60 protein-coding genes and 1 pseudogene (1 of these 61 only partly in view) are annotated in these 53,387 nt (G+C 64.2%); 35 read left to right on the top strand and 26 right to left on the bottom strand.

What is annotated here, in order from left to right:
- From mgtE to OWC48_RS16660, 4 genes are all read left to right on the top strand, one after another.
- Positions 1-1,040, top strand: the 3' portion of a protein-coding gene (gene mgtE / locus OWC48_RS16675; protein ID WP_039147656.1) for a magnesium transporter. Its footprint begins 382 nt before the window's first position; the window shows 1,040 of its 1,422 coding nt (coding positions 383-1,422); its start codon lies beyond the left edge, outside the window; it ends in the stop codon at positions 1,038-1,040.
- A gap of 69 nt (positions 1,041-1,109) precedes the next feature.
- Positions 1,110-1,445 carry a DNA-binding transcriptional regulator gene (locus OWC48_RS16670; protein ID WP_282520973.1) on the top strand — a complete coding sequence of 112 codons (336 nt, stop codon included), beginning with the start codon at positions 1,110-1,112 and terminating at the stop codon, positions 1,443-1,445.
- Positions 1,446-1,590: 145 nt separating this feature from the next.
- Positions 1,591-2,409 (top strand): aldo/keto reductase, encoded by an 819-nt coding sequence (locus OWC48_RS16665; RefSeq protein WP_282520972.1) that lies wholly within the window; start codon positions 1,591-1,593, stop codon positions 2,407-2,409.
- Positions 2,410-2,458: 49 nt separating this feature from the next.
- Positions 2,459-3,451, top strand: coding sequence for a hypothetical protein (locus OWC48_RS16660; protein ID WP_282520971.1), 993 nt, complete (start codon positions 2,459-2,461; stop codon positions 3,449-3,451).
- A 253-nt stretch (positions 3,452-3,704) separates the two neighbouring features.
- On the opposite strand, the gene OWC48_RS16655 is transcribed toward OWC48_RS16660, so the two are convergent.
- Complete coding sequence (locus tag OWC48_RS16655) at positions 3,705-4,103, bottom strand: hypothetical protein (protein WP_282520970.1); 399 nt, start codon at positions 4,101-4,103, stop codon at positions 3,705-3,707.
- On the opposite strand from OWC48_RS16655, the gene OWC48_RS16650 reads away from it, so the two are divergent.
- Positions 4,093-4,242 (top strand): hypothetical protein, encoded by a 150-nt coding sequence (locus tag OWC48_RS16650; protein WP_282520969.1) that lies wholly within the window; start codon positions 4,093-4,095, stop codon positions 4,240-4,242. The two genes, OWC48_RS16655 and OWC48_RS16650, sit on opposite strands and share 11 nt — an antisense overlap.
- Before the next feature lie 488 nt (positions 4,243-4,730).
- Here the strand turns inward: OWC48_RS16650 and OWC48_RS16645 are convergent, their stop codons facing one another.
- Positions 4,731-5,447: a DUF599 domain-containing protein gene (locus tag OWC48_RS16645; RefSeq protein WP_282520968.1), complete on the bottom strand. Its 717-nt coding sequence runs from the start codon at positions 5,445-5,447 to the stop codon at positions 4,731-4,733.
- Between the two features lie 124 nt (positions 5,448-5,571).
- Between OWC48_RS16645 and OWC48_RS16640 the strand changes: the two genes are divergently transcribed.
- The 5 genes from OWC48_RS16640 to OWC48_RS16620 all read left to right on the top strand — a co-directional run bounded on the left by OWC48_RS16640 (position 5,572) and on the right by OWC48_RS16620 (position 8,728).
- A complete protein-coding gene (locus OWC48_RS16640; RefSeq protein ID WP_282520967.1) occupies positions 5,572-6,234 on the top strand; it encodes a glutathione S-transferase family protein in 663 nt (220 codons plus the stop codon).
- Between the two features lie 89 nt (positions 6,235-6,323).
- The gene (locus OWC48_RS16635; RefSeq protein WP_282520966.1) at positions 6,324-6,692 is read left to right on the top strand and encodes a YidB family protein; all 369 of its coding nucleotides are present in this window, start codon (positions 6,324-6,326) and stop codon (positions 6,690-6,692) included.
- A gap of 205 nt (positions 6,693-6,897) precedes the next feature.
- Positions 6,898-7,089 (top strand): hypothetical protein, encoded by a 192-nt coding sequence (locus tag OWC48_RS16630; protein ID WP_014494643.1) that lies wholly within the window; start codon positions 6,898-6,900, stop codon positions 7,087-7,089.
- A gap of 157 nt (positions 7,090-7,246) precedes the next feature.
- On the top strand, positions 7,247-8,245 hold the full coding sequence (locus tag OWC48_RS16625) for a hypothetical protein (RefSeq protein ID WP_282520965.1): 999 nt from the start codon (positions 7,247-7,249) through the stop codon (positions 8,243-8,245).
- Positions 8,246-8,287: 42 nt separating this feature from the next.
- The gene (locus OWC48_RS16620; RefSeq protein ID WP_282520964.1) at positions 8,288-8,728 is read left to right on the top strand and encodes a DUF1489 family protein; all 441 of its coding nucleotides are present in this window, start codon (positions 8,288-8,290) and stop codon (positions 8,726-8,728) included.
- A gap of 8 nt (positions 8,729-8,736) precedes the next feature.
- On the opposite strand, the gene OWC48_RS16615 is transcribed toward OWC48_RS16620, so the two are convergent.
- Together OWC48_RS16615 and panC are read right to left on the bottom strand one after the other, a co-directional pair.
- The gene (locus OWC48_RS16615; protein WP_282520963.1) at positions 8,737-9,486 is read right to left on the bottom strand and encodes a hypothetical protein; all 750 of its coding nucleotides are present in this window, start codon (positions 9,484-9,486) and stop codon (positions 8,737-8,739) included.
- A gap of 76 nt (positions 9,487-9,562) precedes the next feature.
- Positions 9,563-10,414 (bottom strand): pantoate--beta-alanine ligase, encoded by an 852-nt coding sequence (gene panC / locus OWC48_RS16610; protein WP_282520962.1) that lies wholly within the window; start codon positions 10,412-10,414, stop codon positions 9,563-9,565.
- Positions 10,415-10,697: 283 nt separating this feature from the next.
- Between panC and OWC48_RS16605 the strand changes: the two genes are divergently transcribed.
- The 4 genes from OWC48_RS16605 (at position 10,698) to OWC48_RS16590 (ending at position 14,511) form a co-directional block, all read left to right on the top strand.
- Positions 10,698-11,621 carry a division plane positioning ATPase MipZ gene (locus tag OWC48_RS16605; RefSeq protein ID WP_014494648.1) on the top strand — a complete coding sequence of 308 codons (924 nt, stop codon included), beginning with the start codon at positions 10,698-10,700 and terminating at the stop codon, positions 11,619-11,621.
- A 341-nt stretch (positions 11,622-11,962) separates the two neighbouring features.
- The gene (locus OWC48_RS16600; protein ID WP_282520961.1) at positions 11,963-12,823 is read left to right on the top strand and encodes an alpha/beta fold hydrolase; all 861 of its coding nucleotides are present in this window, start codon (positions 11,963-11,965) and stop codon (positions 12,821-12,823) included.
- 159 nt (positions 12,824-12,982) lie between these two features.
- Positions 12,983-13,726 carry a VWA domain-containing protein gene (locus tag OWC48_RS16595; protein ID WP_282520960.1) on the top strand — a complete coding sequence of 248 codons (744 nt, stop codon included), beginning with the start codon at positions 12,983-12,985 and terminating at the stop codon, positions 13,724-13,726.
- 59 nt (positions 13,727-13,785) lie between these two features.
- Positions 13,786-14,511, top strand: coding sequence for a DnaJ domain-containing protein (locus OWC48_RS16590; RefSeq protein ID WP_282520959.1), 726 nt, complete (start codon positions 13,786-13,788; stop codon positions 14,509-14,511).
- Between the two features lie 217 nt (positions 14,512-14,728).
- Here OWC48_RS16590 and OWC48_RS16585 read toward each other — a convergent pair whose 3' ends face one another.
- On the bottom strand, positions 14,729-16,579 hold the full coding sequence (locus OWC48_RS16585) for a D-alanyl-D-alanine carboxypeptidase (protein WP_282520958.1): 1,851 nt from the start codon (positions 16,577-16,579) through the stop codon (positions 14,729-14,731).
- Between the two features lie 388 nt (positions 16,580-16,967).
- On the opposite strand from OWC48_RS16585, the gene OWC48_RS16580 reads away from it, so the two are divergent.
- Entirely contained in the window at positions 16,968-17,306 is a 339-nt protein-coding gene (locus OWC48_RS16580) for a phasin family protein (RefSeq protein ID WP_014494653.1), read from the top strand.
- A 146-nt stretch (positions 17,307-17,452) separates the two neighbouring features.
- Here the strand turns inward: OWC48_RS16580 and OWC48_RS16575 are convergent, their stop codons facing one another.
- The gene (locus OWC48_RS16575) at positions 17,453-17,650 is read right to left on the bottom strand and encodes a hypothetical protein (RefSeq protein ID WP_282520957.1); all 198 of its coding nucleotides are present in this window, start codon (positions 17,648-17,650) and stop codon (positions 17,453-17,455) included.
- Between the two features lie 511 nt (positions 17,651-18,161).
- Between OWC48_RS16575 and clpS the strand changes: the two genes are divergently transcribed.
- Together clpS and clpA are read left to right on the top strand one after the other, a co-directional pair.
- Entirely contained in the window at positions 18,162-18,494 is a 333-nt protein-coding gene (gene clpS, locus OWC48_RS16570) for an ATP-dependent Clp protease adapter ClpS (protein ID WP_014494655.1), read from the top strand.
- 291 nt (positions 18,495-18,785) lie between these two features.
- Positions 18,786-21,200: an ATP-dependent Clp protease ATP-binding subunit ClpA gene (gene clpA, locus OWC48_RS16565; RefSeq protein WP_014494656.1), complete on the top strand. Its 2,415-nt coding sequence runs from the start codon at positions 18,786-18,788 to the stop codon at positions 21,198-21,200.
- 71 nt (positions 21,201-21,271) lie between these two features.
- Here clpA and OWC48_RS16560 read toward each other — a convergent pair whose 3' ends face one another.
- The 5 genes from OWC48_RS16560 to OWC48_RS16540 form a co-directional block, all read right to left on the bottom strand.
- Positions 21,272-21,730 carry a PEGA domain-containing protein gene (locus tag OWC48_RS16560; RefSeq protein ID WP_092193127.1) on the bottom strand — a complete coding sequence of 153 codons (459 nt, stop codon included), beginning with the start codon at positions 21,728-21,730 and terminating at the stop codon, positions 21,272-21,274.
- Between the two features lie 121 nt (positions 21,731-21,851).
- Positions 21,852-23,273, bottom strand: a complete 1,422-nt coding sequence (locus OWC48_RS16555) for an MFS transporter (protein WP_282521221.1) — start codon at positions 23,271-23,273, stop codon at positions 21,852-21,854.
- Between the two features lie 182 nt (positions 23,274-23,455).
- A complete protein-coding gene (locus OWC48_RS16550) occupies positions 23,456-24,481 on the bottom strand; it encodes an aldo/keto reductase (protein ID WP_282520956.1) in 1,026 nt (341 codons plus the stop codon).
- A 116-nt stretch (positions 24,482-24,597) separates the two neighbouring features.
- The gene (locus OWC48_RS16545) at positions 24,598-24,834 is read right to left on the bottom strand and encodes a hypothetical protein (protein ID WP_282520955.1); all 237 of its coding nucleotides are present in this window, start codon (positions 24,832-24,834) and stop codon (positions 24,598-24,600) included.
- Positions 24,835-24,933: 99 nt separating this feature from the next.
- On the bottom strand, positions 24,934-25,890 hold the full coding sequence (locus OWC48_RS16540) for a helix-turn-helix domain-containing protein (protein WP_282520954.1): 957 nt from the start codon (positions 25,888-25,890) through the stop codon (positions 24,934-24,936).
- Positions 25,891-26,086: 196 nt separating this feature from the next.
- Here OWC48_RS16540 and OWC48_RS16535 point away from each other — a divergent pair, with 196 nt between their 5' ends.
- Together OWC48_RS16535 and OWC48_RS16530 are read left to right on the top strand one after the other, a co-directional pair.
- Entirely contained in the window at positions 26,087-27,103 is a 1,017-nt protein-coding gene (locus OWC48_RS16535) for a carbon-nitrogen hydrolase family protein (RefSeq protein ID WP_071917400.1), read from the top strand.
- Positions 27,104-27,131: 28 nt separating this feature from the next.
- Positions 27,132-28,172 (top strand): phenylacetaldoxime dehydratase family protein, encoded by a 1,041-nt coding sequence (locus OWC48_RS16530; protein WP_282520953.1) that lies wholly within the window; start codon positions 27,132-27,134, stop codon positions 28,170-28,172.
- A 61-nt stretch (positions 28,173-28,233) separates the two neighbouring features.
- Here OWC48_RS16530 and OWC48_RS16525 read toward each other — a convergent pair.
- Positions 28,234-28,871 (bottom strand): annotated as a pseudogene (locus tag OWC48_RS16525) (HAD family hydrolase).
- A 293-nt stretch (positions 28,872-29,164) separates the two neighbouring features.
- Here OWC48_RS16525 and OWC48_RS16520 point away from each other — a divergent pair.
- From OWC48_RS16520 to OWC48_RS16505, 4 genes are read left to right on the top strand one after another with little or no spacing between them, the layout of a single operon-like run.
- Positions 29,165-29,359, top strand: coding sequence for a hypothetical protein (locus OWC48_RS16520; RefSeq protein WP_063982774.1), 195 nt, complete (start codon positions 29,165-29,167; stop codon positions 29,357-29,359).
- Between the two features lie 56 nt (positions 29,360-29,415).
- Positions 29,416-29,664, top strand: a complete 249-nt coding sequence (locus OWC48_RS16515; protein WP_282520952.1) for a type VI secretion system-associated protein TagO — start codon at positions 29,416-29,418, stop codon at positions 29,662-29,664.
- 10 nt (positions 29,665-29,674) lie between these two features.
- Positions 29,675-29,917 carry a hypothetical protein gene (locus OWC48_RS16510; RefSeq protein WP_063982778.1) on the top strand — a complete coding sequence of 81 codons (243 nt, stop codon included), beginning with the start codon at positions 29,675-29,677 and terminating at the stop codon, positions 29,915-29,917.
- A 43-nt stretch (positions 29,918-29,960) separates the two neighbouring features.
- Positions 29,961-30,155, top strand: a complete 195-nt coding sequence (locus OWC48_RS16505; RefSeq protein ID WP_282521220.1) for a hypothetical protein — start codon at positions 29,961-29,963, stop codon at positions 30,153-30,155.
- 82 nt (positions 30,156-30,237) lie between these two features.
- Here the strand turns inward: OWC48_RS16505 and OWC48_RS16500 are convergent, their stop codons facing one another.
- A complete protein-coding gene (locus tag OWC48_RS16500) occupies positions 30,238-31,254 on the bottom strand; it encodes a TRAP transporter substrate-binding protein (protein ID WP_282520951.1) in 1,017 nt (338 codons plus the stop codon).
- Positions 31,255-31,293: 39 nt separating this feature from the next.
- Between OWC48_RS16500 and OWC48_RS16495 the strand changes: the two genes are divergently transcribed.
- The 4 genes from OWC48_RS16495 (at position 31,294) to tsaA (ending at position 34,034) form a co-directional block, all read left to right on the top strand.
- A complete protein-coding gene (locus OWC48_RS16495; protein WP_282520950.1) occupies positions 31,294-32,316 on the top strand; it encodes a lytic transglycosylase domain-containing protein in 1,023 nt (340 codons plus the stop codon).
- Positions 32,317-32,423: 107 nt separating this feature from the next.
- Positions 32,424-33,164, top strand: coding sequence for an AzlC family ABC transporter permease (locus tag OWC48_RS16490; protein WP_282520949.1), 741 nt, complete (start codon positions 32,424-32,426; stop codon positions 33,162-33,164).
- Positions 33,161-33,511: an AzlD domain-containing protein gene (locus OWC48_RS16485; protein ID WP_282520948.1), complete on the top strand. Its 351-nt coding sequence runs from the start codon at positions 33,161-33,163 to the stop codon at positions 33,509-33,511. The genes OWC48_RS16490 and OWC48_RS16485 overlap by 4 nt, the downstream gene beginning before the upstream one ends.
- Positions 33,512-33,542: 31 nt before the next feature.
- Positions 33,543-34,034, top strand: a complete 492-nt coding sequence (tsaA, locus tag OWC48_RS16480) for a tRNA (N6-threonylcarbamoyladenosine(37)-N6)-methyltransferase TrmO (protein WP_014494668.1) — start codon at positions 33,543-33,545, stop codon at positions 34,032-34,034.
- Between the two features lie 89 nt (positions 34,035-34,123).
- On the opposite strand, the gene OWC48_RS16475 is transcribed toward tsaA, so the two are convergent.
- From OWC48_RS16475 to OWC48_RS16460, 4 genes are read right to left on the bottom strand one after another with little or no spacing between them, the layout of a single operon-like run.
- Complete coding sequence (locus tag OWC48_RS16475) at positions 34,124-34,552, bottom strand: HIT domain-containing protein (RefSeq protein WP_282520947.1); 429 nt, start codon at positions 34,550-34,552, stop codon at positions 34,124-34,126.
- A 48-nt stretch (positions 34,553-34,600) separates the two neighbouring features.
- A complete protein-coding gene (locus tag OWC48_RS16470; protein WP_282520946.1) occupies positions 34,601-35,842 on the bottom strand; it encodes a GNAT family N-acetyltransferase in 1,242 nt (413 codons plus the stop codon).
- A 56-nt stretch (positions 35,843-35,898) separates the two neighbouring features.
- Positions 35,899-36,645, bottom strand: a complete 747-nt coding sequence (locus OWC48_RS16465; protein ID WP_282520945.1) for a glycerophosphodiester phosphodiesterase — start codon at positions 36,643-36,645, stop codon at positions 35,899-35,901.
- A gap of 16 nt (positions 36,646-36,661) precedes the next feature.
- Complete coding sequence (locus tag OWC48_RS16460) at positions 36,662-37,129, bottom strand: RidA family protein (protein WP_014494672.1); 468 nt, start codon at positions 37,127-37,129, stop codon at positions 36,662-36,664.
- A gap of 233 nt (positions 37,130-37,362) precedes the next feature.
- Here OWC48_RS16460 and OWC48_RS16455 point away from each other — a divergent pair, with 233 nt between their 5' ends.
- Together OWC48_RS16455 and OWC48_RS16450 are read left to right on the top strand one after the other, a co-directional pair.
- Positions 37,363-38,208, top strand: a complete 846-nt coding sequence (locus OWC48_RS16455) for a cell envelope integrity EipB family protein (RefSeq protein ID WP_282520944.1) — start codon at positions 37,363-37,365, stop codon at positions 38,206-38,208.
- A gap of 221 nt (positions 38,209-38,429) precedes the next feature.
- Complete coding sequence (locus OWC48_RS16450) at positions 38,430-38,831, top strand: RidA family protein (protein WP_282520943.1); 402 nt, start codon at positions 38,430-38,432, stop codon at positions 38,829-38,831.
- A gap of 82 nt (positions 38,832-38,913) precedes the next feature.
- On the opposite strand, the gene OWC48_RS16445 is transcribed toward OWC48_RS16450, so the two are convergent.
- On the bottom strand, positions 38,914-39,321 hold the full coding sequence (locus OWC48_RS16445; RefSeq protein ID WP_282520942.1) for an ACT domain-containing protein: 408 nt from the start codon (positions 39,319-39,321) through the stop codon (positions 38,914-38,916).
- Positions 39,322-39,522: 201 nt separating this feature from the next.
- On the opposite strand from OWC48_RS16445, the gene OWC48_RS16440 reads away from it, so the two are divergent.
- Positions 39,523-39,678 (top strand): hypothetical protein, encoded by a 156-nt coding sequence (locus OWC48_RS16440; protein WP_193375984.1) that lies wholly within the window; start codon positions 39,523-39,525, stop codon positions 39,676-39,678.
- A gap of 16 nt (positions 39,679-39,694) precedes the next feature.
- On the opposite strand, the gene OWC48_RS16435 is transcribed toward OWC48_RS16440, so the two are convergent.
- Together OWC48_RS16435 and OWC48_RS16430 are read right to left on the bottom strand one after the other, a co-directional pair.
- Positions 39,695-40,987: a DNA polymerase IV gene (locus OWC48_RS16435; RefSeq protein ID WP_282520941.1), complete on the bottom strand. Its 1,293-nt coding sequence runs from the start codon at positions 40,985-40,987 to the stop codon at positions 39,695-39,697.
- Positions 40,984-41,295 carry a DUF3572 domain-containing protein gene (locus OWC48_RS16430; RefSeq protein ID WP_045008046.1) on the bottom strand — a complete coding sequence of 104 codons (312 nt, stop codon included), beginning with the start codon at positions 41,293-41,295 and terminating at the stop codon, positions 40,984-40,986. The genes OWC48_RS16435 and OWC48_RS16430 overlap by 4 nt, the downstream gene beginning before the upstream one ends.
- A gap of 228 nt (positions 41,296-41,523) precedes the next feature.
- On the opposite strand from OWC48_RS16430, the gene OWC48_RS16425 reads away from it, so the two are divergent.
- A complete protein-coding gene (locus OWC48_RS16425; protein WP_008566616.1) occupies positions 41,524-41,889 on the top strand; it encodes a response regulator in 366 nt (121 codons plus the stop codon).
- A 14-nt stretch (positions 41,890-41,903) separates the two neighbouring features.
- Complete coding sequence (locus tag OWC48_RS16420) at positions 41,904-43,277, top strand: PleD family two-component system response regulator (protein ID WP_028150565.1); 1,374 nt, start codon at positions 41,904-41,906, stop codon at positions 43,275-43,277.
- A 319-nt stretch (positions 43,278-43,596) separates the two neighbouring features.
- On the opposite strand, the gene OWC48_RS16415 is transcribed toward OWC48_RS16420, so the two are convergent.
- The gene (locus tag OWC48_RS16415; protein WP_282520940.1) at positions 43,597-44,202 is read right to left on the bottom strand and encodes a TetR/AcrR family transcriptional regulator; all 606 of its coding nucleotides are present in this window, start codon (positions 44,200-44,202) and stop codon (positions 43,597-43,599) included.
- Between the two features lie 129 nt (positions 44,203-44,331).
- On the opposite strand from OWC48_RS16415, the gene OWC48_RS16410 reads away from it, so the two are divergent.
- Positions 44,332-45,570 carry an MFS transporter gene (locus OWC48_RS16410; protein WP_282520939.1) on the top strand — a complete coding sequence of 413 codons (1,239 nt, stop codon included), beginning with the start codon at positions 44,332-44,334 and terminating at the stop codon, positions 45,568-45,570.
- 150 nt (positions 45,571-45,720) lie between these two features.
- On the opposite strand, the gene OWC48_RS16405 is transcribed toward OWC48_RS16410, so the two are convergent.
- From OWC48_RS16405 to OWC48_RS16390, 4 genes are all read right to left on the bottom strand, one after another.
- On the bottom strand, positions 45,721-46,086 hold the full coding sequence (locus tag OWC48_RS16405; protein WP_282520938.1) for a cupin domain-containing protein: 366 nt from the start codon (positions 46,084-46,086) through the stop codon (positions 45,721-45,723).
- Positions 46,087-46,387: 301 nt separating this feature from the next.
- Positions 46,388-47,578: an amino acid ABC transporter substrate-binding protein gene (locus tag OWC48_RS16400; RefSeq protein WP_282520937.1), complete on the bottom strand. Its 1,191-nt coding sequence runs from the start codon at positions 47,576-47,578 to the stop codon at positions 46,388-46,390.
- 370 nt (positions 47,579-47,948) lie between these two features.
- A complete protein-coding gene (locus tag OWC48_RS16395) occupies positions 47,949-49,304 on the bottom strand; it encodes a sulfatase (protein WP_282520936.1) in 1,356 nt (451 codons plus the stop codon).
- Between the two features lie 303 nt (positions 49,305-49,607).
- Entirely contained in the window at positions 49,608-49,904 is a 297-nt protein-coding gene (locus OWC48_RS16390) for a DUF1127 domain-containing protein (protein ID WP_282520935.1), read from the bottom strand.
- A gap of 223 nt (positions 49,905-50,127) precedes the next feature.
- Between OWC48_RS16390 and OWC48_RS16385 the strand changes: the two genes are divergently transcribed.
- Positions 50,128-51,687 carry a winged helix-turn-helix domain-containing tetratricopeptide repeat protein gene (locus OWC48_RS16385; protein ID WP_282520934.1) on the top strand — a complete coding sequence of 520 codons (1,560 nt, stop codon included), beginning with the start codon at positions 50,128-50,130 and terminating at the stop codon, positions 51,685-51,687.
- A gap of 242 nt (positions 51,688-51,929) precedes the next feature.
- Here OWC48_RS16385 and OWC48_RS16380 read toward each other — a convergent pair whose 3' ends face one another.
- Positions 51,930-52,784, bottom strand: coding sequence for an SDR family NAD(P)-dependent oxidoreductase (locus OWC48_RS16380; RefSeq protein ID WP_282520933.1), 855 nt, complete (start codon positions 52,782-52,784; stop codon positions 51,930-51,932).
- A 209-nt stretch (positions 52,785-52,993) separates the two neighbouring features.
- Between OWC48_RS16380 and OWC48_RS16375 the strand changes: the two genes are divergently transcribed.
- Entirely contained in the window at positions 52,994-53,266 is a 273-nt protein-coding gene (locus OWC48_RS16375; protein ID WP_282520932.1) for a hypothetical protein, read from the top strand.
- Positions 53,267-53,387 lie beyond the last annotated feature (121 nt).

Below are 53,387 nucleotides of genomic sequence, written 5' to 3'. Positions count from 1 at the left end.
ACGAGGCGGAGCAGGAGGAAATCCTCGAGAAGCTGCCGTTGCAGGAGCGCGTCGCGCTCGAGCGCAGCCTGCTTTATCCCGAAAATTCCGCCGGCCGCCGGATGCAGACCGAGTTCATCGCGGTGCCGCAGGATTTCACCGTCGGCCAGGCGATCGACTACATGCGCGAGACGCCGGACCTGCCCGACCGCTTCTACGAGATCTACGTCGTGGACAAGGACCAGCACTGGCAGGGTGCGGTCTCGCTCGACGTCCTGCTCCGCGCCCGCCGCCCGGTAGCGCTTGCCGAGCTGACCGACGAGGATCGCCGCCGCGTCTCCGTCCTGGAGGACCAGGAGGAGGTGGCGCGCATGTTCGGCAAGTACAATCTCGTCGCGGCACCGGTGCTCGATACCCAGGATCGCCTGGTCGGCGTCATCACCGTCGACGACGTCGTCGACGTGATCGAGGAGGAGGCGGACGAAGACCTCAAGGCGCTCGGCGGCGTCAACAGCGACGAAGAACTCTCCGACACCGTGTTCACCATTGCGCGGGCGCGGTTCAACTGGCTGCTGGTCAATCTCGCCACCGCCTTTCTTGCATCCTCGGTGCTCGGCCTGTTCGAGGGGCAGCTCGAGAAGATGGTCGCGCTCGCCGTGCTGGCGCCGATCGTCGCGAGCCAGGGCGGCAATGCCGCGACCCAGACCATGACGGTCGCGGTGCGCGCGCTTGCGACGCGCGAGCTCGGCTCCTCCAACGCCTGGCGCGTGGTGATGCGCGAAGGCCTGGTCGGGCTCGTCAACGGCCTCGCCTTCGCCTTGATCACGGGCATCGCGGCGGTGGCCTGGTTCAAGATCCCGGGCCTCGGCATCGTCATCGGACTTGCGATCGTCTGCAACCTCGTCGCCGGTGCGCTCGGCGGCATCCTGATCCCGATGGCGCTCGAACGTGTCAGGGCCGATCCGGCGGTCGCGTCAGGCACGTTCGTCACGACAGTGACCGACGTGGTCGGCTTCTTCTCCTTCCTCGGCATCGCGACGCTGTGGTTCGGGTTGAGGTAGGGGAAGTGCGGCAACTATCTTTAATCCGAACTTAAGCGACTTGCCGCATCATTGCCCGTGCTTGGGGGAATGGACATGCGGTTGCGGCTGAAGGCGGACGGACGGGTCGTCGAGTTGCGGGATGGGCAAGAGCTTCCGGTCCAGTCGCTTCCGGTCCAGCCGTTGCCGATCCAGCCGGCGGTCGATGCCGCCGCTGGCGACGATGCCAGCTCGCTTGCGGTGCGCGCTCTGCGCCGCCGCGCCTGCCTCACCCAGATGGAATTCGCCGCCAAGCTCGGCGTGCCCGTCGAGACGATCCGCAACTGGGAGCAGGGCAAGCGCGCCCCGCGGGGACCCGCCCGCGCGCTGCTCGCGGTGATCGCGCATGCGCCGGACACCGTGTTCCAGGCGCTCGCCAAGGCCTGACTTCAAGGCCGGGCGCGAACCTGCCGTTAGCATTGCCCTGAATATCCGGTCCGGCGCCGGCGTCGTCCGTTGGCAGTGTCACGGGCCGGGTCCATAATGGCGCTCGGATGATGTTTTGAGGCGATCGCAACAGAGAGGATTCCTCATGCTGTTCGTCGAGGCCAATGGCGCAAGGATACCGGCGCTCGGGCTCGGGACCTGGGAGCTGAGCGGGCGCGCTTGCGGCCGCGTGGTCGAGCAGGCGCTGCGGCTCGGCTATCGCCACATCGACACTGCGCAGGTCTACGACAATGAGCGCGAGGTCGGCGACGGCCTGCGCGGCTCCGGCGTGCGCCGCGATGACATCTTCCTCACGACAAAGGTCTGGACCAACCATTTCGCGCCCCATGATCTCGAACGCTCGGTCAAGGAGAGCCTCGCCCGGATGCGGCTCTCCTCCGTCGATCTCCTGCTGTTGCACTGGCCCAATTCGCACGTGCCGCTGGAGGAGACGCTGGGTGCGCTATCGCATGCCAAGCGCATGGGCCTGACCCGCCACATCGGCGTTTCCAATTTCACCGTGGCGCTGATCGAGCAGGCGGTGGCGCTGTCGCCGGAGCCGCTCGTCTGCAACCAGGTCGAATATCATCCTTATCTCGACCAGACGAAGGTGAGGGCAACCTGCGACCAGCATGGCCTCGCGCTGGTCGCCTACAGCCCGATCGCCAAGGGCCGCGTCAAGGCCGACCAGACGCTCGCTGGGCTCGGCCGCGCGCATCGCAAGACGCCGGCACAAATCTGCCTGCGCTGGCTGGTGCAACAGAATGTCGCCGCGATCCCCCGCACCTCGCGCGTCGAACGTCTGTCGGAAAACATCGATATTTTCGATTTCGAGCTCTCGGACGACGAGATGGCCCAGATCGCCGCGCTGGCAAATCCCAAGGGCCGCCTGACCGATTTCGGCTTCGCGCCAAAATGGGATTGAGAGGGGGCCGCTGTATGCTAGGACCGGCGTGGCAACCCAAGATCGATCGATGGAACTGCGGAAGATCATACGGACGGACATTGCAGCGTCGGCGGTCGCGCATCTGACGCTGGTGGCGCTGATCATCCTGATCAGCGAAGTCCATCCGTTTCACGCCGCGGCGCCCGAGACTGTTTCGGTGGACATCGTCACGCCGGAGCAGGTGAAGCAGGAGGAGGCCAAGGCCGAGGAGAAGGCTCAGGAGCAGGCGAAAGAGAAGCCGCCGGAGCCGCTGCCGGACCTGAAACTGCCGAAACTGGATTTCACCGACAAGGACAAGGCGGAAGCCGCGCCGAAGCCTGCGACCAAGCAGCAGGCCGCGGCGCCGTCGCCGTCACCGTCACCGCGGGCCTCGCCTGAACCGCAGCAGAAACAGCCGCAGCCCTCTGAGGCACCGAAGCAGCGGGAGGCCAATGTGCAGCCGCAGCCTCAACAGCCGCAGCCGTCGCAACAGCCGCCTCCGCAACCCCAGCAACAACCGCCGCCCCAGACGATGCCGCAGCCGCCGTCGCAACAGCCGCTGCCACAAGCGATGCAGCAGCCACAGGCCGCGCCGCCGGCCTATCAGGCGCCGGAGCCTGACGTGACGGTCAAGTACGGCGTCATGCTGGGCCTGCCGCCGGAATTGCCGCTGGAGCTGCCGAAAGACGCCCCCAAGGACGATGGCGGCGATGCCAAGGATTCAATCGCAGCCAAGCTGCCACCCGAAGTCATCGCCGCGCTGCGTCGCCACCTGAAGAGCTGCGCCAAACTGTCGGCCGGGGTCGACCCGACCGACAACGTCAACATCAAGCTGCGCACGGTGTTCGCCACCGACGGCACGCTGGCGCGCCCGCCGATCCTGATCGAAGCTCCGCCATCCGCGAAGGGCGTGGCCATCGTGAAGTCCGCGACCGCAGCGCTCCAGGCCTGCCAGCCCTACAAGATGCTGCCGGCCGACAAGTACGACGAATGGAAGATCTTGGACCTGCCGTTCTCGCCGCGGGATTTTGGCGGAGGGTAGGCGGCTCGCTCCACTCCATCCATCCTGCGAGCTAAGGCCTCCCGGTTCGCGGCTTCAACCACGCCATGATCACGGCGTGCGGCGTTCTCCGGCTGCGTGGCAGGCTATGTCTTTCGATGGTGTGCCGTGCAAACGCGCCGGCCTGCTCGGCGGAGCGTCGCTGCGCCGGTGCGAGAGCCATCCACGCGCGAATGACGGTGCGTCGAATATTCGATTTTGGCATCGGATCAAATCCATGAGTTTCGGCGGATGTTCACGCGGCCTGCCGAAGGGCGATGGCCTCCGAACGGCGCGCCAGAAGCACGCTGCCGCAGGGATGGTCGGCGCCTTGCAGGACCACGAAGCCGCGCTTCGTCACCGCGGCACGCAATGCTTCCTTCGCGGCTGCCTTCTGCGCGTCGAGCCAGATGACCAGCACGGCGCGGGGGCTCAGGAAATCGTCGAGCCAATCCACTGTCGCATCGAGTGTGTGAAGCGTGCGTCGCCGCCAATCCACGAGCGCGACTTCATATTGACCGGCCGGGAGGCCGCAATTACCTGCCGCCGCCGCCAGCAGATATCCGCGACGGTGCAGCTCCATCATCAATTCCATGCTCTTTGCGCCGACCACGACGATGCGTTGCCGCGTCGAGCAGTTCGCGATGGCCATCATCGGATCGATGATCCTGTCGCTAACCCCTGAATTCGACATCATTTCACCAGTTCGCTACGCCGCGCGAGCTTGCGCGACGGAGCGGATATGGTGCTGGATGCCGTATGATTTCGAGATTGGCGCGATCGCGATTGCATAGGATCGGCATAGGATCGGCCTCGGCCGAGCGCTGCCGGCAACTTACGCCGCACTTATAAACAGACGATGCACTCCCCATCGCATTCAAATGCCGGCAGCGCCATTCTTCCGGCCCGCGCTTGCTATCGCGCCTTGCCTGGAGGCCAAAATGTCCGCTTACCGTGCATTGATCGTGGGACTACACGATCGTCCCATCAGAATGATCCACATGGATTGCATCGACGACGAAGCTGCGATCAGCTCCGCGGAGAGACTCGTCGACGGTCACGACGTGGAGCTCTGGCAGATGGATCGGCCTGTGGCCAGATTCGATTGCCGGTCCGGGACGATGCGCAGGAAGTGACGGAGCCAATCGTGTCGTCATCGGAAGCATAGCGAAGCAATCCAGACTGCCGCTGCGGAAAGATTTTGGATTGCTTCGCTTCCGCCGTCGCTCTTCGAGCTATGGCGGACAAGGCGCTCGCAATGACGACGTGGAGAGAGCCGGGATCAATGACCGCGCCTCGGCCCCCCATCGCCGTCCACCTCTTCCGGCGCCATCGCCGCCCAGGCACTGGACGCGAACTGCCTTCGCCAGGTCACGACCACCACCGCCGCCGTGGTCACGAACAGCACCCAGGGGCTGACGAACCAGCCGAGATAGCCGAGTGCGAAGAAGAAGGCGCGCTGGCCGCGGTTGAAGTGGCGGCCGGCGGATTCGAACAGGCGCGAGGTGCGGATGACGTGGGCCTCGGCCTCGGGCGTGTCGCGCCGGTCGGCCGGCGGCATGCCGCCGAACAGGATCGCGACATAATTGAACAGGCGATAGGCCCAGGCGAATTTGAAGAAGGCGTAGACGCAGATCAGCACCAGGCCGACGCATTTCAACTCCCACATTGCGGGCGAGGTGCTGAGGTCGATCGGGAGCTTGGCGAGGATGGTGATGGCGTCGTTGGTGGCGTGCAGCAGCGCCAGCGCGCCGCCGAGCGCGAACAGGCTGGTGGAGGCGAAGAAGGCGGTGCCGTTCTGGAGCGAGGCCATGATCTGCATGTCGACCATCCGGGTGTCGCGGTCGAGCAGGCGGCGCACCCAGACCTCGCGATAGCGGTTCATGCGCGCCGACAGGCTGTCGCGGCCATAGGCCGAGTGCTCCAGCGTGAGGGCATAGACCAGCCATTCGATGATGAAGAAGCCGACCGCCGTGATGTCGACCCAATGCCTGCTCATGTCTAACTCCTCGCGAAGATCGCAACGATTGCCATGCGCGGCCGGGTGCGGCAACGATTGATTGGCGGCAGGCGATGGCGCTAAAAGCAGCCGCATCCAGGGGACTCAGGGAAGGACCAGCGACATGGCAGCGCTCAAGCTCGCGATCGGAAACAAAAATTACTCGTCATGGTCGATGCGGCCATGGCTCGCACTGCGCGCCAATGACATCCCGTTCGTCGAGACCGTCATTCCGCTCTACACGGATAATCCCGCGGACAAGGATCAGATCCTGTCCTTCAGCCGTGCCGGCAAGGTGCCGGTGCTGGTCGACGGCGACATCACGGTGTGGGATTCGCTCAGCATCATCGAGTACATCGCCGAGCGCTACCCGGACGTGAAGCTGTGGCCCGACGATGTCGCCGCCCGCGCGCACGCCCGTTCGGTGTGCGCCGAGATGCATTCCGGCTTCATGGCCTTGCGCAACGAATGCGGCATGAACCTGCACCGCCCCGTGGGCGCCGTGACGCTGTCGGCGGATGCCAAGGCCAACGTCGCGCGTGTGCAGGAGATCTGGCGGGAGTGCCGGGCGCGCTACGGTGCCAAGGGACCGTTCCTGTTCGGCCGCTTCGGTGCGGCGGATGCGATGTACGCCCCGGTCGTGCACCGTTTCCGCACCTACGCGATCGAGGTCACGCCGGAGACCAGGGCCTACATGGACACGATGATGGCGCTGCCGGCGTTCCAGGAATGGACTCGCGACGGCATCGCCGAAACGCTCGTCATCGAGAGGTTCGAGAACGTCTAACCCGCGAATGTGATCGGGCGCCGCTTGACGGTGTGCAGGCTGGCGGCGCTCAATCGCGGTGGAAAGACCGCTTGGGAGAGGGCACGGTCATGGGAATCCTGGACTCGCTGGAAAACAACCCCGCGCTTCGGAGCGCGCTCGGTCAGCTCGGCGCCGCGGTCTTGCCCGCCGTGCTGAACGAGGTGCTCGGCAGCAACAATCAGGGCGGCCTCAGCGCAATCGTCGCCAAGCTCCAGCAGTCCGGCTTCGGTGACCAGGTCAAGTCCTGGCTCGGCAATGGCCAGAACCTGCCGATCTCGGCCGACCAGCTCCGTGCGGTGCTCGGCAACGAAACCGTTCGCCAGCTCGCGGCACGCTACAACATCCCGGTCGACCAGCTCGGCCAGATTCTGGCCCAGGAACTGCCCAAGGCCGTGGACCAGGCAAGCCCGGAGGGTCATCTGCCCCACACCGCCTGAGGGAGCGGGTTCCAGCGGTATCCTCCACTCACCGGTTCCCGCACTATCGTCCTGAAAATACTGCCGGATCGGCCTATTTGCCATGCCTGTATACCGCTGGCCAAAGCGCCGCATCGCGTGCTATATGTCACACCGGGTTTTCAGCCGGTCCGTCGCAGTGGGACCCTGGGCACGGCCGGCGCTGTTTGAGTCATGGAGATGGGCGTTGAAGCATAAATTCCCCGTGGGAACGCGCGTACTGTTCACTGCCAGCAACGTCGCGCGCCCGGCTGCGAGTGGCTCATACGAGATCATCCGCCTGCTTCCGACGGATGGCGACGACTGCCAGTACCGCATCAAGAGTTCGACTGAAGCTTTCGAGCGCGTCGCCAAGGAAAGCCAGCTCGCCCAATCCTGACGGATGACTGTGCCGCGCATTGACATCGCGGACGAATTCGCTTCGCTCGCCGTCAAAAGGCCCCCTTCGCCTCGACATGGTGAACCGGGGGCAGTTGCCGACTCGCGGGGGCTCGCTTTGACCATTCGCTCTTTGCTCGCGTGAGGGGACGTCGCGCATGAACTGGGCATGGGCCACTTCGTTCGACCAGATCGGGCGCTCGCAGGCCGTACCGATGTGGATGATCCTGGTAGCCGCCGGCTTCCTCGGACTGATCCTCCTGATCACGCTGCTGCGCGCCGAAAGGTCGGTTGCCAACGGCGCGCTGACGGTCATCGCGCTGCTTTCCATTGCCATCGCCGTGGCTGCCACCGTGCGCGTTCATGGTCCGGCGGAGGTGGCGGCTCCGGGCGAGGCGCGCGCGCAGGCAGCGGTCGTCGCCAGCCTGCCGGCGTTGTCCTGTCTCGACGATCTCGCCGGCAATGCCGTGGCGATCGGTTGCGAGAAGGCGCTGTTCGGCTCGCCTGACGCGGCGGCAGCGGCCGTCTCCTACACCGCCGCGCGGATCGACCGACTCACCGCGCTCGGCGATGCCGCGACCGCCGAGAAGAGCCTGACGCTGGACATGAAGGTGCTGCGCAAGGCGCTGGAGCGCGACCGCTACGGTCTCGTCGCGCAGGTGCTGGTCGCACGCGACGGCTGCACGCAGTTCGACTGCTCCGCCTTCCGCTCGCTGACCGATCAGCAGCGGGTCGCCGCCAACATGGATTCCCATCTCTACGACACGCTGGTCGCACGCTATGCGCCAGGCTGGAACGCGCCCGCAACGGCAACGGGACCGGCGATGCCGGCCACCGCGGCGCTTGCCGGGATGCCGCCATCGATGCCGACGGGCAGGCCGACCAATGCGGAGTTCCCGAGCGCGTCATCGACGCCGCCGGTGAGCATCATGAATCCGGAGCCGCCCACGGCGGCGGTGCGACAGGCTGCGCCTGCCGGAGGCGCAGCCTCGGCGCCGCGCCCGTCCGCTCCGACCTCGGCGCAGGCCGCTGCTCCAGCGGCGCCGGCTGCGAAGAAGCCGCCGGCACCGAAGGCCGCGCGTGCGCCGGCGGCAGCACCGGTTCCGCTCGCCCCGCCGGCCCCAGCCCCGGCTCCTGCGGCTGCGGATAAGGAATAGTTTGGCATTCCAAATGCGTGGCTGCCCGGCTAATGCTGGGGCATGCCGCTACATCTGATCAAGCTCGCCGTCGGCTGCGACTCCGTCAAGGAATTGAAGGGATGGATCGCCGAACGGATGCAGACCGCCAAGAAGAAAGGTCTGCCGCAACATCACATCCACATCACCCGCATGGTGCCCAAGCGCGACGCCGAGATCCTGGCGGGCGGATCGCTCTACTGGGTGATCAAGGGCGAGATCGCCGCGCGGGAAAAGATCATCGGCATCGAGCCGTTCCGCGACAAGGACGGCATCGGCCGTTGCCGGATCGTGATGCAGCCGAAGCTGATCTCGGTATCGCCGCGGCCGATGCGGCCGTTCCAGGGCTGGCGCTATCTCAGCGATGATTCCGTGCCGCCCGATCTCGGCAAGTCGGCCGCCGGCTCGATCGCGGCGATGCCGGAGCCGATGCGGCGCGAGCTGCGCGATCTCGGACTGCTCTGACGCGGCGCTCATGGCGACGTGACGATGTGCAGCCGCGCCCAGTCGGAGGGCGGCATCACGACCGGACGCCCGCCTTCCCCGATGGCGTCGATGATGTCGACCAGTTCGGGCTCGACGCCCATCTCGAGCAGGTACTTGCGATACTGCTCGCCAAAGATCGCCGTCAGGCTCTCGCGCTGTTCGGGCGCCACGTTGGGCGCGCGGCGATTGCGGATGGAGCGGCCGGTCAGCACCACCGTCGCCCCCTGCGGGAGGCTGCGATGCACCCCGCCCGCGAGCATGAGGACGCACGCGAAATCGCATGCCGGATCCGGCAAGGACACCTTGGCACCGAGCGGCCCGCCCGGGCGCTTCAGCGCAAAACAATCGGCTTCCGGCTTGCCGGCGCAGGCCTCGACCTCGGTCGCGCCGGCGGTGGCATCCAGGCCGCGGTCGCGCAGGATGCGGCCCATGCTGACTGCAACATTGAGGTTGGAGCTGCCCCAGCTATGGATGACGAGCGGCAGCTTGTGTCCCGCCTGGCGATCGAGAATCGCGATCCGCCGCTTGTAGCTGTCCCATTGCACCGTGCCCTCGGCGGCGATCCAGTCGGAGCAGCCCGGTCCGCAGGCCCCGGCGGGGCCATGGGCGACGTAGAAGATCATCGCATCCGGCGGCGACCCGTACAGGCCGACCGGCGGGCGCTGTTGCGCCTGGGCGGCAGTCGCGGCGACAAGCGCCAGCACGCCGTTCACGATCATCGTGCGGATGAATGACATGCCCCTGCCAGCCGGCCCGTTCCCTCGCGCCGATCATCCATCCGGGCGAGGGAACGCGCAAGATCGACCCTGGCGGTTACACCGCGATATTGTCGATCAGCCGGGTCGTGCCGAGCTTGGCCGCCACCAGGATCCGCAACGGGCCGTCCTTGCGCGAGGTGACCGGCGCGAGCGTCTCGGCATGGCGCGCCTCGAAATAGTCGAGCGCAAAGCCGGCCGCCGTGATCATCCCGGCGCCGCGCGCCATCTCGGATGCGATCGCTTCGCCGGCGCGGATGCGCCCGGCGCTGTCCTTCATGGCGCGGTAAAGCGTGGTCGCGGTCTGCCGCTCCTCCGGCGAGAGATAGACGTTGCGCGAAGACATCGCGAGCCCATCACGCTCGCGCACGGTGCGGGAGCCGGTCACCTTGACGCCGAGGTCGAGGTCGCGCGCCATCTGCGTCACCACCCGCAACTGCTGAAAATCCTTCTCGCCGAAGATCGCGACATCCGGCCGGCACTGCGTGAACAACTTGCCGACGACGGTGGCGACGCCGCCGAAGAAGTGCGGCCTGAAGCGGTCCTCCAGGCCGGCCAGCGCCGGCCCCTCCGGCACGATGCGGGTCGCAAAGCCGCCCGGATACATCGCCTCGGCGCCGGGGTGCCAGACGATGTCGACGTCCTCGGCGGCGAGCTTGGCGAGATCGGACTTCCAGGTGCGCGGATAGGCACCAAAGTCCTCGGTCGGGGCGAACTGGGTCGGGTTGACGAAGATCGACACCACGACGCGACTCGCGCGCCGCTTGGCGAGGCGCACCAGCGACACATGCCCGTCATGGAGGGCCCCCATGGTCGGGACCAGCGCGATCGTGGCCTTTCGCTTGCGAAGATTGTCGACGGCGCGTCGCAAGGCGGGGACCGTGCGGGCGATCAAGGGGCTTCGTGACATCAGGACTCGACAGGTTGGGAATGGGAGGCGGGCGCGTCCCGGCGCCCGGCCGGCTAACCTTAACAAGGGTCGATCGTGGACGCCATGCATTCGGATGCGGCACAGCATCCCGCGCGAGGCCGCGCATGATGTCGCGACATCGTGGGCTGAATCACAGGCGAGGGATGGCGCCGTGATTCATGTCGAACAACGGCGCGTGCGATTTGCATTTACTGTCACGCATTTCACTTGACCGCAGACGCGGCCAACTCGAAGATATTCATTAGGGGTGTTGAGGATCACTATGCTTGTGCAGGCTAGCCAAGGCCAATCCGGCTCGGCGCATGTTGTCGTGCTCGGCAACGAAAAAGGCGGCTCCGGCAAGTCGACCACCGCCCTGCACATCGCGGTCGCGCTGCTGAAGGCCGGCCAGCGCGTCGCCACCATCGACCTCGACTGCCGTCAGCAGAGCTTTACCCGCTACATCGGCAACCGTTCCGCCTGGGCGCGCCGCACCGGCCTCGGCCTCGAGCTGCCGGTGCATCGCTGCATCAAGCTCGGCGAGACCATGCAGATCGCCGAGAACGAGAATTCCGAGTTCCTGCAGTTCATGGAGGCGGTCTCGGCGGTCGAGAGCAATTTCGACTTCATCGTCATCGATACGCCGGGCACCGACAGCTATCTGATGCGCTTGGCGCACTCGATGGCCGACACGCTGGTCACGCCGATCAACGACAGCTTCCTCGACTTCGACGTGCTCGGCACCGTCGATCCCGCCAACTACGCAGTGACGGGCGAGAGCCACTATGCCGAGATGGTGCGGGATGTCAGGCGCAAGCGGCGCCAGCTCGACGGCTCCAGCACCGATTGGATCGTCGTGCGCAACCGCCTGTCGATGCTCGGCTCCCGCAACAAGCAGCTCGTCGCCGAGGGCCTCAAGGATTTGTCGCTACGGCTCGGCTTCCGCTACGTCGACGGCTTCGCCGAGCGCGTCGTCTATCGCGAATTTTTTCCGCGCGGCCTGACCGCGCTCGACGAGATCGACGAGGCAACGCTCGGCATGCGGCCCAACCTTGGCCATCTCACCGCGCGGGAAGAGGTGACGGGCCTGCTCCGTCAGCTCAAGCTGCCGCTCGACGAACGCGGCCGCCGCCGTGCGGCAAATCGCGCCGAGTGGTTCAGCCAGGTCGACAAGCCGCTCGAGGTCCACGACATCCTCGGCGCCTGAGGCGGCGGTATATCGCTACTTCCAGCCGATTGAAGCTGCCGGTTCCCGCCGGAACTGAGTGCGGGCTTGGCCGTTTCACCCAGTATTTACCGTGAAATTGCACCAAATCGGGACCGGTTGCATAGGATGGTGGCTGCACCTGACATAGCCGCCTGAGAACGGGATGCCCAAGAAACGCGTGCGCCGCACAATGAAAGGGCTGAAGGTTCACAATATTTAAGCTTCCTGTCACGCGGCTGTGACATATATTAGGGAATAGGCGACCAGGGGCCGAAGAGCCCCGGAAGAACACGATTTTCAACAGGGATTCAGGCCGCAAGAGCCTGAGGCTGAGGACGAAAATGAAGCGTGGAATTGCCGTTCTGGTTTCGGTTAGTGCCCTCTGCGGCGTCGCCTATGTCACGGCGAGCAAGTGGGCGATCAGGCACGAGACCATCACCTTCTACGACGCCTCGCGCGACAACCGTCCCGTGCCTGTCGATATCGCGGTCCGCCGCGACAAGGAAATGCAGGCCGATGCCGGCATGATCACGCTGCCGGTTGCAGTGATCAATCACGGCAACACCGTCAAGAATACCGAGTACGGCTTCCTCGCCAACATCTTCGCGGCGCGCGGCTACATGGTCGTAAGCCCGCAGCATGATTTGCCGACCGATCCTCCCATGGTGACCAAGCCCGGCGAGCTCTATGTCGGCCGGCTGCCGCAGATCCTGCGCGGCGTTGCCAACATCCATCTCGCCATGCAGGAGATGAAGAAGGTTCAGCCCAACGCCGATTACGACAGGGTGACGATGGTCGGCCACTCCATGGGCGGCGACATCACGATGTATTTCGCCAAGCAGTATCCGGATGAGGTCAAGAAGGTCGTCACGCTCGACAATCTGCGCGTGCCCTTCGTCACTGCCGGCAAGTTCAAGATCCTGTCGTTCCGTTCGCAGGATCCGCAGTTCAAGACCGACGCCGGTGTCATCCCGACCGACGAGGAATGCGAGAAGGCCGGCATCCAGGTCGTGAAGACTGAATTCCAGCACAACGACATGCGCGACACCGGTCCGGATGCGGCCAAGAACTCGATCCAGGGCATGCTCGACAAGTTCCTGACCGATACCGACAGCGGCGTGGCGCCTGTCGATACGCGCTCGGCCCCGCCCAATATCCTGGAGCCCGGTCCGGTTGCTCTGATGGCGCCTGCCAAGAGTTGACACCGACCTGCTGAGACCGACACCAGCGGACACCGACACCGCTCCGATCGTCTGCACGACCTGCAAAGCCTCCGCCGGCATCCGCTCGCGGAGGCTTTGCACATTGACCGGGCCGCAGGCGCTATCCACATTAGCCGCTCACGCAAGAAGCGAGCAGGGATGCCCGGCGAACCCGTCAAACCGCGTGGCCGTGATGCCGTCTCGAGCCAAACCGGCGGCACGCTGCCTCAAGCCAGCACCGCGGAGGACATCGCCGCGTTCGTCGCCAAGGCGCGGGCGCTGTCGCCGCACGCCCCCGGCGCGAAGGGGCGACTGATTTTCGCGCTGGATGCGACGATGAGCCGGCAGCCGACCTGGGACATGGCCTGCGCGCTCCAGGCGGACATGTTCCGCGAGGCCGCAGCGATCGGCAGCCTCGACATCCGGCTCGTCTACTATCGCGGCTTGAACGAGTGTCGTGCCACGGGCTGGATTTCCGACAGCGCCAAGCTCGCGACGTTGATGAGCAAGATCGACTGTCGCGGCGGCGACACCCAGATCGGCAAGGTGCTGAGCGACGTGCGGCGCGAGGCGGTCGCATCGGGCGTGCGTGCGGTCGTCTTCGTCGGCGATGCCATGGAGGAGAAGGTCGACGAGCTCTGCGCCAAGGCCGGCGAGCTCGGCATGCTCAAGGTCCCCGTGTTCGTGTTTCAGGAAGGCGCCGACGCCGTGGCCGAGCAGGCCTTTCGCGAGATCGCGCGGCTGACCGGCGGGGCCTGGTGCCGATTCGATCCCGGCGCGGCGGCGCAGCTCCGCGAACTGCTGCGCGCTGCAGCAGCTTATGCGGCCGGCGGCCGCGAGGCGCTGTTGAAACTGGCCAAGAATGCGAGCGGTGCGGCCAAGCTGATCGGGCAGATGAAGTAGCGGCCCGCGCCGGAGACGGACGCCATGCATTTTGCCGTGAGGGCGACTATATTCCGGCCATGACCCTGATCGCCGGCGCCGTCGCCGTTATCACGCTTTATCTGCTGCTCCAGATGTTCCGCTCCGCCAATCCGGCGGTGCTGGCGCGCACCATCAAGTTCGGTGGTGGCGTGGTGGCGCTCGCGGTCGCAGCGTTCACGGGCCTGCGGGGCGAGCTGGCGGTGGCGATCCCGCTCGGGATTTTCGGCGCCGGGCTCCTGGGCTGGACGCCGCTGGCGAATGCCGGCTTCGGCAATATCGGCGGGCTGTTCGGCGGTGGCGCAACGCGGCCGTCCGGACAGGCCTCGCGCGTACGTTCGCAATTCCTGGACATGCGGCTCGACCACGATTCGGGTCAGCTCGCCGGCCAGATCGTCGCCGGCCCTCACGCCGGGCGCGATCTCAACGAGTTCGATCTCGCTGGCCTGCTGGCGATGGCTCCGGCGTTCGACGCCGAGAGCGTGGCGCTACTTGAAAGCTATCTGGACCGCCGGTTTCCCGCTTGGCGTCAGAACGCGCAAGGCGATGCGGCAGGGCGGCAGCGCCGCACGGCGCCGAGCGGCAAAATGACGGCGGAGGAAGCCTATCAGATCCTTGGCCTGCAGCCGGGCGCGGGGCGCGACGACATCAGCCGGGCGCACAAGTCCCTGATGAAGAAACTCCATCCCGACCAGGGGGGCTCGACGTATCTCGCTGCCCGTGTGAACGAGGCCAAGGATACTCTGCTTCGCACGCATAACGGCTAACTCCGGCACTACGCTACAAACGCCCGTACCGCGTAGACTCTACTTGCTCTGTCTGCCGTCGCCCCGATGCCCGCCTTTGTCGGCGTGGTCGATCCCTTGAGTAAAGTTTTAACCGTAAATCCTTGACGAGAGGTTGTCGCGGAACTGGCATCGCCGCATCCCCAAACAAAAATGCCCGCGCAAGGCGCGGGCATTTTGATTGGAGTGGTACGACAGATCAGTTGCGGACGGTGATGCAGGAGATGTCGGCGCGCTTCAGGGCGCGGCAGACGGCTTCGGCCTGGTCCCGCTCGAGCCCGGCGAAACGGGCCCGGTAAAGCTTGCGATTGTCCTTGGCGAGGACCGGCTCGGTGAACGGGTCGGCCTTGCTGAGCAGGCCGCGGGCCGAGCTGCGCGCGGCGTCGATGCGCTGCTGGGCTTCGTTCTCGCTCTCGAGTGCGCCGACCTGGACGATCCAGCCGCTATGGGTGGCGACCGGCTTGGTGGTGGCGCTCATCTGGATCGGCTGCGGCACAGGATCGGCCGAAGCGAGCTTCGCAGCAGCCGGAGTGGGCGCGGCGGCCGGTGCGGCCGGCAGCACGCCGAGGATGCCATTGCCGGTGCCGAAGCCCGCCGGCTGACGGGGCATCTCGGTGCGGGTGAGCTCGGCCCTCGGCGCTTCCGGCTGGCTCGCCATCTCGGGCTTGTTGATGAGATCGGCGCGGGCGACGACGGCGCCGGAAGTCTCCGCGACGTCGGAGCGGGCTGCAATCGTGCTCGTGACCTGCGGTGCGACCTGAGCCGGCGCGGCGGAGGCGACCTTCACGGTGCCGGCCTTGACCTGAACCGTCTTGACCCGGACCGGCTTCATCGGCTCGGACGAGCCGGGGATGATGGAGAGCGGCTGGCTCGAGATCACGCCATTGGTGAGCGGCGCGGGCTCGATCCTGGATTCAGTTGGCCGAACCTCAGGCTTGCTGGTGTCCGGCCTGGCTTGAGCCGGCGGCATCGCGGCGGTCGCGGCCGCCAGCGCCGACAAGCGCGAGGCAAGACGCTGCGGGGCCGTTTCGGGGGCAGGGGTGGCCGCCGCCTGTTGGACCTGCGGAGCGGGGCGGGCCGGGGTCTCCGATGCATCGGCGACATCGGTATTGGCGTCTGCGCCGTTGCGCTCGGTGACGGCGACGACGGTGTGGGTGGTCGCGCCCTTCTCGAGGTTCTCTGCGAGCAGGTTACGCATGGTGGCGTCGCGCGAGCCGCCGCTGCGGCCGCCGAGCACCACGCCGATCAGGTGGCGGTTGCCGCGACGCATCGAGGTCACGAGGTTGAAGCCGGAGGCGCGGGTGTAGCCGGTCTTGATGCCGTCCACGCCCTCGACGCTGCCGAGCAGGTGGTTATGGTTGCGGATCGACTGTCCGCGCCAATTGAACGTCGAGGTCGCGAAATAACGGTAGTAGCGCGGGAAGCGCTCCTGGATGGCACGGCCGAGCGTGGCCTGGTCGCGTGCGGTCGTGACCTGCTCGTCGTTGGGGAGGCCGTTGGCGTTGCGGTAGACCGTCCTGGACATGCCGAGCGAGCGGGCCTTGCGCGTCATCATGGTGGCGAAGTCGTCCTCGTCGCCGGCGATGGCTTCGGCTATGACCACGGCGGCGTCGTTGGCGGAGCGGGTGACGAGACCCTTGATCGCGTCCTCGACGCGGATGGTCTGGCCGGCACGCAGGTTCAGCTTGGTCGGATCCTGATCGGCGGCGTGCTGCGACACCGGCATCTCGGTGTCGAGCTTCATCCTGCCGGACTCGAGGCGCTCGAACAGCAGATAGAGCGTCATGATCTTGGTGAGCGAGGCGGGGTGGCGGATTCCGTCTGGGCTCGTTGCCTGGAGTACGGAGCCGGAATTGCCGTCGACGATGATCGATGCGAATTTCGGGCTGGAACTGTCGGACACATCGCGCTGCACCCGGTGGTGCGCGTAATGGCGCCGGTGACGCCGTGCCTCGGCAGCATCGGTGAAGATGACTACGGCGGTGACCGTAAGAAGCCCGAAAACGCCAACCCGCGCCAAGCGCGAGGAAGACAAGTTTTTACGAAGCATGAAACCCCGTCCCCGTTTCTGACTTGATCACCGGCCCGTGAGGCGAAATTGTGCCCACTCGACCCGGGATCATTACCTGCTCAGGCTGTCTCTCCGCTGGTGTTCGCTGCGGGAAACGTTGGGCTTGAGCCGCTGTTCTGGCTAAGGTGATGTTCTCGAACGGCTTTTGACCATTCACGGAAGCTGAACACGTCCAGGGAATCAGGGTAGGGGTCCGCGGTTTCTAAAAGCTTAAGGAACCCTTGCGGGAAACCCCGGGAATCTCAGCGATTTACATCTAGTTTTGTGCGTCGCACAATATTGTTGACTTTTTTGTGCGTTGCACTATTTTTAGGCGGAGTCAGGGAGCCGGGGCTTCCGGACGAAAGCCAGGGAAAAGGATTCCGAAATGTTCAAGGTTGAAGACTTTCAGAGCTACGGGAAAGAGCAGTTCGAGCAGTGCGTTGCTTCCGCGACCTCGATGCAGCATGGCCTCCAGGCGATCGCCAGCGCGTATGGCGACTACACCAAGAAGTCGTTCGAAGACACCAAGTCCTTCGTCGAGAAGCTTTCCGGCGTGAAGTCGCTGGACAAGGCCGTGGAAGCGCAGACCGACTTCGCCCGGTCCAGCTACGAGACCTTCGTTGCGGAATCGCAGAAGATTGCCGGCCTTTACAGCGACCTCGCCAAGCAGGCGTTCAAGCCGGTCGAGACCATCGTTTCGAAGTTCACCCCGGCTGCCAACTAACGTCCTCTGGAACTCCTGGAATCGAAAAGCCCGGCTGGTTCAGCCGGGCTTTTTTGTTGTCGCGACAGAGATCCGCTTCAGCGCGCCGCGCGCGGCTTCGACAGCGACGTACCGACGTCAACCCCACACGGTCTCACTCGCCGACATCACCGGACCGAACGTGTCGATGCCGCTCGCGCAATGCTCGCCGCCTTGGCGTCGCCGCGCAGCTTCTTCCGCTGCGTGTCGATCTGCGAGGCATTGCTGTACCACCAGCGGTTCTGCGCATCGAGACCGCCGACGACGAGCACGAGGCCACTGAGCTCACCGACCAGGTTCTTCGCGGCCGTCTGCATCGCCGACATCTTGCCGTCCTGGGCCCTCAGAGCCGGCGTTGTCGAGCAGCATGGCAACGCGCATACGCACCTGGCGCCACGCGATTGAACGGCAGCTCGATTGGTCCGTAGAAAACCGGAGGTGTCCCGCGAAATCGCCGCTGCCGCTTAACGGCCGGGTTCCTGGTCAAGATGTTCTAAACGGTGACGGCCGAAACTTTTGTCAAATCGGTCCGGATTGACTAACCTTGGTTAGGATCGCCGGACCGGGAATCGGGATTGCCTCGACCATATCGGCCAGGCCGTTGCACGCTTGCGGCGAGCCGGGGGCGGGCCCATATTCCCTACAATCGAGCCGGGCTTGACCGGACCGGTTGGAAGCGACGATCCAACAAGGCGGCGCGCCCGTGCAAAGCTCCGAAGGGAGGGGCCGCGCGGCTGACCGTCACTCGCTTCCGTGGGGAATTTGAACGCCTGAGCCATGCCGCACCTGACTTTCAGACTAGACCTGTCCGCGCAAGCCGCTGCCCACGCTCCTCGTATGAGCAATGACGAGAACCGTTCGGGCGGACCGACGGGGCCGAATACGTCTGTCATCACCAAGGTCAAGCCGAAGACCAAACGGCCGAACCTGTATCGTGTGCTGATCCTGAACGACGACTACACGCCGATGGAATTCGTCGTCCATGTGCTGGAGAAGTTCTTCCAGAAGGACATCGAGGCCGCGACCAAGATCATGCTGCATGTCCATCATCACGGCATCGGCGAGTGCGGCGTATTCACCTACGAGATCGCCGAGACCAAGGTGACGCAGGTGATGGACTTCGCCCGCAAGCACCAGCATCCGCTGCAATGCGTGATGGAAAAGAAATAACTGCGCGTTCAAATCCAGAGTTATTTAGATCGGTTCTGGTCGCGCGGTATGTGACGGCAGCACATCCTGCTGCGTGATCCCGCGAAAATCAGCGGCGTCAATCCTGCCCAAATGGGTAGTTCTGCCCAAATCGGAACGGGTTTTGCATCGAGCATGCCGTGGGCGCGTAATGCCCATTTGAGTCGCGGAACCGGTCTTTCGCCGCGATCTTGTATAACTATATGTGACAAAGGTTGTTGTTGCCTGACCGGGCGATGGCGATCATGATGGTGGGGGCCATAGAGGACGCGAATGCCGACTTTTTCCCAAAGCCTTGAACAATCCCTGCATCGTGCACTGGCGATCGCAAACGAGCGTCATCACCAATACGCGACGCTCGAGCATCTTTTGCTCTCCCTGATTGACGACTCCGATGCAGCCGCCGTCATGCGCGCCTGTAGCGTCGATCTCGACAAGCTCCGTACGAGCCTCGTCAATTATCTTGAGACCGAATTCGAGAATCTGGTGACGGATGGCGCCGACGACGCCAAGCCGACCGCCGGTTTCCAGCGCGTGATCCAGCGCGCGGTGATCCACGTGCAGTCGTCCGGCCGCGAAGAGGTGACCGGCGCCAACGTGCTGATCGCGATCTTCGCCGAGCGCGAGAGCCATGCTGCGTATTTCCTGCAGGAGCAGGACATGACGCGCTATGACGCCGTCAACTACATCAGCCATGGTATCGCCAAGCGGCCGGGCGTCTCCGAGGCGCGGCCGGTGCGCGGCGTCGACGAGGAGACCGAAGCAAAGGGTACCGAGGACGCCAAGAAGAAGGGCGAGGCGCTCGAGACCTATTGCGTCAACCTCAACAAGAAGGCGCGCGACGGCAAGATCGATCCGGTGATCGGACGCAACTCCGAGATCAACCGCGCGATCCAGGTGCTGTGCCGCCGGCAGAAGAACAATCCGCTGTTCGTGGGCGAAGCCGGTGTCGGCAAGACCGCGATCGCGGAGGGCCTCGCCAAGCGCATCGTCGACAGCGAGGTGCCGGAGGTTCTTGCGGCTGCGACCGTGTTCTCGCTCGACATGGGCACGCTGCTCGCGGGCACGCGCTATCGCGGCGACTTCGAGGAGCGCCTGAAGCAGGTGCTGAAGGAGCTCGAGGCGCATCCCAACGCCATCCTGTTCATCGACGAGATCCACACCGTGATCGGTGCGGGCGCGACGTCGGGCGGCGCGATGGATGCGTCGAACCTGCTCAAGCCGGCGCTTGCCTCGGGCACGATCCGCTGCATGGGCTCGACCACCTATAAGGAATACCGCCAGCACTTCGAGAAGGACCGCGCGCTGGTGCGGCGCTTCCAGAAGATCGACATCAACGAGCCGACGGTCGAGGACGCGATCGCGATCCTCAAGGGTCTCAAGCCTTACTTCGAGGATTACCATCGGCTGAAGTACACCAACGAGGCGATCGAGGCCGCGGTGCAGCTCTCCTCGCGCTACATCCACGACCGCAAGCTGCCCGACAAGGCGATCGACGTGATCGACGAGTCAGGTGCGGCGCAGATGCTGGTGGCCGAGAACAAGCGCAAGAAGACCATCGGCATCAAGGAGATCGAGACCACGATCGCGTCGATGGCGCGGATCCCGCCGAAGAGCGTGTCGAAGGACGATGCCGAGGTGCTCAAGCATCTCGAGCAGACCCTGAAGCGCACCGTGTTCGGTCAGGACAAGGCGATCGAGTCGCTCGCCGCATCGATTAAGCTGGCGCGTGCCGGCTTGCGCGAGCCGGAGAAGCCGATCGGCTGCTATTTGTTCTCGGGTCCGACCGGCGTCGGCAAGACCGAGGTGGCGAAGCAACTCGCCGCATCGCTTGGCGTCGAGCTGTTGCGCTTCGACATGTCCGAGTACATGGAGCGGCACACCGTGTCGCGCCTGATCGGCGCGCCTCCCGGCTATGTCGGCTTCGATCAGGGCGGCCTGCTCACTGACGGCGTCGATCAGCATCCGCATTGCGTGGTTCTGCTCGACGAAATCGAGAAGGCGCATCCCGACCTCTACAACGTGCTGCTCCAGATCATGGATCACGGCCGGCTCACCGACCATAACGGCAAGCAGGTCAACTTCCGCAACGTGATCCTGATCATGACCACGAACGCGGGTGCTTCGGATCTCGCCAAGCAGGCGTTCGGCTTCACGCGCTCGAAGCGGGAAGGCGACGACCACGAGGCGATCAACCGGCAGTTCGCGCCGGAATTCCGCAACCGTCTCGATGCCATCGTCTCGTTCGGCCATCTCAGCGTCGAGGTGATCGGTACGGTCGTTGAGAAGTTCGTGCTTCAGCTCGAGGCTCAGCTCGGCGATCGCGACGTCACCATCGAACTGTCCGAGCCCGCCAAGACCTGGCTGGTCCAGCACGGCTACGACGAGCAGATGGGCGCACGGCCCATGGCCCGCGTCATCCAGGAGCACATCAAGAAGCCGCTGGCCGACGAGGTGCTGTTCGGCAAGCTCAAGGGTGGCGGTCACGTCCGCGTCGTCCTGGTCAAGGACGAGGCCGACGAGACCAAGGACAAGATCGGGTTCGAGTTCCTCGACGGTCCGATCACGCCGAAGCAGGAGAAGCTGCCCGGCGCCCGCAAGCGTCCGCCGGGCAAGTCCAAGCCGGGCGGTGGCGGCTCCGGCGGCTCGAAGGGGCCGACCTCGAAGGGCCCGCTGGTCAAGGCTTGATTGCGAGCGATATCAAATGAAAAGGCCGGCTGAAAAGCCGGCCTTTTTGTTTGCGTGGCAGTTGCGAGGGGCTAGGTGCCGGTGTCGGGCGCGGGCGCCGCCGGCGGCCGCGGCTTCTTCGGCGCGGGTGGCCGTGCGCGGGCAGGAGCTGACGGCTGCATGGTCACGATGACAGGGTTTGGCTTGTGATCGGTTGCCGCCCCGGTGGCAGCATCGACGCCCATGCCGACGACACCGCCGAGCAAAAGGTTTCCCGCGAAGCCGGCGGCCCCGGAGGTCGGTATGTCCCGGCTGAGCGGCACGATCTGCGGTTCATAGCCTTCCTTCTGGAAGGTGATCGAAATGTCCGCGTTCCGCTTGACGACCACGGAGCACGGCGTCGTGCAGGTGGTCGGCACTTCCATTCCGCTGACGACGGCTTCCACGCCCGACGGTGTCGATGAGATGCTGATGTTTTCGGTCGTGCCCCGCGTGACAGACGCGCAGCCGCCCAGCATGACGCTGAGCGCCACAATTCCAAATGAACGCATGAAATGCCCCTTATTCCCCGCGTCAATGAAGCGCAACCGGAGCGGGAGGGCAATACGTCACTGGTCCAGATAGTTAAGCCACGCACAAGTTGGGCGCGAGAACAGCCGAACCTGGACTGAGCTATTCGCCGCGCAGGCGCTGGTCGTCCTGTACCCGGACGTGCTCGGCGCCGCGCGCGCCGGCGGGCGACAGCCGCAGCATGCTCAGCACTGCACCGCACAGCGCAAATCCGACGCCGACAAGGAGCGCGATCCTGGTTCCCTCGGTCGGATAGCGGCCGAGCAGCAGTGCCACCAGCGCCGCGCCGGTGGTCTGGCCGAGCAGGCGCGCCGTGCCCAGCATGCCGCTGGCGCCGCCGGCGCGCTCGCGCGGGGCGGCCGCGATCATGGTGCGGTTGTTGGGAGTCTGGAACAGGCCGAAGCCGGCCCCCGCCAACGCCATCCGCCAGATCACGTCGAGCGGCGTCGGGCTTGCAGGCAGGAAGGCGAGTGCGCCGAGGCCGCAGGCAAACAGCGTGAGCCCGATGCCGCCGAGCAGGCCGGCCGGATAATGCTCGACCAGGCGGCCGGCGAGCGGGGCTGCGAACGCCACCGCGATCGGCCATGGCGTGATCAGGAGTCCCATATGCACCGCCGAATAGCCGAAGCGGCTCTGGAGGTAGAAGGGGATCGCGACGAAGGCCAGCATCTGTCCGCAGAACGAGGCGATCGAGGTGGCGATCGACAGTGCGAATACCGGGATGCGCAACAGATCGACCGGCAGCAGCGGCGAGGTCATGTGGGTTTCGCGGTAGATCAGCAGCGCGCCTGCGACGATGGCGATGGCGAATTGAACGAGACAGGTGATGGCGGCCTCGCCATGACCGACGCTGTCGACGGCCGCGATGCCGACGCCGAAGGTGATCGCAGATAGCCCTGCGCTCTGCCAGTCGAAGGAATGGCCGGCGGGTTTTGTGTGCGGCAGGCTGCGCAGGCCGAGCACCAGCGTCACCGCACCCAGCGGGACGTTGATGGCGAACAGCCAGGGCCAGGTTCCGACCGCCAGGATGCCCGCGGCGAGCGTCGGGCCGACCGCGGCCGAGAAGGCGACGACGAGCGCGTTGATCCCGATGCCGCGACCGAGCTGGCTGCGCGGGTAGGTGAAGCGCACCAGCGCCGCGTTGACGCTCATGATGCCGGCGGCGCCAAAACCCTGGATGATGCGCGCGATCGTCAGCAGCGGCAGCGTATGCGCCAGCGCGCAGAAGGCGGATGCGAGCGTGAACAGGACGAGCCCGGCCAGATAGACGCGGCGATAGCCGACGATCTCGCCGAGCGATGCCAGCGGCAGCAGCGAGATCGTGATCGCGAGCTGGTAGCCATTGACGATCCAGATCGAGAAGGCCGGGCTGGCATCGAGGTCGGCCGCGATCGTCGGCAGCGCCACGTTGGCGATGGCGCTGTCGACGACGGCCATGATGATGCCGAGCGCAATCGTCAGCACCGCCTGGTTGCGCTGCGGCTGCGGCAGGCCGTCGGCATGCTCGATCGGGGCAGACGACATGATGGAGGCGAGCTTGATTCGAGCCGTGTTCATCTCCGGATTAGGAAATTGCAGGATGGATCGCAACCCGGCAGGACACGGACGGTTCCTGCGCCGGAAGCAGGCCTTCCGGCACAGGAAATCGGGTCGGGACCGCTTTCGCGAGGGCTCGGGGAGCCGAGCGGTCGGGCCGTTGGCCGTCTCTACACCGCCGGCGGATTGCGGTCGGAGAAGGTGCCGCGCTGGTGCCAGTAGGGATAGGGCAGCGTCACCTTGCTCGCGGCATCGAGCTTTGCGATCTGGTCGTTGGTCAATGTCCAGCCGACCGCGCCGAGATTTTCGCGCAGCTGCGTCTCGTTACGCGCGCCGATGATCAGCGTCGAGACCGTCGGACGCTGGAGCAGCCAGTTCAGCGCGATCTGGGAGACGCTCTTGCCGGTCTCCGTGGCGACCTCGTCGATCGCCTCGACCACGCGATAGACGTGCTCATCGGGCACGGGCGGGCCGAAATCGGCGGTCTTGGGCAGGCGACTGACCTCGGGCTTCGGTTGACCCCGTCGGATTTTTCCGGTGAGGCGCCCCCATCCGAGCGGTGACCAGACCACGGCGCCGAGCCCCTGGTCGACGCCGAGCGGCATCAGCTCCCATTCGTAGTCGCGCCCGATCAGTGAATAGTAGGTCTGGTTGGCGACATAGCGCGGGAAGCCGTGCTTGTCGGCAACCGAGAGCGACTTCATCAGGTGCCAGCCCGAAAAGTTGGAGACGCCGACATAGCGGATCTTGCCGGCGCGCACGAGCACGTCGAGGGTGGCAAGCACCTCTTCGGGCGGGGTGAAGGCGTCGAAGCCGTGAAGCTGGAACAGGTCGATGTAATCGGTGCCGAGCCGGCTCAGCGAACCGTCGATGGCCGCGAGCAGATGTTGCCGCGACGAGCCGATGTCGTTGGGCCCATCGCCGAAGCGGAAGGTGGCCTTGGTCGAGATCAAAACCTTGTCGCGGCGGCCCTTGATGGCCTCGCCGAGGACGCGCTCGGATTCGCCGAGCGAATAGACGTTGGCAGTGTCGAACATCGACACCCCCGCATCGAGGCAGATATCCAGAAGGCGCCGCGCCTCGGCCGCGTCCGTCGTACCCCATGCAGCAAGGCGGCCGACGCCGCCGAAGGTGCCCGTTCCCAGGCTCAAAGCGGGCACCATGAGGCCGGATCGGCCCAAGCGTCGGTATTCCATCGATATGCTCCTCGGCTGGCCGCTGGTTGATCAATGCGGCCTTGGGGGGCGATGGTAGTGCAAGCGCGGGCCGCGTCCTATCACGCGCTCACATACCGGCCTTGCTTGGGAATGACCTAGTCGTGCAGACGCATGTCATCGAATGCGGCATCGGCAACGCGTGGGCCGGCTGTCTTCACCGATGACTGAACCTCGACCTTGGTTGCGGGCGAGGGGAAACAGGCGACTTCGCCGTCACGCGCCTGCCGTGGCAGCAGCGTCAGGCCCCAGCCCACCAGGACGAGCACCGCGAGCCGGATCGCGATCACACCCAGCAACAGCTCCGATCCGCTTATGGTGGCGTGAGTCCTCATGCACGCCAGCCTGATCCGCGCGGCCGGACAAGGCAATCTGGAATTGACGAGGCTTGCCTTCGCCTGCAGCGAAGGCTCAAGGTGATAGCTGGCTGGATGTCAGTGCCGCAACTGGCTCTGCCTGAAGTCGCGCGGCGACATTCCGAAATGCTCGCGGAAGACGCGGCCGAAATGCGAGAGATCGTTGAAGCCCCAGGCGAAGGCGATCTCGCTGACATGGCGATGGGCCAGCACGGGCGAGGCGAGGTCACGCCGGCATTGGGCGAGACGCTCGGCAAGCACATGGCGCTGGAACGAGGTATCCTCGTCGGCGAGGAGATCGTTTACATAGCGCGGCGAGATGCCGAGTGCAGCCGCGGCCTCCGACAGCGAGAGGTCGGGATCCGCGAGGTGAGCGCGGATGTGGGCCTTCAAGCGATAGAGCAAGGCGGAGCGATGGGTGGAGGACGGCAGCGATGTCTTGCCGAGCCGTTCGCTCAGCGCCATCGCGAGCAGATCGACGGCCTGCTCCGACAACGCTGCAGCGTTGTCCGGGGCAAGTCGGTCCGCGCTCTGGCAAAGCCTGAAGATGAAATCATAGGCGAGCCGTTCGAGCGGCACATCGGCGCCGAACGACATCGCGGTGAGCGTCTCGGTGGCGCCGAGCCGGCGCTGCAGCATTTCGCGGGGCACCTTGAAGATCGTCTGCGTGAAGGCGTCGTTGAACTTCAGCTCATAGGGACGCGTCGTGTCGTAGAGCGCGAACTCGCCGGGATGGATCACGGTCTCGCGGCCGTCCTGCACCACGCCTCCGTCGCCGCGATTGCCGAGCGCAACGAGGACAAAATCCTGATCCGAACGCGCGATGCGGGACGGCGTCCGGAACACGTGCTGGCGGTCGGAGCAGACCTCGGAGCACACGGCCTTGCCGAGCGCGGCCTGCGTGACCGAGCCGCGAAAGGCGCTGCCGAGGTCGGACTTGCAGTCGAGCCCGACGAAGACGTCGCAGACGATGTCCTGCCACAGCGCCAGCCGCCGGTAGCCGGGGCTGCCGTCTGTCGTGAACTGGATTGGCATCGGCAAGCCTCCCTGTCACATCCAGCAAAACCGCATGTTGGCGCAAATCCAGCCAGACCGAAGGCAAGTCCCGTACCCGTCGGCGATCCCGGCCAGTCGAGTTTTTGTTCCACTGCGGTCGAGCGCCCGACCGGGTGGCTTGGCCAAATAGACTGCATCGGACGTGGCTTCCGATCAACCGGCAATGGAGGCGGGAATGGGCATCGAACATCCGAAATACAAGGTCGCGGTGGTGCAGGCGGCGCCCGCCTGGCTGGATCTCGACGCCTCGATCGACAAGTCGATCGCGCTGATCAGGGACGCGGCCGAGAAGGGCGCCAAGCTGATCGCCTTTCCCGAGGCCTTCATTCCCGGCTACCCCTGGCATATCTGGATGGACTCGCCGGCCTGGGCGATCGGCCGCGGCTTCGTGCAGCGCTACTTCGACAACTCGCTGTCCTATGACAGTCCGCAGGCCGAGCGGCTGCGCGACGCCGTACGCAAGGCAAAGCTCACCGCCGTGCTCGGCCTGTCCGAGCGCGACGGCGGCAGTCTCTATCTGGCGCAATGGCTGATCGGGCCGGACGGCGAGACCATCGCAAAGCGCCGCAAGCTGCGGCCGACCCATGCCGAGCGCACGGTCTATGGCGAGGGTGACGGCAGCGATCTCGCCGTGCATGCAAGATCAGACATCGGCCGCATCGGCGCATTGTGTTGCTGGGAGCATCTCCAGCCACTGTCGAAATATGCGATGTACGCCCAGAACGAGCAGGTGCATGTCGCGGCCTGGCCGAGCTTCTCGCTCTACGATCCCTTTGCGCCGGCGCTCGGCGCCGAGGTCAACAATGCCGCCTCGCGCGTCTATGCGGTGGAGGGCTCCTGCTTCGTGCTCGCGCCGTGCGCGACGGTCTCGCAGGCCATGATCGATGAGCTCTGCGACCGGCCGGACAAGAATGCGTTGCTGCATGTGGGTGGCGGATTCGCCGCGATCTACGGCCCCGACGGCAGCCAGATCGGCGACAAGCTGGCGCCGGACCAGGAAGGGCTGCTGATTGCCGAGATCGATCTCGGTGCCATCGGGGTTGCCAAGAACGCTGCCGATCCCGCCGGGCATTATTCGCGGCCCGACGTGACGCGGCTCCTGCTCAACAAGAAGCGATACCAGCGCGTCGAGCAGTTCGCGCTGCCGGTCGACACCATTGAGCCCACGGACATCGCGGCCGCGGCAAGCTGATCGCCGGGATCAAGGGGAGGGTACGATCATGGAATCCGCAATTCCTCTGCATCTCGAGACCCAGCGCACGCGCCACAAGCGCGTGCCGGACGATTACCAGCCGCCATACCCGTCGTTCGTGGCGCGCCACAAACCCACCGTGAGCCGTGTCGTGATGGCCTATTTCGGTGTGCAGTATCGCGGCGCGGCGCCGGCGGCTGCGACGGCGGCACTCGCCGAGATCGCGGCGCGGTTTGCTGCCGGGGGCGGGCCTTCGCATTGGGACCGCGCCCGCTACGTCGACCGCGCCGGTTATGAGACCGTCGTGTCGGTTGCCTATTGGGACGACATCGCGCGCTTCGACGCATGGTTCGCGCCGGCACGAGAGGCGTGGACAGTGAAGGCGCGCGAGGGCATCGGCACCTTCATCGAGGTGCTGCGTCCCACGGTCGCCCGGCACGAGACGCTGTTCTCCTCGCTCGACCGGCCCGAGGGCGTGGCCGCAATCGCCGACGGCATGAGCGGCGAGGTGCAGGAGCACGCCTATTGGGGTGGCATGCGCGATCGCATTCCGTTGTCGCAGACCGATCCGATGACGCCGGGCGGCGCGCCTGAATTGATCCGCGACGGCGCGCGGCTGCGGGTGAAGGCGCACGACAATCTCTGCCTGATCCGCTCCGGGCAGGACTGGAGCGATACGGAGGCATCGGAGCGAAAGCTCTACCTCGACGATGTCGAGCCGGTGCTGCGAGAGGGCATGGATTTTCTGCGTGATGACGGGCTTGGCATCGGCTGCTATGCCAACCGCTACATGCAGGTGCTCTCCACCGACGGCAGCGTGAGCGAAAAGTCCTACGGCCAGAGCTGGTGGAAGAGCCTCGCCGCACTTGAGCGCTGGGCGGAGTCGCATCCGACCCACGTCAGGATATTCGGCGCGGCGATGAAATACCTGTCGACGCTCGGGCCGTCGGCAAAGCTGCGGCTCTATCATGAGGTTACGGTGGCGGCGGCGGATGAGCAGTTCTTCGAATATCTGAACTGCCATGCGAAGACCGGCATGCTGGCGGCGGTCGAGACCGTCAGCGGCTGACGCTTGTTGTCTTGAGCATGATCTTATCGGAAAACCGCTGCGCACTTTTCCGGATGATGCTCTACGCCACGCAGTGGCCGAGCAGCTCGGGATGCGCGGCGCAGATGTGATGCGCGCCGGCATCCCGCAGCTCGGCTTCGCTGCCATAGCCATAGAGCACGCCGATCGCGGTCATGCCGTTGGTGCGGGCGCCGATCACGCGTGGCTGCGGTCGCCGATCATGATCGCGCTGCCGGGGTCGACCTTCGCCTCGACGAGCGCGTAGCGCAGCAGGTCGCGCTTGTCGACACGCGTGCCGTCGAGCTCAGAGCCGAACACGCGCTCGAAATACGGTTTCAGGCCGAAATGATCGACGATGCGGACGGCGTAGACCGCGGGCTTGCTGGTGGCGACGAACATGCGCTGGCTGGTTGCGGCGATCGTCGTCAGCGTGTCGATGATGCCGGCATAGGCCTCGTTCTCGAACAGGCCGATATCGGCAAATCGCTCGCGATAAAGCAGTAGCGCACGGTCGGCGAGCTCTTCGCTTCCGGTGAGCTTCTTCAGGCTGGCGTGCAGGGGCGGCCCGATGCACCAGGTCAGCTCGTCCTCGCTCGGCACGGCAAGGTCGAGCCGCTCCAGCGCGTATTGGATCGAGCGGGTGATCCCGGGCTTCGGGTTGGTCAGCGTGCCATCGAGATCGAAGAAGATTGTAGCCATGCCAGTCGTGCCCGTGTTGATACCGCCGTTGTTTGACCTAAACGACGCGGCTGCTCAAGGCAACGCCGCCGCGTCGCGCGACGTTTTAAAGCTCGCTATTGGCAGGGCATAAGCGTAAAGTCCTGCGATCACCGCCCCTTCCCATGGCATCCGTCGGTGACTGAGGGTCACTAGCGCTCCCGCCGAACGAGGAGGAGCGTGCATGCCGCGATTTAATCTGGCCGACTGGATCGTGCCGCCGGTGATAGTCCCTCTGTTTCTGTTGCTCCTGGTGGCTGCTGCGGCTTTTCTGCATGGATAGGACGCCGCTCCAATATCTGGTAAGCGGACGCGATCAAAGCGGCTACGTCAGCCTGGCCCGCACCACGACGGCCGCCGCTCTGAAGAAGGCGAGGGAGCTGTTGCAGGAAGGCTATGTCGACGTGCGGATATGCACGCCGCAGGGCCGGGTTCTGCTGTCTGACGAGTTCGACCAGTTCGAGGCATGAGGAGCGCGGGGGCGTCAAACGGCGCGCCCGGATTCTCCGCGAGGAAAGATACCCGTATGAGAATGCTTATTGTCGCATTGGCGCTTGGCACATTCGTGCAAGGTGCTGTCGCGAAAGAGCCGGACTGCCGCGCGATCGAGAGCACGAGCGGACGGCTCGCCTGTTACGACGCCGCGTTTCCGCCGCAAGCGAAGAAGCCCGCCACGTCGGAAACGGACGTATCTCGAGCCCCCTATAAAGATCCGTTCCTTGATGAAGAAGCCCGCACGGCGGCCAAACTCAAGAATATCTGTCGCGGTTGCTGAGGGAGCCGTCATGGTCCGCGAAACAACCTACGTGGTGCAGGCGTTCAACGCCGGCAAGGGGGGAAATCTGAAGGCCGACTCTCCTATCGTCTGCAAGTCGGAAAGCGGCGCGCTGCGCACGGCGGAGAGACTGGCCTTGAGCAAACTCGGCGTCGTCGCGTTCTCGTCCAGCGGCGATCCCGAAATGGGTGACTATGACGATGAGCCTACGGTGTTCTTCCGAAAGGGCGAGCTTCCGGCTGGTTTCGACTGAGGCCCTGGACGTGGTCGAGCAGATATTTGGCGGAGAGGCACAGATGAACGAGCGACTGGACATATTGAAGAAGGCCCGCGATCGCATGATCGAGGACAGGGACACGCATGCGAAGGTGCTGGCCGCTCCCTTTGATCGTGACAATGCCGAGCGAGCACGGAACAAGTTCGTCGAGCTTCAAATGCTGATCGATGCCCTGGACCGCGCAATCAGCGCAGAAATGCCGGTCTCGGCATAGGACCGAAGCGAGTGAAGGGCGGGACTGGCGGACGTTTCAACGCAGCACCGCAGTGGCATGCCGGCGGCCGCCACGGTTCGCTCTATTGCTGTCTTGCCCATTCGACGATCGCCGTGGCATCGGCGCCCGCCTGCGTCTCCCAGGTGGCGATCGCGGGCGTTGCCGCTTTCCGGAGCGCGGCGACGAGGGACGCCGGCGCCGGCTCGGCGATGCGGACGCCGTTGTCGCGCATGCGCGCATAGTTTTCGATGGTGCGATGGGTCAATAGCGCGAATTGGCCTTGCTCGGTCTCGGCGGCCGCGGCCAGCACCTCGCGCTGCATCGGCTCGGACAATTCGGCAAATGCGTCGCTGCGGACGAAGGCGATCGAGAGCGGCATCGCGTAGTTGATCGCTGTAAAGTAGGGCAGGAAGTCCCAGAGCTTGCGTCCCGCGCCGCCGTCGCCGGAGGTGAGGAACGCATTCAGCCGGTGCTCCCTGAGGCCAGCGAGCGCCGCGTCCATCGGCAGGAACTGTGCATTCGCGCCGGCTGCGCGCATGACCTCGCCGGAGTTGGCGTCGTAGGCCCGCAAATTCAGTTTCGGCAGGGCGTCGGCGCCTTCCAGTGCATGGTCCGACCAGAGGCCCGTGGCCGGCCAGATCGTGACATAGAGCAGCTTGAGGCCGCGTGCCGCGAGCGCCTTCTCGTAAAGCGGGCGCGCCCGCAGATTGGCGGCGCGGGCGAGGTCGACCGACTGCACCAGGAAGGGCAGGGTGGACAATCCGAACACCGGGTCGAGGCTCGAGAGCGCGCCGGCGAAGGCGTCGCCGCCGGCGATGCGACCATCCAGCGCGGCGCGCGGCATTTCGCCCGAGTTGATCTTGAGCTCGTTGTCGAAAGCGTTAGCTACGGTCACGAAACCGTTTGTGCGCGCCGCGACGCGATCGGCGAAACTGGTGAGCCCGAGCCCGGAAATATTGTTCTGCGGATATTCCGTGGTCATCCGCCAGTTGACTTGCGCCATGGCCGGCGCGGCGGGCAGGACGAGGGCTACGAGGACGAGGATCGCGCGGATCCCTTGGGCGGGGCAGCGCATTGGGAGAAGCAGGTCAAACTGCATATATTGGCAACTCGTCGAACCATGGCACGATGCCACAACATGGCACATGATCTTGTTGCATGCCGCGCCGGAGCGCGCCACAGCGATGCTTGGGCACGGCTGACGCGAATTGCATCGCTCACCATCGCTGCACTGCTCGTCTCGGCGACACGGGTGGTGGCGTGGGACAGTTCGCCCGCGAAGACCAATATCGCCGTCCCCAGCGTCGAGGAGCTCGCGATGCCGCCGCCAAAGCCTGCGGATGCGCGCGAGAGCGATACGCGGGAGTCGATCTGCCTGATCGTCGAGGCCGCCGCACGGGATGCCAATTTGCCGCTGGAATTCTTCGCCCGCGTGATCTGGCAGGAGAGCCGCTTCCAGGCCGATGCCGTGGGGCCCATGACGCGCAGCGGCGAGCATGCGCAGGGGATCGCGCAGTTCATGCCGGGTACTGCCAGCGAGCGCGGGCTGCTCAATCCCTTCAATCCGGTGCAGGCGCTGCCGAAGTCGGCGGAGTTTCTGAACGAGCTGCGCAACCAGTTCGGCAATCTCGGTCTTGCGGCTGCTGCCTACAACGCCGGCCCGCGCCGGGTGCAGGAATGGCTCGCGGGCACCGGTCCGATGCCGGAGCAGACCCGCAACTACGTCTATGCCATCACCGGCACGAGCGTCGATGCCTGGGCCAAGGCGGGAGCGACCGGCAAGGGGCCGCCGAGTTCGCCGCCGACCAGCTGCCGCGATCTCATGGCGCTTCTGAAGCGCGCGCCGAATGCCTTCGTCGCCGAGCTCGAACAGCATGTGGAGCTCGCTGCCGCAAAGATCTGGGGCGTACAGCTCGCTGCCGGCTTCGACCGCAACCGGGCGCTGGCGATGTATTCCCGCGCCGTCACGCGGCTGACCGCGGTGATCGGCGAGCGCGATCCGAGCCTGCTGAGTTCGGTGATGCGCAGCCGCGGCACGCGTGCGTTCTATCAGGTGCGCATTGGCGCGGATACGCGTAGCGAGGCGGATGATCTGTGTAATCGGATACGGAAGGCCGGCGGTGCCTGCTTCGTGCTGAAGAACCGGGGTGTGAGCGGATAGGGGACTTCTCCCCCGCGCATGCCAGCCCCGCCGCGCGCTTCCTTGACGTCGGCCGCGGCATTGCCCGTTATGCGGGCACGATTCCGCAACCCCGACCAAAACTCCCCGTGGCGCTTCCTCCGCTCGATTCACCTCAATGGCAAAGTCCCTGGCGAGCCTTTGCGTGGGGGCTGCGCTCGATCACGCAGACGATCCTCACGCTTGTCCTGTTCGCGACCTACCTCGGCATCGGCGCACTCGCCCACGACACCCATTTCAGCCTGCTTTGGGCGCTCTGCTCGACGCTGTTCGTCTGGGCAGGTCCAGCGCAGATCATCCTGATCACGACGCTCGGCTCGGGCGCCACCATCATCCAGTCGGCGATTGCGGTGACGGTCAGCGCGATCCGGCTGTTCCCGATGGTGGTCTCGGTGCTGCCCCTGATGCGCACGCCGACCACCAAGCGGCGCGAGCTGTTCTTTGCGGCGCACCTCACCGCCGTGACGCTGTGGGTCGAATGTCATCGCTTCCTGCCGCAGGTGCCGCGCGAGCGGCGGATCGCCTTCGTGAACGGACTTGGCTTCGGCCTGGTCTCGGTATGCCTCACCGCCAACACGGTTGGCTATTTCCTTGCCGCCAACCTGACGCAGACGCTTGGCGCGGCGATCCTGATGCTGACGCCGCTGTCGTTCCTGTTCTCGACCGCGCGCAACAGCCGCGAGGTCGCCGACGTCGTCGCGCTGACGCTCGGGGTTCTGCTCTATCCGATTGCCGCGAAGATGAACTCCGGCCTCGACATCCTCGTCAGCGGCCTCGTGGCCGGCACGATCGCCTATGGCGTGCATTGGTGGCGGGAGGTGCGCGCATGAGCGCTGCGCAGCTCATCGGCGACTGGCATGCGCTTGTCGTGCTGTTCGTCGCCGGCGTTGTTCCCAACCAGATATGGCGCATGCTGGGCCTTTGGTTCGGCGGCGGCATCGACGAGGGCTCCGAGCTCCTGGTCTGGGTGAGGGCGGTTGCCACCGCGATCCTGGCCGGCGTCATCGCCCAGATCGTGGTCGAGCCGCCGGGGGCGTTGGCAAGCGTGCCTGACGTCTTGCGCTATGGCGCGGTCGGCGCAGGCCTCGTCGTCTTCCTGCTGACCCGCCGCTCGATCTTCGCGGGCGTGGTCACAGGCGAAGTCTTCATGCTGGCCGGGAAGTGGTGGTTAGGCTAAAACCACCGGCGAACAGCAAGGAACTGGAAATATGGTTCGCGAAAACGAGCTCCGCGAGGGTGAGGTCGCCATCGAGTTGCCGTCGACGGAGGATGCCGGCCTCGTCTTCATCGGCCGCATCCGCACGCCCTGGACCTCGCGGATGGAGACGCCGCGACAGGGACGTCAGGACGGCCCGGTGTGCCGGCTCGAGATCTTCGAGCCGTTCGTGCCGGCCATCAAGGGCGTCGATTTCTACAGCAATCTCGAGGTGCTCTACTGGCTCGACAAGTCGCGCCGCGACATCGTCCTGCAAAGCCCGAAGAACAACGAGAAGACCCGCGGCACGTTTTCGCTGCGCTCACCGGTTCGGCCCAATCCGATCGGGACCTCGATCGTCAAGCTCGTCGGTATCGAGGGCAATGCGATTCTGGTGCGCGGGCTCGACTGCATCGACAACACGCCGCTGATCGACATCAAGCCAGATCGTTGCGAATTCACGCCGCTGGCCGCCCCGCAAGCAGGGGATTTTCAGACGGAGTGAGGGGCGCGATCGTAGCCCGCATGGAGCGCAGCGGAATGCGGGGAGGTCCCGGATTACGCTTCGCTCCATCCGGGCTACAGCGCTGATATCTACCCCGCCTTCAGCGCCGCGATCAGCTTGGCCGCGTTCTCTTGCAGGACCTTGACGTCTTCCTTGCGGCTGGCGGGCGGCAGCATCGCCACGCCGTCGTGGCGCGGCATCACGTGCATGTGGAGATGAAACACCACCTGGCCGCCGGCGGGCTCGTTGAACTGCTGGACGGTGATGCCGTCGGCCTCGAACGCTTTCATCGCGGCCGCCGCGATCTTGTGCGCGCCGCGGGCGACGTGGGCGTAGTCATCAGGCTTGATGTCGAGGATGTTGCGGGCAGGGGCCTTCGGGATCACCAGCGTATGGCCCGATACCCGCGGCATGATGTCGAGGAAAGCCAGCACATGCTCGTCCTCATAGACCTTGTGGCAGGAAAACTCGCCGCGCAGGATCTTTGCGAAGATGTTGTTGGGGTCGTAGGCGGTCATGGCGGCTCCTCGAATTTTGCGCTTACTGTCACCAGCCACGGCAAACCGTCAAGGCGCCTCGTCGACGCCTTTCCGGAACGGGCCGAGCTCGGCCAGCTCCCGCCCGGCCTCGGCGACATAGGCACGCTCGCGCTTGAGGTAATCGTCGATGGCGCGGCGCAGGCCGGGATCGGCGATGAAGTGCGCGGAATGGGTCGTCTTCGGCAGGTAGCCGCGCGCGATCTTGTGCTCGCCCTGCGCGCCGGCCTCGACGTTGTCGAGGCCGTGTTTGATCGCGAAATCGATCGCCTGATAGTAGCAAACTTCGAAATGCAGGAACGGATGATGCTCGACCGCGCCCCAGTTGCGGCCGAACAGCGTATCCGAGCCGATGAAGTTGATCGCGCCCGCGATCCAGCGGCCGTTGCGGCGGGCCATCACCAGCAGCACGTCCTGGCTCATGCTCTCGCCGATCAGCGAGAAGAATTCGCGGGTGAGATAAGGCCGGCCCCATTTGCGCGAGCCGGTCTCCATGTAGAATTGGAAGAAGGCGTCCCAGGCATCCTCGGTGATGTCGCTGCCGGTGAGCCAGTGGATGGTGATGCCGCCGGCAAGCGCATCGCGCCGCTCGCGCTTGATCGATTTGCGGTGGCGCGAATTGAGCGTGGTGAGGAAATCGTCGAAGGTCGCAAATCCCTCGTTGCGCCAGTGGAACTGCTGATCGGTGCGCTGGAGGAAGCCGTGCCCGGCGAGCCGTTTCCACTCCCCCTCACGCGCGAAGGTCACGTGCACCGAGGAGGCCTTGCTGACGCCGCATAGCGCCACCAACCCGCTCGCCAGCGTCTCCGCGATGCGCTCGCGATCGACGCCGTCGCGGACCAGCAGCCGGGGCCCTGTGGCCGGGGTGAAGGGCACCGAGACCTGGAGTTTCGGATAGTAGCGTCCACCTGCGCGCTCATAGGCGTCCGCCCAGCCGCGGTCGAAGACGTACTCGCCTTGGGAATGCGATTTCAGATAGCAGGGCACGACCCCGGCGACGCGGCCATCGACCTTAGCCACCAGATGCCGCGGCCCCCAGCCGGTGCGGATGGTGGCCGAACCCGATTTCTCAATTGCGGATAAAAACGCGTGCGAGACGAACGGGTTATAGGCGGGTTTTGAGAGGCCGAGGGAATCGCCTGGAAGCCCGGATGAAGTTCCGGCGCCATGCCCGTTGCAAGCCTTGTCGGGATTGGCACAGGCGTCCCAATCCTCGGCAGATACCTCGCCAATCGAGGGTACAGCCTCGAGTGTGATTTCAGATGATGCCATCGTGCCCAAGATCGTGCATTGCAGCAGTGACTTCAAGAGGGCGGGAACAGCAAGCCCTACGGCACGAACCCCTCAAAGATCATCTGATCCGCATATTGCCCGACCCGCGTCCGCTGCTCCGGGGTGCGCACGGTCCAGCCGAGCAGGGCGCAGCCGAGGACGTTGCGGGCGATCCAGGGGGCGGGGGCCGGCAGATGGTCGACCTTGAAGGCGACGAAATGCGGCTGGGTCTGAAAGCCGTGGCGCAGGTACAGCATGCTGTCGCGCTGCGCCTGCGCCAGCTTCGCCCAGTACTCGTCCTCGTAGGTCCGCTGCGCGACGATGCCGCGCGGGCGGGAGGGCAACAGCTCACGCAGCGCCAGCACCTGGTCGGGATCGAACGACATGCCGACGGCGGGGCCCTGGTAGGACGACAGCACCTCGGCCATCCGCTTCACCAGCTTGCGGTCGCCGCCAAAATGGCTCTTCACCTCGATCACCAGCGGCACGCGGCCGGCGACCATGGCGCAGAGATCGCTGAGCGACATCATCCGCTCGTCCGTGTCTTTGAACTTGACCGCCTTCAGCTCGGCCGCGGTCTTCTCGACCACCTCGCCGGCGGCCTCGGTGAGGCGGCCGAGCGCGTGGTCATGATGCACCATGGCCTCGCCGTCGGCGGAGAGCTGGATGTCGACCTCGATCGAGAAATTGCCCGCGATGGCAGCCTGCACCGCGCCCGGCATGTTCTCGACGATGCCGCGCGAAATGTCATGCAGGCCGCGATGGGCGACCGGCCGGGCTGTCAGCCAATCAGGAGCGCGCAACGCCGTCAGCTCCGTGTCAGGCGACCTCGAACACGCCTTCGACCTCGACCGCCGCATCCGCGGGCAGCGAGGCGACGCCGACGGTGGTGCGGGCGTGGCGGCCCTTGTCACCGAAGGCGGCTACCATCAGGTCGGAGGCGCCGTTCAGCACCTTCGGCCCGTCCAGGAAGTCGGGTGCCGAGTTGATGAAGCCGCCGAGGCGCACCACGCGCACGACCTTGTCGAGGTCGCCGAGCGCCGCCTTGACCTGGGCCAGCAGATTGACGGCGCAGCCGCGCGCCGCCGCGGCACCGTCTTCGATCGAAACGCCGGCACCGAGCTTGCCCTTGGCGATCAGCTTGCCGGCGGGGTCGAAACAGACCTGGCCGGAGACGAATAGCAGGTTACCGGTGCGCACGAACGGCACGTAATTGGCGACAGGGGTAGGGGCCTCGTGCAGCTTGATGCCCTGTTCCGCCAGTTTTTGCTCGACCGTGCCCGCCATGTTCGACCTCGTTGTCCAAATTTCATCCGCCCGGCTGCGTCCGTTTGGGGGCCGGGCGCGCCCTGTTTCGCCCATCGAGCCGCCACATGCAAGCAACCGGGACGACTGCATTTTGTTGTGGCCAAGCAGCAGGTTCAAGGCGGGGGCCGCAACTTTACGTGAAACGGCCTCAGTTGCGACGCAATGGAACGGTCATTAAAATGTCGAATCTGCGCTTTCCCCAGGGATGACACATGGTGCACCTTTTCCGGACTTCGCTCAGTGTGATGGCGCTCGCGGCGGCTGCTTTCGGCGCAGGCGGGGGAGTGCAGGCTGCCAGCGGTCCGTTCCTCGCGCACCAGGCGCTCTATGACCTCAGCCTTGTCAAATCGCGCTCCAACTCGGTCAACAGCGCGCGCGGCCGCATCCTCTACAATTTCACGGGAAGTTCGTGCGAGGGCTACACCTCCGAATTCCGCCAGGTCTCCGAGCTCGACAGCGGCGAGGGCAAGCTCACGCTGAGCGACCTCCGCTCCAACTCCTGGGAGGACGCCGCGGGAAAAAGCTACCGCTTCAAGATCGAGACGCGGATGAACGAGGCCGATGCCGGCCGGGTCGACGGTTCGGCCGAGCGCGACGGCGACCACATCAACGTCAAGCTGAAGCTGCCGGCGCCGAAGAATTTCACGCTCGACGGCAAGATCGTGTTCCCGACCGAGCAGATCCAGCGCATCATTGCCGCGGCCAAGGACGGCAAGTCGTTGCTCGAGCTGTCGGTGTATGACGGCTCCGACGACGGCCAGAAAGTCTACAACACGCTGACCGTGATCGGTCAGCCGATTCCCGCCGAGCGCGCCACCTCGGCCGACCCGTCGACCACGGACGAGCACATGAAGTCGCTCAAGCGCTGGCCGATCACCGTCAGCTATTTCGACCGCGACGCCCAGCAGAAGGAAGGCGAGCAGACGCCGGTCTACGCGATGGCGTTCGAGCTCTACGAAAACGGCGTTTCGCGCCAGCTCGTGCTCGATTACAACGATTTCGTCATCTCCGGCGCGATGGGCAAGTTCGACGTCAAGGACAGCAAGCCCTGTAATTGAGGGGAGATCCCTCCGCGCGAGCAGGGCCGTAGGGTGGGCAAAGCGTAGCGTGCCCACCACTTTCCAGGTGAGCCGCAGGATCGTGGGCACGACGCTGTGCGCCTTTGCCCACCCTACGAGATCTCTCTTCGCCGCTTTGCTCTTCGCAGTGATAGACTAGCTCTCGTCATACTCCCCAGCTACGCTCCTCCTCCCAACCACAAACCCGGGAGGCAAGCACAATGCCCAAGCTCGACCATCTCCGCCCCAGCGGCCTGCATCACAATCCGGCCTATTCCCACGTCGTCACCGCTTCCGGTGCGCGCACCATCTACATCTCCGGCCAGGTGTCGGTGGACGAGGAAGGGCGGATCGTCGGCGAGGGCGATATTGCCGCGCAGACGACGCAGGTGATGCAGAATCTCGGCCACGCGCTGAAGGCGGCCGGCGCGACCTACGCCAACATCGTCAAGATCACGACCTTCGTGGTGAACTACAAGCCGGAGCTGCGCCGGATCATCGGCAAGGCCCGCTCGGCCTTCTTCGAGGGCATGGAGCCGCCTGCCTCGACGCTCGTCGGCGTCTCCGCGCTTGCCGCGCCGGAATGGCTGATCGAGATCGAGGCGATCGCAGTCGCGGATTGATCCCGCAGCCCGGATGGAGCGAAGCGCAATCCGGGAAACCCGTCGGACGCGCCGTCCCGGATTTCGCTGTGCTCCATGCGGGCTACAAGCGTTTCGCTTCGGACATCTCTTGCAAGACTTTCAGAGCCTCATCGGCACGCTCAACAGGTACGAAAAGATGATCGTGGTGGAAGGCCGACACCGCATTCACGCTGATGCCGGCTTCGGCCAGTCGCGCCGTGACTGCAGCCAGGAAGCCCACCGCATCGAGTGCGGAGTGAACCGTCAGGGTGATCAGGCGCGAGGCGAACGCGGAGCGTAAGCCTGACGCCTCGGCTTCTTCGCGCAGGATCACCAGCGTGGTTCCTTCCTGCTCGCGAAACGTCAGCAGCGGGTTGACCGCTGCGGGAATGGGCTCGCTGGGTGGGATCGTGCAAAACACGAAGATGCCGCCCAGCAGCTCCGGCTTCATGTTCCTCAACAGCGCGTCGAGATCGTGTTCGCCTGTCACGATGGTCAGCCTCTCAGCGCGTTCGGATCGGTGTAGCTTGCGAAACTCATCAGCGCTGGAACCTGACAGAGGGCCTCGCCAACATACCTTTGTATATCTCTTCCAATCCTTCTCATACGCTGACCTTACGCTGGTACAATTGAGCGACGGCGGGAGATTCTTACAATTTGAGTCTACTCGGGTCACTGCGAGGAAGCTCAAATGAACGTCATGATTGGAAAGCTCAACGGCCTGTGGCACCTCATCGTCGGGTCTTGTCAGATCCGAACTCCGTTCCTGGCAACTCAGGATCGGCAGTTGGTCATTCAGTATGCCCGGCGTGTCTATCCGGGTGCACGGATCTTCGAACGCGACTGAATTGGGCAGGACTCGATCACTCCTGCTGTCCTGTTTCAGGGCCATCATACGCGATGCCGCGAATGACGGCGGAGTTGCCGAACTTCTTGCGCAGACTGTCCACCGCGCGCTCGGCATGCGCAGCACGGCGGTCGAGCATGTCAGTGTCGTCGGCGGGCGAGCCTTCGCGCAGCGCGCTGACGCCGGCGCCCATCAGGCGGAAGGCAGTGCCGTCGATCTCCTTCGCGAGCATCTCGCGGCAGATCGAGAATATCTTGGCGGCAAGCTGCGTCGGGCCTGCGATCGATTGCGAGCGGGTGCGCTGGCGGAAATCGGCGGTCTTCAGCTTCAGCGTGACGGTCGAGCCGGCAAGCTCGCTGCTCTTGAGCCGCGACGAGGTCTTCTCGCAGAGCCGCCACAGGATCTTCTCCAGCGTCGCGAAATCGCGGATGTCGGTCTCGAAGGTGGTTTCGCTCGAAATCGTCTTGGCGCCCCGATCGGGCTCGACGCGGCGGTCGTCGATGCCGCGGGCGAGCCGCCACAGCCTGCGGCCGTCGCTCGGAAATTGCCGCATCATCTCGATCTCGTCGGCCCTTTGCAGGTCGGCGATGATGCGGAAGCCGCGCTGCGCCAGGCGCTCCTGCGTGGCCGGGCCGACGCCGAAGATGAAGCCGACCGGCCTCGAAGCCAGCATCAAACGGGCTTCCTCCTGATCGAGCGCGGCAAAGCCGCGCGGCTTGTCGAGATCGGAGGCGATCTTGGCCAGGAACTTGTTGCAGGACAGGCCGACCGAGACGGAGATGCCGATGTCGCGCTCGATGTTGCGCGCGAACCGCGCCAGCACCTTGGCCGGAACCATGCCGTGCACCCGCTCGGTGCCGGAGAGATCGAGGAAGGCCTCGTCGATCGAGAGCGGTTCGACCAGCGGCGTCAGCGCCTGCATGGCCTGGCGCACCTCGCGGCCGACACGGACGTATTTCGCCATGTCGGGCGGGATCACGGTCGCGTGCGGGCAGGCCTCGAGCGCCCGATACATCGGCATCGCCGAGCGCACGCCATAGGTGCGGGCGATGTAGCAGGCGGCCGACACCACGCCGCGCTTACCCCCGCCGATGATGACGGGCTTGTCGGCGATATCAGGGTTGTCGCGCTTTTCGACCGTCGCATAGAAGGCGTCGCAGTCGATATGGGCGATGGTCAGGCCTGCGAGCGCGCGGTGGCGGACGAGGCGAGGGGAACCGCAGGCGGAGCAACGCCGCACGCCCATATTCAGATCGGCCAGACAATCCCGGCAGAAGCAGCGAGGCCCGGCCGGGTCAGAGGCGGTCACGGCACGTCGCGCTCCCAGGTCCGGTCGCCGAGCGCGTCGCCCAACACCTGCCGCGCCGCAGCAACGTTGGTCGGATGCAGCTCCGCGGTCGAGGCAAAGGCCTTCACGGTGGCGTCATCGCGCATCACGAAATCGAGCACGCTGAGGAGGAAATTCGGGTCCGAGGCGGCATTGCGCAGGGTCTCCGGACCGACCCCTGTCTCAGCCAGAAACAGGCCCAGCCGCTCGGGATCGCCAGCCACGAAGGAGAGCGCCTGAATTGCAACGATTTCAGCGACTTCGCGAGGGTTGTGAACAGGCTTTTTCAAGGGGCCAGTTTGCCTTTCCATTAACTTTCGGTGTCTACTTTGCAGCCATCATGCCCGAGTCTCAAGACCGCCGACAAGCAACTGGAAACCACATCGCAGAAAGTCGGCCCTCGGGTTTAACGAAACTCAAGCGAATCTGAGGCTAGTTTGAATCCAGTTTTCGAAGCGCCGGCGAGCGGCGCCTGAGGCGTCACATGTATAGGGCTTCGTGCCAATCAGGAGGGCGGGATGGCTAAGACCGTCCTGATCGTGGAAGACAACGAGCTCAACATGAAGCTCTTCCGCGACCTGTTGGAGGCGCACGGTTACCAGACCTCCGGCACCAGCAACGGCTACGAGGCGCTCGACCTCGTTCGCAAGATGCGACCCGACCTCGTGCTGATGGATATCCAATTGCCGCAGGTCTCGGGCCTCGAGGTCACGCGCTGGATCAAGGACGATCCGGAGCTGCGTGCCATTCCCGTCGTCGCGGTCACGGCGTTCGCGATGAAGGGCGACGAAGAGCGCATCCGCGAGGGCGGCTGCGAGGCCTATTTGTCCAAGCCGATCTCGGTCGGCAAATTCATTGAGACGGTCCGGCGTTTTATCGGATAGGAAGTGAGTTCACAGTGTCCGCGCGTATCCTGGTTGTCGATGACGTTCCCGCCAACGTCAAACTCCTCGAAGCTCGCCTGTCCGCCGAATATTTCGACGTGATGACCGCCTCGAACGGCACCGAGGCGCTGGCGCTGGCCAGCCGCGCCGAATGCGACATCATCCTGCTCGACGTGATGATGCCCGACATGGACGGCTTTGAAGTGTGCCGCCGTCTCAAGACCGATCCGGCGACGCACCACATCCCCGTCGTGATGGTCACCGCGCTCGACAGCCCCGCCGACCGCAATCGCGGGCTGGAAGCGGGCGCCGACGATTTCCTGACAAAACCCGTCTCCGATGTCGTGCTGATCGCGCGCGTGCGCTCGCTGACGCGGCTGAAGATGATGACCGATGAGCTGCGCATGCGCGCCATCACCTCGCTCGAGATCGGCATGCAGGCGCCCGAGCGCAGCGCGGTGGCTGACACCGGCAGGGGCGGCCGTATTCTACTGGTCGACGACCGTCAGTCCTCCTATGAGCGGCTGGCGACGATCCTCGCCGCGGAGCACACCATCGACGTCGAGCCGAACCCGACGGAAGCGCTGTTCCACGCCGCCGAGGGCAACTACGACCTGCTGATCGTCTCGCTCGACCTCAACAATTTCGACGGGCTGCGGCTGTGCAGCCAGGCGCGCTCGCTGGAGCGCACGCGCCACGTGCCGATCCTGGCGATTGCGGACCCCGAGAACTCGACGCGGCTGCTCCGCGGCCTCGAGATCGGCGTCAACGACTACCTGCTGCGCCCCATCGACAAGACCGAGCTGCTGGCCCGCGCCCGCACGCAGATCCGCCGCCGTCGCTACACCGATCATTTGCGCGACAACGTGCAGAACTCGATCGAGATGGCGATCACCGATGCGCTCACCGGCCTGCACAATCGCCGCTACATGGAGAGCCATCTGGCGACGCTCGCTGACCAAGCCTCGACGCGCGGCAAGCCCCTGGCGCTGATGATTCTGGACATCGACTATTTCAAGTCGATCAACGACAATTACGGCCACGACGCCGGCGACGACGTGCTGCGCGAGTTCGCGGTGCGCGTGCGCAAGTCGATCCGCGGCATTGACCTTGCCTGTCGCTACGGCGGCGAGGAGTTCGTCATCGTGATGCCGGAGACTGATCTGCACGTCGCCGGCATGGTCGCCGAGCGCCTGCGCCGCTCGATCGCGGGCGAGCCGTTCGCTGTCCACAAGGGCACCAAGCGCATCGAGGTCACGATCTCGATCGGCCTCACCACGCTGGAGCAGAAGGGCGAGGCGGTCGCCGACGTCCTCAAGCGCGCCGACACCGCGCTCTACCGCGCCAAGCACGACGGCCGCAATCGCGTGGTGTCGCAGGCGGCGTGAGGCCGCCTGCAACAAGAACTGCGAAAACAACCCCATGCACAGTACCCGGCGCTAGTCGGATCAATGGCTTATGCGGGTGGCTAGGCGGGCCTATGCCGATTGCCCGGGCGTTTGACACGTCGGGCAAAACAGGAGCATTTTGGTAGGATCGGGCAGGGCGCGGTTGTTGCGCGAAGCCCTCTCCCCAAACTCCACTGTCATTCCCCGCGGAGGCGGGGAATCCAGTACGCCGCGGCCTCTCGGTTCAATCACAACCGCTTCTGGAATACTGATCACCCGCTTTCGCGGGTGATGACACCGAGTGATGCGGCAGCAGTGCTCAGTGTGGCGAGCGCTTGTCTGCCACCGCCGGCTTCTCATCACCACCCACATCCACGCCCGCATTCCGCAGCAGCACCTTGGCCGCTTCCTTCGCGGCGCGGGCCATCGCGGGGTCGTCGCGCACGAGGTCCTGCGCGATCGAGCCATCGACCAGGAGCACGAGCTGGGTGGCGAGCGTATCCGCCTCCGTGACGCCGAGCTCGTTCAACCGCTCGCGAAACCAGACGCGGCGGCTCTCCTTGAAGGCGATGGCGATCTTCTTCACGGCGCGGTCCGTCGGCCCGAGCTCAGCGACCGCATTGACGAACGGGCAGCCGCGAAAATCCTTGGCCGCAAAGCGCCGCTCCAGCGAATCGAAGGTGCCGAGAATCTGCTCGGCCGGCGGCTTGTCGGAGGGGCGCGGCTTGACGAAGCGGCGCTCCAGATAGGCCGCGATCAGCGCGTCCTTGGAGGGGAAGTGGTTGTAGAGCGTGCGCTTGGAGATGCCGATCTCGGCCGCGATGGTGTCGACGCCGATGGCGCGAATGCCTTGCAGATAGAACAGCTTGTCGGCGGTCTCGAGGATCCGCTCCTTCATCGTCTGTGGTGTGGGCGGGGGAGCCATGCAGCGGGATGCGTCCTGTTCGCTTGACAACATGGACCTTTCATAGCCTAAGTACACAGGTCTGTGTAACCAAAATCATCGAGAATTGCAGACGCCGGCGCGCGCGTCGCGCCGACGAGGGAGAAGAATATGCCCCTGTTGCAGGTCCTGCGTCCGACATTGCCCATCCTGATCGGCGCCTCGATCATGCTGACGCTGAGCATGGGGCTGCGGCAGAGCCTCGGCATCTTCATGCAGCCGCTGACGCACGACATCCATTTGTCGGTGTCCGACTTCACGCTGGCGCTGGCCGTGCAGAACCTCGCCTGGGGCTTTCTCCAGCCGCTCGCCGGCGCGATGACTGTCCGCTATGGCTTTCGTCCCATCATGATCGTCGGCTCGTTCATGTACATTGCGGGCCTGGTGCTGATGGCGACCGCGAACGGGCTCGTCAGCATCATGATCGGCGCCGGCGTGCTGATCGGGACGTCGCTGGCCTGCACCGCGGCGGCGATCGCGATGTCGGTGGCGGCGCGCGCGGTGCCCGCGACGGTGCGCTCCACCGTGCTCGGCATCGTGTCCGGCGCGGGCTCGCTTGGTGCGCTGCTGTCCGCGCCGATCGGGCAGATGCTCAACGAGGGTTTTGGCTGGCGCGCCGGGCTCGCCGGCTTCGTCATCATGTCGGTGCTGATGATTCCCGCGGCGTGGTATGCGGGTCGCGTCGACCAGGTCCCGCTGCCGAAGCCGGCCGCCGACGACATCGGCGATGCCACCGCCGCATCGGTGGCGAAGGCGGCATTCGGCAACGTCCCCTTCGTGGTGATGACCTGCGCCTATCTCGTCTGCGGCATGCAGCTCGTGTTTCTCACCACGCATCTGCCGTCCTATCTGGCGATCTGCGGCCTCGATCCGATGCTGAGCGCGCAGACGCTCGGAATGATCGGCGGTTTCAACGTGCTGGGCTCGCTGTTCTTCGGCTGGGCCGGCCAGCGCTGGAACAAGCTCGCGCTGCTCGGTGGCATCTACATCCTGCGCTCGCTCGCGCTCGCCTGGTATTTCATGCTGCCGGCGACGTCGTTCTCGACGTTGCTGTTCGGTGCCATCATGGGTTTCCTCTGGATGGGTGTCGGGCCGCTGGTCGCCGGCGCCGTCGCCGAGATGTTCGGCCTGCGCTGGCAGGCGATGATCCAGGGCCTTGCCTTCATGAGCCACCAGATCGGCAGCTTCCTTGGCGCGTACGGAGGAGGGGTGCTCTACGACGCGCTCGGCTCCTACACCATGGCCTGGCGCATCGGCGTGGCGCTGGGCTTGGCCGGCGGCATCATCCAGGTCGCGTTCGCGCTGATCCGGCCGTCGCAGCCGCCGACGCCGGTGTTGCGGACGGCGTAGGCGGGGTGGTGCTCGCGAACGTCAGCTTGGGAGCTTACAGCGGATGCCGTGCGCTAGGCATGACAGGCAAAAGCCGCTCGCGCCCGAAGCGCACATCAGGCATGCGGCTCGCGGGCATCATCCTTCGCTGTTCAATAGCCTACGCGGGGCTCAGCGCTCTACCATGTAGGATGGGGGCGCAACGGTCAGAAAGTCTTCGCGCACCGGCGCGAAGAAATCGATCAACTCTGAATCTTCCGGAAAATAGGCTTCGTGTTCGATGCCACCCGGGATCACGGCGATGTCACCGGGCTTCATTGTTCGCTTTTTGTCGTCAATTCGAAATTCCATGGTGCCGGTAATCATCCACACGAACTGCTCATGCGGATGCTTGTGAGCGGCGGCGCGCGCGCCCGCCTTAATTCTCCAGCTGACCATCGTGCCTTGTTTGCCCGATATGACTCGGCGCCGAATGTTCTCGGTAATCTGCTCTTCGGGCACTGACGCCAGTTTGTCGAAACCTGTGATGACGGGCATGTCGCTTACCTCCGCGTGAGATGTCGGACGTCACGACCATATCGAACGTGCGCGGTCCGCGTAAGGCGGCCATGGCGAAATTCATCTCAGCGTCGTTTTGCTTTGCGAAGCAACGTCGAGCTCCCATCGCGCCAATTATTGTAACAAGAACAACGGCTCTCCTGTCGACTGTTGGCCCATTAGCGAAGTGCGAACCGTCTGATTGAGGTCGGCTTCGCGGGCCGCAGCGGACCAATTTTGCTCAGGTTGAGCTATTCGCATTTTGAACCAAGACGGACATGGACCGCACGGCGTTCCTTAGCTACCGACTTGCCCAATTCGGCGTGGGGAATCGCGGTGCAGGTCCCAACCCGTCGGGCCAGACTACCGCCTGCCTTCCGTCCTGCCACTGGATCGTCACGGCCTTCTGTCCGATCTGGAAACCGCGCTGGTCGACGGCGAAGTCACCGAGGACAGACCTGGTTTTGAGTGACAGCAGCGCGTCGCGGAGCTTTTCAGATTCGGTGGTCCCTGCCTGCCGCACCGCCTCGGCAAAAATCTGGCAGCCCGCATACGAGTTGGCCGATTGAACAGCCGGCGCGCGGTTGAATTCCTTTTGGTACGCCGCGACGAATTCCGGATTGCCGGGATTTGGCAAGCTGCCGTCCCAGAATGTTGCGCTGTAGACAAACTCGGCATCCTTTCCGAGCAACTGGTAAAATTCCGGCAGCAAGCCATAGGGCAGACTGCTCACCATCTTGGTATCGAAGTTCAGGACCCGCATCTGGCGAATCATCGCCATCAGATCATCGATCCGGACGGCTGCCGTAACCAACAGATCCGGAGCAGACTGCTGCACCTTCAGGAAGACCCCGGAGAAATCGCTTGTGCCAGTGGGATAGCTTTCGAGGGACACCACATTCAAACCCATGCTCCTGGCAAGTTCGTTGGTGGTTTTCGCCACTGCCTTCGGCAACAGCGCATCCTGATAGACGATTGCCACATTCTTCAGTCCATTGCGCGCTGCGAGGTCAAGCGCACCGACTGCTGCTGAGTCAACTGGTGCGAGTACCATGATCAGGTACTTGCGCCCCTTTTCCCAGATCGAGCTCGTCGCGGCGTTCGCCGCAATCATCACCTTGCGATACTTGTCCGGGATGTCAGCAACGGCTTCCGTAATTGCGGTGCCGTAAGGTCCGAGAATCGCGTCGACCTTGTCCTCGGTGATCAGCTTCTCGTACAGGCGCGCCGCAGTCTTTTCGTCAGATTCATCGTCGTAGATCAGGAACTCGACGGTCTTGCCGAGCAGACCGCCTTGCGCGTTCAGGTGCTTCTGACACAGCAGGTAGCCCTCCCGGCCATATCTGCCTTGAACGGAGTATGCCTTCCCGGTGATTGACATAGTGGCGCCGACCCGAAGCCGTTCGCGATCGGGATCCTGAGAGAGCGCGGATCCGCAAATCCCGAGCGTAACCAGAGCGGCGAGAACGATAACGACGAAGGACCTGGCCACGGGAATTCTCCCAAGCCTGACGATCCCACCCACTCGAGCATTTTAGCACAATGCGAACCAGATCGAAACGTACGCACTTGTGTCTTCTGACGTTCAGCGAGGAGAGGGAACTCTGTCCGAGCCTCGCCTTTCGCCTTCATTGCGCGATCTAACATAGGAACGGACCGCAAAGTCCGCTCGTGGCCCTCAGCTGAACAACGAACGGGCCGCCGCCATGTCGGCTGTCTGCGGGAGACCGGACGTTGTACGACGATTGCCTTGACGGGCGCTCCTGACCTATTTCGGACATCAATTTTCCAGCCCGAGACTGACCAGAGGTCGGTTGCCTCGACGACAGCGGCTCGCACACTCAGGCCTTCCAAATCAATGATCACCTCGCGGGGGAAATGGTCGGCGGGGCCGCCGGGTTAACGACGCCATAGTGGTCAGCCAGGAAATTGCTCGAGTTGGCATAATTCGCCGGCCGAGACCTTTCCGGTAGCATCGTGGCGTCCCAAGCCTCCCAGTCGCTTTTCAGCCGTTCGAATACGTCTTTCTCCCGATCCTTGAGGTTGGCCCGCTCACGCGGGTCTCTCGCAAGATCGAAGAGGAATTCGTTCCCAGCAACCCGCAAATATTTCCGATCGCCGTCGCGGATAGCACGCTGCGATCCCGCCTTATAGCGCCAGCACAATTTCCGAGGATGCGCCTCCATCCGGGTAGTCAAGACTTGTCCAAGATCCTCTCCATCGGATGGATACGCCGCGTCCGGCGATGTGCCGGCAGCAGCCAGTAAGGTCGGCATCCAGTCCATCGTGATCATGACCTGCTCGGACACCGCTCCAGGCGCGATCCGTCCAGGCCAGCGCACGATCGCGGGAATGCGAATGCCACCTTCGAGCAGCTCGTGCTTCATGCCGGTAAACGGCCATACGTTGGAGAATCGTTCGCCGCCATTGTCACTGGTGAGAACGACAATGGTGTTGCCGGCGAGACCGCTGGCTTCGAGCGCTTGCAGCACGCGACCGATATTGGCGTCCAGGCTCTGCACCATCGCCGCATAAGTTTTCTGCGAGCCGCCATCGCGGTCAAAAATATCCCTGATCCGCTTCGACTCTGCCTCATCATCCGGCCCTTCCCATGGCCAATGCGGAGCGGTGAAATGCAGGCTCAGCAGAAACGGCTCTTTTGACTTGGCGTAGCCTTCAATAGTTTGCACGGCTCGATCGCCGAGTAAGTTTGTCATGTAACCGTGACGCTCAACCGGTACCTCCTGCTCGTAAAGTTGATGCGCAAGTCCGGGGAACGGTAATACATACGTCCGGGAAGCCTCCGCTCCATGATTGAAATAGTCGGCGCAGCAGCCGAGTATCCCGAAAAACTGATCATAGCCGCTCTTCATCGGACTGAAATCCGGCAGATCACCAAGATGCCACTTTCCAACTAGCGTCGTGCCATACCCAACATTCTTCAGCAGCGACGGCAAAGTGGGGTGACTTGGCGCCAAGCCAGTCCCTTTGGGACTTAAAGAAATAAGCGGCTCTTCGAGCCCAACCGGCAAGCGAGCCTGATAGCGCCCCGTGATCAAAGCCGTGCGCGTCGCAGAGCAGTCAGGCGAATTGGAGTACGCCTGCGCGAATCTCAATCCCTCGGCAGCCAGCCGGTCTATGTTCGGTGTCGTATAGTCCCGCTGACCGTAGCAGCCCACATCGGCGTAGCCGAGATCATCCGCCAGGATGAAGACCAATGTTCGGCTTTGTCGATTGAGCCCGAGCCGGGCGACGATGGCCCATCCCCGCGAGTGCCAATGAACTCGCGGCAGTCGTTTGGACAAAACGACGACGAGAAATTGCGCTCTGCTGAACCACGAGTGCTCTCCCTCTTAAGTTGATTGGTGACTGAGAACAAACCTTAACATCCTAGTCGCTTTCGCGATAGCGGATGGGTTGCCCGCGAGAGCTGAACCGAAGGCACTGCAGCAACCAGGATGTCCACTTCTGGCCCACTGCTGGCCAATCGGAGCATCGTTCGAGACGGCAGCTTTTGACCCTTATCGGAAGTCGGTGGGCCCAATCTCGCCGTCTACCGTTGGCAGGTATCGGAGCCATTCGCCGGATCGGATGCCTCGCGGGTCAACACCTTGGTGCGAAGCGGTGTAGTCGATCTCTCCGCACGTGGCGCCGATGTCCATCAGCTCCGTGTCGCTCAACTTGGACAGGGTGGCGCGCAATTTTTGGCATTCGCGGCGCTCCCGAAAGGCATCCCAATATTTCCAGATGAAGCTGGAGACATGCCGGGTTGATACGGATGTTCGTTCCAGCAACGTTGTGACGTGCGTCAAGTTCATTGCGAAGTCCCCCTGGGACGGAGTTTCTTCCACGGCCTTAGCGTTCCCCTGTTGCCATCATGGTGTCAGGAGCCGTCGCAGCCGGCACGAGGGTGCCGCGAGGGCGGCGGGTACGCTTGACCGGCATCTTACATTTTCCTCACCGGCAGCTTATTCTTGCGATTTCCGGCCAGGCCAAAGCGCTACCCGGTTTTCGGGGCTCTCATCCAAGGGGATTCGCATCTTGCGCTATCTCTTCGAGGATTACGTATTCGACCCTGACCGGCGCGAGTTGTATCGAGGGGCAGACGTTGTCCGTATCGCACCGCAGGTGTTCGATCTGCTCGATTATCTGATCCGCAACAGGGAGCGCGTCGTCGGTAAAGACGACCTCATCAAAGCCATCTGGAATGGGCGCAGCGTATCCGACGCGGCGCTGACAACCCGCCTGAATGCCGCCCGGACTGCAATCGGCGATTCCGGCGAGGAACAGCGCTTCATCAAGACACTACCGCGCAAGGGCCTCCGTTTCGTCGGAGCTGTCCGGGAAGCGAAGGAACCGGCAGGCGCAGCAGTTGCCGACGACCAGCTAGAACTTCAAAAACCCGACCTTGCACTCCCCGACAAACCCTCCATCGCCGTGCTGCCGTTTGAGAACATGAGCGGCGATCCCGAGCAGGAATATTTCGCCGACGGCATGGTGGAAGAAATCATCACTGCGCTATCGCGCTTTAAGTCTCTGTTCGTTATCGCGCGTCACTCGAGTTTTACCTTCAAAGGCAAAGCTGTCGATATCAAGGAGGTCCGACGCAGGCTTGGCGTGCGCTATGTGCTTGAGGGGGCTGTGCGCAAGGCATCTGGGAAAGTTCGCATCACAGGGCAATTGATTGATGCGGTGACAGGCGCGCATCTATGGGCGGACAGATTCGAGCGTGATCTGACGGATATTTTCGCTCTCCAGGACGAAGTAACGCTCGCCGTCGTCTCGGCCGTTCAGCCAAAGATGCTTCAAACAGAAATCGAAATGGCGACGCGGCGGCGACCAGAGAACCTCACTGCCTATGACTTTTTTCTCCGATCCATGCAACAGTATTACCTGACGACCCGCGAAAGTTTAGCCGAGGCGATCAGGCTGGCTCATCGCGCATTGGAGCTAGACCCCAGGTTCGGCTCCGCAGCGGCTCTGGCAGGTGACTGTCATGCGAGCAACGTCGCTTTAGGCTATGCCAACGATCCCCAGTTCGACTGCAAGGAAGCAGTTCGGCTTGCTCGTTTGGCATTGAGGATCGATGATGGTGATCCGGACACCTTGTCAAGAGTTGCCGTAATCTTGGCGGGCATGGTCGGCGATAGTGAAGCCGAGATCGAAATGGCTGACCGGGCGGTCGCGCTCAACCCAAATTCTTGGCGCACTTGGAACAACAGAGGCTGGGTCTATATAATGGCGGGGCAGCCGGAGGAAGCGATCCGAAGCTTTGAACGTGCCATTCGCATGAGCCCGGTAGACCCGCTGCTGCACATGACGTTTCTTGGCATTGGGCATGCCCTTATGGGGCTTCGCCGCTTTGACGAGGCGATCGTCGTATTGAAGAAAGCCCTTCGTCAGAATCCCTTCTTTATGCCAGCTTGCCGCGGCCTCGCGTCCGCCTTCGCCCATCTCGGACGCGACGCTGAGGCGCACGCGGCGGCGGCGCGCGTGCTTGAGATCGATCCCGCCTTTACAATATCGGCGCATATCGCCCGGGTCCCCAAAAACTCGAAGCTGTTTATCGAGGGTCTTCGGAAAGCGGGGTTGCCCGAATAAGCTTCCTGCGCTGTGCGGACGATGTGATCGAATGACGGCTTATGGCCCATCAGCGAAGTGGCGACACCTTTCGTTGAGGTCCGCTTGGTGGGGTAGAGCGGACTGACTTTGCTCACTCCGCGTTCTTCGCATTTTGACCCAACTGAGACATTGGCGGTCCACTGCGCAACGGCTTTGGAGCCGGTTTCAGCCCGATCCGAATATTCGTTTTCGCCGCCAAGGCTGGTGGAAGGGCTGCGCGCTCAACGTTTCGCGGTGCGCCCGCGGATGTGGTCAAAGCCTTGCTTGATTGCGGCGAAGCGCGCTTCGATCATCGGCTCAAATTCGAGGTCGGTGAAGATGTATGGCAAGTCCTTTTCGACGCCTTCGCGGACGAGTTCACCGACATAGTTGGGTTCTATGCCCTGAGAAATGCGTTCCCGGAGGATATTGATCCACTCGGCACGTGGGCCCGAAGTCGGCAGGGCAGGGAGCGCCCCCTCGAAGCGCTTGGGGAGGTTGCGTCGTGAGTTCATGATTTGAGTGCGGATGATCCCTGGACACAGCACCGATACGCCAATCCCTCGGGGCGCGAGTTCACGCCGCAGGCCCTCGGACAGCGCGACAACGCCATACTTGGAGACGTTGTATGCATTGCTCTCCCCTGAAATGAGGCCGGCGATCGAGGCTGTGGAGACGATGTGTCCACCCTCGCCATGCTGCTCGATCAACGGCCCGAAAATCTCGATCCCCCAAATGGTCGCCATCAGGTTGACGCCCAGGGTCCAGTTCCACGACGCCTCGGTCCAGGCGCCATAGGCCCCACCGCCGCCGACGCCCGCGTTGTTGACGAGGATATGCACCTTGCCATAGCGGGCAGTCGTGGCTTCGGCGGCCGCCACGAGTTCGGCTTTGAGTGAAACGTCCGCTTTCACGCCGTCGACATCGACGTTGGTGAGCCTCAGTTGCTCGAGCGCCGCGGACAGAGCCGCTTCTTCAATGTCGCAAAGCATGACTTTCGCCCCCGCTTGGGCGAAGGCGGTTGCGATCCCCAGTCCAATGCCTGACGCTGCACCGGTCACGAACGCAGTTTTTCCAGCGAGTTCCTTCACGCGCATTCTCCCCGTGCAAGCGGATACCCTTGCCCCAAAACGCCAAAGTGTCCCCGGACGCCATATGACCGCGTTTTCGAGCGATCGGGAAGCGTGCCGGATCCCCGTTCGTGGCTGCCCATGGCTGACATGGAGGCGCCTTGGCGCTGGTTGTGTTGTCTGCTATCATACATCCTGGGATAGCATGGCGGCTATCCTCCATTCGGGGGAAGATGATGAAAGCTTCATTTTTTCTACTTGCGGGTTTGACCATTCTGTCGATCAGTGCAGCCAGCGCCGCCCCCAAAGCCGCTGCTGCCCCGATCTCGGAAACGAAGGTTAGCCCGGTCGCATGTTCGACGTCGGGTGGCGGTTTCGGGACCTATCCGGCAGGTTGCCGAAACGGAGCGAACTTCAAGACCTACGATGAATGCAAGCAATCAGGCGTCAAGCGCGGCTGGAGACACGAAGACATGGCGTGGTATTGCAGCGGGTTGGGACTGCAATAACGAGCGGACGCTAAAGTGGTGATGACGATTCATTCCGATCTCATTGCGCTTTAGGACGCCACGACGTTCACCTTGGCCGATGCGGGCAGCGGAAGGCGCAGCCCGTGGGCCAGCGCCGGCC

The sequence above is a fragment of the Bradyrhizobium sp. Arg816 genome, assembly GCF_029989365.1.
Taxonomy (GTDB): domain Bacteria; phylum Pseudomonadota; class Alphaproteobacteria; order Rhizobiales; family Xanthobacteraceae; genus Bradyrhizobium.
Note: the sequence above shows the minus strand (reverse complement) of the source record. Positions and strands in the feature narration are given on the sequence as shown.

What these genes read in the sequence shown, in the direction of transcription:
- OWC48_RS16670 (WP_282520973.1), top strand. Translation starts at nt 1,110, where the DNA reads ATGGACATGCGGTTGCGGCTGAAGGCGGACGGACGGGTCGTCGAGTTG.
- OWC48_RS16665 (WP_282520972.1), top strand. Translation starts at nt 1,591, where the DNA reads ATGCTGTTCGTCGAGGCCAATGGCGCAAGGATACCGGCGCTCGGGCTC.
- OWC48_RS16660 (WP_282520971.1), top strand. Translation starts at nt 2,459, where the DNA reads ATGGAACTGCGGAAGATCATACGGACGGACATTGCAGCGTCGGCGGTC.
- OWC48_RS16650 (WP_282520969.1), top strand. Translation starts at nt 4,093, where the DNA reads ATGGCCATCATCGGATCGATGATCCTGTCGCTAACCCCTGAATTCGAC.
- OWC48_RS16655 (WP_282520970.1), bottom strand. Translation starts at nt 4,103, where the DNA reads ATGATGGCCATCGCGAACTGCTCGACGCGGCAACGCATCGTCGTGGTC.
- OWC48_RS16645 (WP_282520968.1), bottom strand. Translation starts at nt 5,447, where the DNA reads ATGAGCAGGCATTGGGTCGACATCACGGCGGTCGGCTTCTTCATCATC.
- OWC48_RS16640 (WP_282520967.1), top strand. Translation starts at nt 5,572, where the DNA reads ATGGCAGCGCTCAAGCTCGCGATCGGAAACAAAAATTACTCGTCATGG.
- OWC48_RS16635 (WP_282520966.1), top strand. Translation starts at nt 6,324, where the DNA reads ATGGGAATCCTGGACTCGCTGGAAAACAACCCCGCGCTTCGGAGCGCG.
- OWC48_RS16625 (WP_282520965.1), top strand. Translation starts at nt 7,247, where the DNA reads ATGAACTGGGCATGGGCCACTTCGTTCGACCAGATCGGGCGCTCGCAG.
- OWC48_RS16620 (WP_282520964.1), top strand. Translation starts at nt 8,288, where the DNA reads ATGCCGCTACATCTGATCAAGCTCGCCGTCGGCTGCGACTCCGTCAAG.
- OWC48_RS16615 (WP_282520963.1), bottom strand. Translation starts at nt 9,486, where the DNA reads ATGTCATTCATCCGCACGATGATCGTGAACGGCGTGCTGGCGCTTGTC.
- panC (WP_282520962.1), bottom strand. Translation starts at nt 10,414, where the DNA reads ATGTCACGAAGCCCCTTGATCGCCCGCACGGTCCCCGCCTTGCGACGC.
- OWC48_RS16605 (WP_014494648.1), top strand. Translation starts at nt 10,698, where the DNA reads ATGCTTGTGCAGGCTAGCCAAGGCCAATCCGGCTCGGCGCATGTTGTC.
- OWC48_RS16600 (WP_282520961.1), top strand. Translation starts at nt 11,963, where the DNA reads ATGAAGCGTGGAATTGCCGTTCTGGTTTCGGTTAGTGCCCTCTGCGGC.
- OWC48_RS16595 (WP_282520960.1), top strand. Translation starts at nt 12,983, where the DNA reads ATGCCCGGCGAACCCGTCAAACCGCGTGGCCGTGATGCCGTCTCGAGC.
- OWC48_RS16590 (WP_282520959.1), top strand. Translation starts at nt 13,786, where the DNA reads ATGACCCTGATCGCCGGCGCCGTCGCCGTTATCACGCTTTATCTGCTG.
- OWC48_RS16585 (WP_282520958.1), bottom strand. Translation starts at nt 16,579, where the DNA reads ATGCTTCGTAAAAACTTGTCTTCCTCGCGCTTGGCGCGGGTTGGCGTT.
- OWC48_RS16580 (WP_014494653.1), top strand. Translation starts at nt 16,968, where the DNA reads ATGTTCAAGGTTGAAGACTTTCAGAGCTACGGGAAAGAGCAGTTCGAG.
- OWC48_RS16575 (WP_282520957.1), bottom strand. Translation starts at nt 17,650, where the DNA reads ATGTCGGCGATGCAGACGGCCGCGAAGAACCTGGTCGGTGAGCTCAGT.
- clpS (WP_014494655.1), top strand. Translation starts at nt 18,162, where the DNA reads ATGAGCAATGACGAGAACCGTTCGGGCGGACCGACGGGGCCGAATACG.
- clpA (WP_014494656.1), top strand. Translation starts at nt 18,786, where the DNA reads ATGCCGACTTTTTCCCAAAGCCTTGAACAATCCCTGCATCGTGCACTG.
- OWC48_RS16560 (WP_092193127.1), bottom strand. Translation starts at nt 21,730, where the DNA reads ATGCGTTCATTTGGAATTGTGGCGCTCAGCGTCATGCTGGGCGGCTGC.
- OWC48_RS16555 (WP_282521221.1), bottom strand. Translation starts at nt 23,273, where the DNA reads ATGTCGTCTGCCCCGATCGAGCATGCCGACGGCCTGCCGCAGCCGCAG.
- OWC48_RS16550 (WP_282520956.1), bottom strand. Translation starts at nt 24,481, where the DNA reads ATGGAATACCGACGCTTGGGCCGATCCGGCCTCATGGTGCCCGCTTTG.
- OWC48_RS16545 (WP_282520955.1), bottom strand. Translation starts at nt 24,834, where the DNA reads ATGAGGACTCACGCCACCATAAGCGGATCGGAGCTGTTGCTGGGTGTG.
- OWC48_RS16540 (WP_282520954.1), bottom strand. Translation starts at nt 25,890, where the DNA reads ATGCCAATCCAGTTCACGACAGACGGCAGCCCCGGCTACCGGCGGCTG.
- OWC48_RS16535 (WP_071917400.1), top strand. Translation starts at nt 26,087, where the DNA reads ATGGGCATCGAACATCCGAAATACAAGGTCGCGGTGGTGCAGGCGGCG.
- OWC48_RS16530 (WP_282520953.1), top strand. Translation starts at nt 27,132, where the DNA reads ATGGAATCCGCAATTCCTCTGCATCTCGAGACCCAGCGCACGCGCCAC.
- OWC48_RS16520 (WP_063982774.1), top strand. Translation starts at nt 29,165, where the DNA reads ATGGATAGGACGCCGCTCCAATATCTGGTAAGCGGACGCGATCAAAGC.
- OWC48_RS16515 (WP_282520952.1), top strand. Translation starts at nt 29,416, where the DNA reads ATGAGAATGCTTATTGTCGCATTGGCGCTTGGCACATTCGTGCAAGGT.
- OWC48_RS16510 (WP_063982778.1), top strand. Translation starts at nt 29,675, where the DNA reads ATGGTCCGCGAAACAACCTACGTGGTGCAGGCGTTCAACGCCGGCAAG.
- OWC48_RS16505 (WP_282521220.1), top strand. Translation starts at nt 29,961, where the DNA reads ATGAACGAGCGACTGGACATATTGAAGAAGGCCCGCGATCGCATGATC.
- OWC48_RS16500 (WP_282520951.1), bottom strand. Translation starts at nt 31,254, where the DNA reads ATGCAGTTTGACCTGCTTCTCCCAATGCGCTGCCCCGCCCAAGGGATC.
- OWC48_RS16495 (WP_282520950.1), top strand. Translation starts at nt 31,294, where the DNA reads ATGGCACATGATCTTGTTGCATGCCGCGCCGGAGCGCGCCACAGCGAT.
- OWC48_RS16485 (WP_282520948.1), top strand. Translation starts at nt 33,161, where the DNA reads ATGAGCGCTGCGCAGCTCATCGGCGACTGGCATGCGCTTGTCGTGCTG.
- tsaA (WP_014494668.1), top strand. Translation starts at nt 33,543, where the DNA reads ATGGTTCGCGAAAACGAGCTCCGCGAGGGTGAGGTCGCCATCGAGTTG.
- OWC48_RS16475 (WP_282520947.1), bottom strand. Translation starts at nt 34,552, where the DNA reads ATGACCGCCTACGACCCCAACAACATCTTCGCAAAGATCCTGCGCGGC.
- OWC48_RS16470 (WP_282520946.1), bottom strand. Translation starts at nt 35,842, where the DNA reads ATGGCATCATCTGAAATCACACTCGAGGCTGTACCCTCGATTGGCGAG.
- OWC48_RS16460 (WP_014494672.1), bottom strand. Translation starts at nt 37,129, where the DNA reads ATGGCGGGCACGGTCGAGCAAAAACTGGCGGAACAGGGCATCAAGCTG.
- OWC48_RS16455 (WP_282520944.1), top strand. Translation starts at nt 37,363, where the DNA reads ATGGTGCACCTTTTCCGGACTTCGCTCAGTGTGATGGCGCTCGCGGCG.
- OWC48_RS16450 (WP_282520943.1), top strand. Translation starts at nt 38,430, where the DNA reads ATGCCCAAGCTCGACCATCTCCGCCCCAGCGGCCTGCATCACAATCCG.
- OWC48_RS16440 (WP_193375984.1), top strand. Translation starts at nt 39,523, where the DNA reads ATGAACGTCATGATTGGAAAGCTCAACGGCCTGTGGCACCTCATCGTC.
- OWC48_RS16425 (WP_008566616.1), top strand. Translation starts at nt 41,524, where the DNA reads ATGGCTAAGACCGTCCTGATCGTGGAAGACAACGAGCTCAACATGAAG.
- OWC48_RS16415 (WP_282520940.1), bottom strand. Translation starts at nt 44,202, where the DNA reads ATGGCTCCCCCGCCCACACCACAGACGATGAAGGAGCGGATCCTCGAG.
- OWC48_RS16410 (WP_282520939.1), top strand. Translation starts at nt 44,332, where the DNA reads ATGCCCCTGTTGCAGGTCCTGCGTCCGACATTGCCCATCCTGATCGGC.
- OWC48_RS16405 (WP_282520938.1), bottom strand. Translation starts at nt 46,086, where the DNA reads ATGCCCGTCATCACAGGTTTCGACAAACTGGCGTCAGTGCCCGAAGAG.
- OWC48_RS16390 (WP_282520935.1), bottom strand. Translation starts at nt 49,904, where the DNA reads ATGAACTTGACGCACGTCACAACGTTGCTGGAACGAACATCCGTATCA.
- OWC48_RS16380 (WP_282520933.1), bottom strand. Translation starts at nt 52,784, where the DNA reads ATGCGCGTGAAGGAACTCGCTGGAAAAACTGCGTTCGTGACCGGTGCA.
- OWC48_RS16375 (WP_282520932.1), top strand. Translation starts at nt 52,994, where the DNA reads ATGAAAGCTTCATTTTTTCTACTTGCGGGTTTGACCATTCTGTCGATC.